Source organism: Erwinia sp. 009765445, from assembly GCF_058137865.1.
In genome coordinates this window covers 56,961-103,058 of record NZ_JBYUWC010000021.1, presented here as the reverse complement: position 1 = coordinate 103,058, position 46,098 = coordinate 56,961, and the positions used below count along the sequence as shown (strand labels likewise).

Annotated in this window: 38 protein-coding genes and 2 pseudogenes (1 of these 40 cut by a window edge); 22 read left to right on the top strand and 18 right to left on the bottom strand. The window is 55.2% G+C overall.

All coding sequences use genetic code 11. From position 1 onward, the window contains the following. Positions 1-80: 80 nt before the first annotated feature. Both AC3Y5R_RS20510 and AC3Y5R_RS20505 read left to right on the top strand, forming a co-directional pair. Positions 81-383: pseudogene (locus tag AC3Y5R_RS20510) on the top strand (isochorismatase family protein); the annotation flags it as partial. A gap of 1 nt (position 384) precedes the next feature. Then, positions 385-1,305: a GlxA family transcriptional regulator gene (locus AC3Y5R_RS20505; RefSeq protein ID WP_489922867.1), complete on the top strand. Its 921-nt coding sequence runs from the start codon at positions 385-387 to the stop codon at positions 1,303-1,305. A 3-nt stretch (positions 1,306-1,308) separates the two neighbouring features. On the opposite strand, the gene AC3Y5R_RS20500 is transcribed toward AC3Y5R_RS20505, so the two are convergent. From AC3Y5R_RS20500 to AC3Y5R_RS20485, 4 genes are all read right to left on the bottom strand, one after another. After that, on the bottom strand, positions 1,309-2,304 hold the full coding sequence (locus AC3Y5R_RS20500) for an acyltransferase (RefSeq protein WP_489922866.1): 996 nt from the start codon (positions 2,302-2,304) through the stop codon (positions 1,309-1,311). Positions 2,305-2,601: 297 nt separating this feature from the next. Next, a complete protein-coding gene (locus AC3Y5R_RS20495) occupies positions 2,602-3,123 on the bottom strand; it encodes a CaiF/GrlA family transcriptional regulator (protein ID WP_489922865.1) in 522 nt (173 codons plus the stop codon). 2 nt (positions 3,124-3,125) lie between these two features. Further along, positions 3,126-4,208 carry an autotransporter outer membrane beta-barrel domain-containing protein gene (locus AC3Y5R_RS20490; protein ID WP_489922864.1) on the bottom strand — a complete coding sequence of 361 codons (1,083 nt, stop codon included), beginning with the start codon at positions 4,206-4,208 and terminating at the stop codon, positions 3,126-3,128. Positions 4,209-4,915: 707 nt separating this feature from the next. Then, entirely contained in the window at positions 4,916-5,308 is a 393-nt protein-coding gene (locus AC3Y5R_RS20485; protein ID WP_489922869.1) for an enolase C-terminal domain-like protein, read from the bottom strand. Positions 5,309-5,508: 200 nt separating this feature from the next. Here AC3Y5R_RS20485 and AC3Y5R_RS20480 point away from each other — a divergent pair, with 200 nt between their 5' ends. Further along, complete coding sequence (locus tag AC3Y5R_RS20480) at positions 5,509-6,249, top strand: GntR family transcriptional regulator (RefSeq protein WP_489922863.1); 741 nt, start codon at positions 5,509-5,511, stop codon at positions 6,247-6,249. On the opposite strand, the gene AC3Y5R_RS20475 is transcribed toward AC3Y5R_RS20480, so the two are convergent. The 3 genes from AC3Y5R_RS20475 to AC3Y5R_RS20465 are packed head-to-tail and all read right to left on the bottom strand — an operon-like array spanning position 6,236 to position 9,523. Then, positions 6,236-7,213, bottom strand: coding sequence for a PfkB family carbohydrate kinase (locus tag AC3Y5R_RS20475; RefSeq protein WP_489922862.1), 978 nt, complete (start codon positions 7,211-7,213; stop codon positions 6,236-6,238). The genes AC3Y5R_RS20480 and AC3Y5R_RS20475 overlap by 14 nt on opposite strands. Beyond that, positions 7,200-8,225: an ADP-ribosylglycohydrolase family protein gene (locus tag AC3Y5R_RS20470; RefSeq protein WP_489922861.1), complete on the bottom strand. Its 1,026-nt coding sequence runs from the start codon at positions 8,223-8,225 to the stop codon at positions 7,200-7,202. Before AC3Y5R_RS20470 ends, AC3Y5R_RS20475 begins: the two co-directional genes overlap by 14 nt. Positions 8,226-8,254: 29 nt before the next feature. Further along, complete coding sequence (locus tag AC3Y5R_RS20465; RefSeq protein ID WP_489922860.1) at positions 8,255-9,523, bottom strand: nucleoside permease; 1,269 nt, start codon at positions 9,521-9,523, stop codon at positions 8,255-8,257. Between the two features lie 260 nt (positions 9,524-9,783). On the opposite strand from AC3Y5R_RS20465, the gene glyQ reads away from it, so the two are divergent. Both glyQ and glyS read left to right on the top strand, forming a co-directional pair. After that, positions 9,784-10,695, top strand: a complete 912-nt coding sequence (glyQ, locus tag AC3Y5R_RS20460) for a glycine--tRNA ligase subunit alpha (protein ID WP_158782367.1) — start codon at positions 9,784-9,786, stop codon at positions 10,693-10,695. A 9-nt stretch (positions 10,696-10,704) separates the two neighbouring features. Continuing rightward, positions 10,705-12,774, top strand: coding sequence for a glycine--tRNA ligase subunit beta (gene glyS / locus AC3Y5R_RS20455; RefSeq protein ID WP_489922859.1), 2,070 nt, complete (start codon positions 10,705-10,707; stop codon positions 12,772-12,774). A 113-nt stretch (positions 12,775-12,887) separates the two neighbouring features. Here glyS and AC3Y5R_RS20450 read toward each other — a convergent pair whose 3' ends face one another. Together AC3Y5R_RS20450 and AC3Y5R_RS20445 are read right to left on the bottom strand one after the other, a co-directional pair. After that, a complete protein-coding gene (locus AC3Y5R_RS20450) occupies positions 12,888-13,937 on the bottom strand; it encodes an NAD(P)-dependent alcohol dehydrogenase (RefSeq protein ID WP_489922858.1) in 1,050 nt (349 codons plus the stop codon). A gap of 230 nt (positions 13,938-14,167) precedes the next feature. Continuing rightward, positions 14,168-14,461 (bottom strand): HTH-type transcriptional regulator, encoded by a 294-nt coding sequence (locus tag AC3Y5R_RS20445; protein WP_158782381.1) that lies wholly within the window; start codon positions 14,459-14,461, stop codon positions 14,168-14,170. Between the two features lie 421 nt (positions 14,462-14,882). On the opposite strand from AC3Y5R_RS20445, the gene AC3Y5R_RS20440 reads away from it, so the two are divergent. The 5 genes from AC3Y5R_RS20440 (at position 14,883) to AC3Y5R_RS20420 (ending at position 20,372) form a co-directional block, all read left to right on the top strand. Then, complete coding sequence (locus tag AC3Y5R_RS20440; RefSeq protein ID WP_489922857.1) at positions 14,883-15,599, top strand: DUF3053 domain-containing protein; 717 nt, start codon at positions 14,883-14,885, stop codon at positions 15,597-15,599. 533 nt (positions 15,600-16,132) lie between these two features. Continuing rightward, positions 16,133-18,061 carry a PTS mannitol transporter subunit IICBA gene (locus AC3Y5R_RS20435; protein WP_489922856.1) on the top strand — a complete coding sequence of 643 codons (1,929 nt, stop codon included), beginning with the start codon at positions 16,133-16,135 and terminating at the stop codon, positions 18,059-18,061. 99 nt (positions 18,062-18,160) lie between these two features. Beyond that, positions 18,161-19,309 (top strand): mannitol-1-phosphate 5-dehydrogenase, encoded by a 1,149-nt coding sequence (gene mtlD / locus AC3Y5R_RS20430; protein WP_489922855.1) that lies wholly within the window; start codon positions 18,161-18,163, stop codon positions 19,307-19,309. 91 nt (positions 19,310-19,400) lie between these two features. Continuing rightward, positions 19,401-19,937 carry a mannitol operon repressor MtlR gene (gene mtlR / locus AC3Y5R_RS20425; RefSeq protein WP_489922854.1) on the top strand — a complete coding sequence of 179 codons (537 nt, stop codon included), beginning with the start codon at positions 19,401-19,403 and terminating at the stop codon, positions 19,935-19,937. A gap of 72 nt (positions 19,938-20,009) precedes the next feature. Continuing rightward, positions 20,010-20,372, top strand: a complete 363-nt coding sequence (locus AC3Y5R_RS20420) for a YibL family ribosome-associated protein (RefSeq protein WP_489922853.1) — start codon at positions 20,010-20,012, stop codon at positions 20,370-20,372. Positions 20,373-20,415: 43 nt separating this feature from the next. Here AC3Y5R_RS20420 and AC3Y5R_RS20415 read toward each other — a convergent pair whose 3' ends face one another. From AC3Y5R_RS20415 to sodA, 7 genes and pseudogenes are all read right to left on the bottom strand, one after another. Next, complete coding sequence (locus tag AC3Y5R_RS20415; protein ID WP_489922852.1) at positions 20,416-21,075, bottom strand: DUF2931 family protein; 660 nt, start codon at positions 21,073-21,075, stop codon at positions 20,416-20,418. A gap of 1,200 nt (positions 21,076-22,275) precedes the next feature. Next, complete coding sequence (locus AC3Y5R_RS20410; RefSeq protein ID WP_489922851.1) at positions 22,276-22,848, bottom strand: DUF8093 domain-containing protein; 573 nt, start codon at positions 22,846-22,848, stop codon at positions 22,276-22,278. A gap of 310 nt (positions 22,849-23,158) precedes the next feature. Next, a complete protein-coding gene (locus AC3Y5R_RS20405) occupies positions 23,159-24,226 on the bottom strand; it encodes a sugar ABC transporter substrate-binding protein (RefSeq protein ID WP_489922850.1) in 1,068 nt (355 codons plus the stop codon). A 34-nt stretch (positions 24,227-24,260) separates the two neighbouring features. Continuing rightward, positions 24,261-25,256 carry an ABC transporter permease gene (locus AC3Y5R_RS20400; RefSeq protein WP_489922849.1) on the bottom strand — a complete coding sequence of 332 codons (996 nt, stop codon included), beginning with the start codon at positions 25,254-25,256 and terminating at the stop codon, positions 24,261-24,263. After that, the gene (locus AC3Y5R_RS20395) at positions 25,253-26,758 is read right to left on the bottom strand and encodes a sugar ABC transporter ATP-binding protein (protein WP_489922848.1); all 1,506 of its coding nucleotides are present in this window, start codon (positions 26,756-26,758) and stop codon (positions 25,253-25,255) included. The genes AC3Y5R_RS20400 and AC3Y5R_RS20395 overlap by 4 nt, the downstream gene beginning before the upstream one ends. Positions 26,759-27,325: 567 nt before the next feature. Then, positions 27,326-27,613 (bottom strand): annotated as a pseudogene (locus AC3Y5R_RS20390) (methyl-accepting chemotaxis protein); the annotation flags it as partial. 251 nt (positions 27,614-27,864) lie between these two features. Next, positions 27,865-28,482: a superoxide dismutase [Mn] gene (gene sodA, locus AC3Y5R_RS20385; protein ID WP_489922847.1), complete on the bottom strand. Its 618-nt coding sequence runs from the start codon at positions 28,480-28,482 to the stop codon at positions 27,865-27,867. 357 nt (positions 28,483-28,839) lie between these two features. Here sodA and AC3Y5R_RS20380 point away from each other — a divergent pair, with 357 nt between their 5' ends. Then, positions 28,840-29,283, top strand: coding sequence for a hypothetical protein (locus tag AC3Y5R_RS20380; protein ID WP_489922846.1), 444 nt, complete (start codon positions 28,840-28,842; stop codon positions 29,281-29,283). A gap of 56 nt (positions 29,284-29,339) precedes the next feature. Here AC3Y5R_RS20380 and AC3Y5R_RS20375 read toward each other — a convergent pair whose 3' ends face one another. Beyond that, a complete protein-coding gene (locus AC3Y5R_RS20375; RefSeq protein ID WP_489922845.1) occupies positions 29,340-30,680 on the bottom strand; it encodes an aspartate aminotransferase family protein in 1,341 nt (446 codons plus the stop codon). 178 nt (positions 30,681-30,858) lie between these two features. Here AC3Y5R_RS20375 and AC3Y5R_RS20370 point away from each other — a divergent pair, with 178 nt between their 5' ends. Continuing rightward, complete coding sequence (locus tag AC3Y5R_RS20370; protein ID WP_489922844.1) at positions 30,859-31,635, top strand: DeoR/GlpR family DNA-binding transcription regulator; 777 nt, start codon at positions 30,859-30,861, stop codon at positions 31,633-31,635. On the opposite strand, the gene fdhD is transcribed toward AC3Y5R_RS20370, so the two are convergent. Further along, positions 31,632-32,447: a formate dehydrogenase accessory sulfurtransferase FdhD gene (fdhD, locus tag AC3Y5R_RS20365; RefSeq protein ID WP_489922868.1), complete on the bottom strand. Its 816-nt coding sequence runs from the start codon at positions 32,445-32,447 to the stop codon at positions 31,632-31,634. The two genes, AC3Y5R_RS20370 and fdhD, sit on opposite strands and share 4 nt — an antisense overlap. A gap of 155 nt (positions 32,448-32,602) precedes the next feature. On the opposite strand from fdhD, the gene fdnG (AC3Y5R_RS20360) reads away from it, so the two are divergent. From fdnG (AC3Y5R_RS20360) to selB, 10 genes are all read left to right on the top strand, one after another. Beyond that, complete coding sequence (gene fdnG / locus AC3Y5R_RS20360) at positions 32,603-35,650, top strand: formate dehydrogenase-N subunit alpha (protein ID WP_489922843.1); 3,048 nt, start codon at positions 32,603-32,605, stop codon at positions 35,648-35,650. 12 nt (positions 35,651-35,662) lie between these two features. Then, positions 35,663-36,562: a formate dehydrogenase subunit beta gene (fdxH, locus tag AC3Y5R_RS20355; RefSeq protein WP_489922842.1), complete on the top strand. Its 900-nt coding sequence runs from the start codon at positions 35,663-35,665 to the stop codon at positions 36,560-36,562. Beyond that, a complete protein-coding gene (fdoI, locus tag AC3Y5R_RS20350) occupies positions 36,559-37,188 on the top strand; it encodes a formate dehydrogenase cytochrome b556 subunit (RefSeq protein WP_489922841.1) in 630 nt (209 codons plus the stop codon). Before fdxH (AC3Y5R_RS20355) ends, fdoI (AC3Y5R_RS20350) begins: the two co-directional genes overlap by 4 nt. Before the next feature lie 176 nt (positions 37,189-37,364). Next, positions 37,365-40,415: a formate dehydrogenase-N subunit alpha gene (fdnG, locus tag AC3Y5R_RS20345; protein ID WP_489922840.1), complete on the top strand. Its 3,051-nt coding sequence runs from the start codon at positions 37,365-37,367 to the stop codon at positions 40,413-40,415. A 10-nt stretch (positions 40,416-40,425) separates the two neighbouring features. Beyond that, positions 40,426-41,313: a formate dehydrogenase subunit beta gene (gene fdxH, locus AC3Y5R_RS20340; protein WP_489922839.1), complete on the top strand. Its 888-nt coding sequence runs from the start codon at positions 40,426-40,428 to the stop codon at positions 41,311-41,313. Then, the gene (gene fdoI / locus AC3Y5R_RS20335) at positions 41,310-41,954 is read left to right on the top strand and encodes a formate dehydrogenase cytochrome b556 subunit (protein ID WP_489922838.1); all 645 of its coding nucleotides are present in this window, start codon (positions 41,310-41,312) and stop codon (positions 41,952-41,954) included. The genes fdxH (AC3Y5R_RS20340) and fdoI (AC3Y5R_RS20335) overlap by 4 nt, the downstream gene beginning before the upstream one ends. Further along, on the top strand, positions 41,954-42,880 hold the full coding sequence (gene fdhE / locus AC3Y5R_RS20330) for a formate dehydrogenase accessory protein FdhE (RefSeq protein ID WP_158782405.1): 927 nt from the start codon (positions 41,954-41,956) through the stop codon (positions 42,878-42,880). The genes fdoI (AC3Y5R_RS20335) and fdhE overlap by 1 nt, the downstream gene beginning before the upstream one ends. Positions 42,881-42,948: 68 nt before the next feature. Next, positions 42,949-43,560 (top strand): glutathione S-transferase, encoded by a 612-nt coding sequence (locus AC3Y5R_RS20325; protein ID WP_489922837.1) that lies wholly within the window; start codon positions 42,949-42,951, stop codon positions 43,558-43,560. Between the two features lie 16 nt (positions 43,561-43,576). Further along, the gene (selA, locus tag AC3Y5R_RS20320; RefSeq protein ID WP_489922836.1) at positions 43,577-44,956 is read left to right on the top strand and encodes an L-seryl-tRNA(Sec) selenium transferase; all 1,380 of its coding nucleotides are present in this window, start codon (positions 43,577-43,579) and stop codon (positions 44,954-44,956) included. Next, positions 44,953-46,098, top strand: the 5' portion of a protein-coding gene (gene selB / locus AC3Y5R_RS20315) for a selenocysteine-specific translation elongation factor (RefSeq protein WP_489922835.1). 693 nt of this gene lie beyond the right edge of the window; the window shows 1,146 of its 1,839 coding nt (coding positions 1-1,146); its start codon is at positions 44,953-44,955; its stop codon lies off the right edge, out of view. Before selA ends, selB begins: the two co-directional genes overlap by 4 nt.

The window sequence follows — 46,098 nt, the reverse complement described above, 5'->3', positions numbered from 1 at the left end:
ATAGGGCAGGATCGTCTACTGGGGTGGGGTCAGTCCAACTATAGGGCAGGATCGTCTACTGGGGTGGGGTCAGTCCAGTGCAGGAGCGTGTTCATAATGCACTGACTGAATCCGGACTCGATCCCTGGCTACGCGAGCAGCAGGTGGATCATCTGATCATCTGCGGCCTGCGTACCGAGCAATGCTGTGAAACCACGGCGCGGGTGGCTTCCGATCTGGGTTACCGGGTGACATTTGTGACCGAAGCAACCCTGACGTTCCCGATTTGCCATAACCGTTTAACTCTGAGCATCAGCGACCTGCGTCACCGGACCGAAAGCGTACTGATCAACCGCTTCGCCGATATTCGTGACGTTGAGGAGTGCCTGCAGGAACTTTCATAAAATGACGACATCGGTGTGGTTTTTGACGTTGCCCGGCGTGATGACGCTGGATATTACCGGCCCGGCAGAAACACTGAAACTGGCCGGCGGTGCCTTCTCACTGCGCTATATCGGCCCGGATGCCAGCGTAATGACCTCCACTGATATGCAGATCGGCGGCATTGAACCGCTGCCGGAAAACCTGCCTGAAGGCTGCCTGCTGGTAGTGCCTGGCGTCTGTGATTCCGGCATCTGGTTTGACACGCCTCAGGCCATCAGCGCACGCAACTGGCTGATGCGCATGCAATCCGCCATTCATGACAGAAAAATCACACTGCTATGCATTTGCTCGGGAGCGCTACTGGCAGCCCGCTCAGGTTTACTAAACGGGGTGCAATGCACCACTCATCATGAAGTGATAGCCCAGCTTAAAATCGCCGAACCAGCCGCGATTGTGAAAGAAAACAGGATATTTATCGAAGATCGTGGCATCTGGACCAGCGCCGGAATTACTGCCGGGATAGATCTCTCACTGCATCTGATTAATCGCCTGTGCGGCTCGCAGATGGCGCTCAGCGTGGCAAGGGAAATGGTTGTTTATTTCCGTCGTTCAGGCGATGACCCGCAGCTTTCACCCTGGCTGCGCTATCGTAATCATCTGCACCCGGCCATTCACCGAACCCAGGATTTACTGGGGAGCCAGCCCGAACAGGACTGGCAGATGGAAGAGATTGCCTCCCGCGTGCATGTCAGCGCCCGCCATCTGGCACGCCTGTTCCGGCAGCATCTGGGGATCAGCGTGAGGGAATATCATGAGCAACTGAGGCTGGCGATTGCACAACAGAGATTGCAGCAGGGCGAAGGGGCAGAAAAAGCCGCCCTGTCGGCCGGATTCTCCTCTTCCCGCCAGCTTCGCCGCGCACTGCAGCGTTCGCAGCAATAGCAGTCAGCTTACGTAATGACGTGTATCCAGCCGCCTTAATCCCAGCGCCAGCAGCAGGCTCCCTGCCAGCGTGACAATAAACACTACCGGGATATCCAGCAGCGGATGCGCGGTGTTATCGAGATGATGGGTGCGCATAAAGTGGATAAACAGCGCATGAACACCATATATGGGCAGAGAATTACGCGAAATGGTGGCTAAAATCGGCAATGGTCGCTGATTGAGGCAGTTTTTAAAAAAAATCAGCAGGCTGATTGCAGCCACAAAGACCACCGGCCCACAGTACAGATACCAGGTATCAGCGAACGCGCCATTTATCGCCATTTGCTTCTTTGTCCCCATAGCAATTCCCACCACGCAGGCCAGAAAGACCACCCCCGCAATCCAGCTCACGCCCGGCTTATCGGTATCCATCACGCCAATTGCCCGGCCAAACAGCGCGTACAGCACGTAATAAAAACTGTCACCGCTGATATATAGATTCAGCGGCAGCCAGTGAAACGGCCCGATGGACTGATCGACAGTATTGGGGTTGGCCAGCACCGCAAGGATTAACGTGACCATGGCAAGATACCCGGCCCGTACTGGCTTGACCTGGATCAGCGGCGAAAGCATGTAGATGGCAATAATGGCGAAGAAAAACCAAAGATGATAGAACACCGGTTTTTGCAGCAGGTGACGAATTGAGAGGCCTTCACTGATTGGCGTCAGCCAGGTGATGTAAGCCAGTGCGACGGCGCTGTAAAATACCAGACAGAGCACAATCCGCAGAAAATGGCGGCCCTGAGCGCTGCGTTCACCAAAAAACAAATAGCCTGAAACCATAAAAAACAGCGGCACACAGACCCGCGAAGCGGAGTTGAGCAGATTGGAAAGGTCCCAGGTGTGTTCGCCGATGGCCGTACTGTTAGTTACGTACCAGGTGGTAGTGTGGATCATGATGACCATCAGGCAGGCCACGGCCCGCAGATTATCAATCCAGCCGATCTTTTCCTTCATTACACCCTCATTGCCGTGCATCAATGCGTATTGAGCGTAGCGCGGTGGAGAGCGTTCAACAACCTCAGAACCCAGAAATCAGACAGACCCGGAAAGGGACGGAGAAGAAGAGTAACTGACCGGTAAATCGCCGGGGTCGAGGTGTTCGACCCACTCATTTTTCTCCTCCGGGCTTTCCCTGGGTCGGCGCGGAGATCTCTGTGTAGTTGAAGTCAAAGAATAAGAAAATTAAAACTATCACGCCCTGACATTACAATGTGGCCTGTTTTTTCAGGCTCTCAGGTACGCTGCGGACTTTTATTTAATCACAGGCGCTTGTCGGGACAGAACCCAACGCCAATTTTCCTTCCGTTCCAGACATTGATGCGCTTTCAGGTTGCTTCGTCTGACGTTAGGTTCTGTTTTGCCATGGCTTTCTTCCAGGCAAACTCGCTGAACTTTCAGCTGCTGCCGGTATCTGCCCGTATTCTCCATCCTTGTCTTGCGGGTAAGGCATTCAATCCGCTCATTGTGGCGCAGGATGTATGAGATTTGAAAGGAAGCCCGCCGTTCGGTAATGGCAAAGACATCCGAGATTTGCTGACGATCAACCCAGTCATTCTGCTGTGAACACCACAGTGCAATCAGGATATAGAGTGGTTTGTCAGCATGAGACTGAAGGGACAGTGGCACATTTGCACTGTCATGGTTTCGCTGTTTCACTGCTTTACGCAGTGAAGGTGAATTCCCTTCATGATGTAAATTCACATCCTTATCCTCCAACGGTGTAAAAAACCCTGTCCCCAATAAAGGCGATAGAGGCAGGGTGGGTGATAACACTTTTACCAGCTGTAGCCTATGCCCACGGTCGCCTGCCATGGACGTTCGATCTCTTCGCCTTTGGTGTAATCAAATCCGGCATAGCCACTGATGCTTTCGTTAAGCTTCAGTTCAGCACCAATCTGGAATGCTGCACCATCAATGCTATTGTTCAGCGTCACATTGTTGATGCGGGCTTTATTGTCATCGGCAAATTCGTTGATACCTGCAAGATGGATGTAGGGCTTCAGGTAACCTTTATCGATGGCGAAGGTGTAGCCCAGGTTCACACCCAGTTCACCCTGCATGGAACGGTAATCGTCACTGTTTACCGCCATACCATTGCTCAGGGTGTACTGTGCGCCGTCAATGGTACGGCCGGTCGCTTTCACGTATGGCTCAGCAAAAAAGCCGTTATCCTGCCAGGTGTAACCCAGCGTCATGCCCAGACCGTAACCGTTGCCAGAGAACTCAGCATGCCCCTTGCCACCGTCCAGCATGCGGACATCCGCACTGTTACTGAAGTGGTTGAACTGCGCCTGTGTATCAACAAACAACCCGTTGTCATAACGACGCGCCAGATAGAACTGTGCACCGTAGCTGTCCACATCACCGTTGCTGTTCATCACGCCAATATCTGAACGTGCAGAGCTGAAGGCAACACCTGCCAGCCAGTTACCGCCTTTAGCCGCATCAAAACCACTGTCCACGCCCAGCATCACACCGTTGGTTTTCAGGTTATAAGAAGCGTCCTCAGCCACCCGGTTTTCATTTCTTCCACCGTAGAGGGCAGCTGACTGGGTTTTGGTGTAGCGGTTGTCTGCTGTTCCCATCAGCAACCCCTGCACCACATTCACCGGGTGCGAATAGCCCGCTTCCGAAGCGGTATTTGCAAGGCGCTGGCCATGAACGGCACGCTGATAGTCTTCATCAATATAATAATTCGGGTTGTAGCCAACGGATGGGACACTCTCATCCTCATAGCTCAGGTAACCGCTGTTACGGATCAGTTCAGCCAAACCAGCGGTATTCGTGTTGATTTGCTTCCAGGAAGTCCCGCTTGCTGCACCACTGGCCCAGGCCAAATCCGCTCCTCTTTTTTTCATCACTGCAATTCCTTTTCTTATAAAAAAGACGCACAAGGACTTGTTTAAATAAACCTTGTTTATTATCGGAAGTAGGTTAATCGGAGGAATGAATCTCCTGATTAATTAATGCCGATTTAGCGTCTCTAACCAGAGGGGTTGTTGAGAAGAAACCTGGGGTAGAGACCATTTATATTTCCCGACAAAGGGTTCAGTCAGGTTAAATATCAAGGTGAGTCTGAAAATTGCAGGCAAAGAGTGTAAAACAAGTAATTTTAATCGTTATGATCAATATTATTGATAAAAACAATAAATTAATCAAAATTTAATAACAACCTTATTCATGTAACTTGAATAAAATAAAAAAATGCCTTTTTAATCAAACTGGACTGACAATAATGACGCCTGTCGCCAATCAATATTTCATATTATTTTTATAACTATCAACTTATTAGATAAATACCCACTGAAAAAATCCGTGCATGAACCTCTCGCGGCATGAGGATAGATATCCTTTGAGTCGCAGGTTGTCCATAAAAATAATCACTCCATTTTTTACAATAAAAAATAACAATAAGCCCTATTTAAACATTATTCATGTACCGGAATATGAATCGAAATGATAATTTCAACATTCTTTGATTAGCGACTTTACTAAAGACCCCAACCATAATTGAGGCACCGATCCCAATTTTGAAATAATATTTAAACTGACCATCAAAATATGCCTAACATAACAGGTTAATAGATCTGATGTTGCTCTGGTTTTGACAAGATGTATTATAAATTATATTTATAGACTGGGATAAATACGGTGAGGGAATTGTGTGGCGGAAGATCACAGCAGCCCGACGTAAAAAAAGCGCCGGGTTCTTCGCCAGCAGGCGACTGATTTCACCCGGCTCAACGTAGTACTCCAATACCAGTGCATTTTCGATAGCGCAAAGGAAGTGCAGCGAGGCTGCAGTATTGATGTCAGTGGTGAAGTTATGATTGCAAACTTTGCGGCCACGACTGTGGGTATAGTTAGCAATTTCAATCGTCTGGGTAAAGCCGGTACCGGTAAGGTCAGTCTGCACGATATCGGTACCCCCTTCATCGATCAGGCGCTGGAAGCCCACCACTGAACACTCCTGCTCACCCGCTGCAATGAACGAAATCTGACCTGCGCAGAACGTATACGATTTTTTGATGACAGGCCTGCGCCGGTTTATTCCTGCTTTAATCGATGCTAAAACAGGTCCGTTTCGGGTATTACTGCGATTTCCGTTATGAGAGGTTTGCGCGTATTATTGGCAAAAATTAACTGATACCTCTCCTGATGAAAGACTTCGCCCCACTACTCAACCGACTGAAATTAAAGCTCACCGCCAGAGAAAAAAAACCGCTGTACCAGCGATTTGTCGCGGTGATTAAAAATGAAGTCCTTCAGGGTTCGCTGCGTCAGGATGATATTCTGCCCAGCGAGCGCGAGTTCAGCCAGCAGCTGCAAATCTCCCGAATTACCGTACGTAAGGCGCTGGCGGAACTGGAAAAGGAAGGTGTGGTGGTGCGGGCGCGTGGTTACGGTACAAAGATCGCCAGCCCAATGGAATATTCGCTGAAGGAACCAAAAGGCTTCTCCCGTCAGGTTTTGATGAAGGGAAAAACGCCTGCCACCACCTGGATCAACAAAAGCGTGGTCCCCTGCGATAAAGAGATCGCTGGCTGGCTGAAGCTGGAGCCAGGCAGCGACGTTTTTCTGCTGAAGCGCATTCGTTACGTTGACGATCAGGCCGTGTCGATTGAGGAATCATGGGTTCCCGCCGCGCTGATAGATAGGGTCGAGGATATTGATATTTCGCTGTATGACTATTTTCTGCAGCGCAACATCCGGCCGGCACAAACTAAAAGTCGCGTCAGTGCACGGATGCCCGATGCAGACATCCGCTCACACATTTCCCTGCCCGACAACGTGCCGATCCTGGTTATCAGCCAGCTGGCTCTGGATGAGCAGGCCACGCCGCTAGAGTACAGCATCAGCTACTGCCGCAGCGATATGTACACGTTTATTGCTGAGTAATGTGCCGCTGCCAGTGGACGGAAAGTTCGCTCCTGTCTGGTGCGCAGTCACCGCCACGGTGCGCCACCACATAGGACGCCACTGCGTTACCTAAAATCACCGCTTCTCCCAGCGTCCATCCCGATGCCAGGCCAGCCAGCACTCCGCCTGCATGGCTGTCGCCAGCGCCAATAGTATCCACCACCGTAGTGGTAAGCGCCGGCACCCAACCTGAACGATTGGCGCTGACATAACCCGCCCCCTCACTGTCCATCCTGACGATAAGCCCACTGTCGAAATGCTCGCGCCAGTCTGCCATCAGCTGCTGGCCTCCAGCCGTTCCTTTGCCCACCAGCCTTTCACTCATCAGCCCGGCCTCCTGGCGGTTAAGCGTGACCAGCGGCTTCAGGGCCATCACGCGCTGAAACAAATTGTCTGAAATATCCGCCAGACGCGGGCCGAAATCGATCAACAACTGGTGTAAACCACGCTGCGCTTCAAGCCACGCGACCAGCCTCTCGCCGCTGGCGGCAGTCAGCTGATAGCCTGAGAGGTAGATCCAGCTCCGCTCTGGCAGTACAAATTGCGCCAGCATCGCCTCATCCCACTGATTCTCGACCCCGCTGACCGAAAGAAAGGTTCGCTCACCGTCAGGCTCCACCAACGCCAGGCACCAGCCGTTGTCGCCTTTATCGGTATGAACCGGAGAGGTAATGCCGTACTCCGCCATTTTGGCCGCCACAATTCCCGCCCAGATGCCTTTGCCTACCGGTAATGCGTTGGTCGCCTCAATCCCCAGCCGGTGCAGGGCAATTGCCACATTCAGCGCGCAACCGCCCACGTTTATTCCCTGCTGGTGCAGCTCAATATCGCTGCCCCGATGGGGTAGCGAATAAGCATCGGCAATCACATCCACTACGGCGGCACCAATCACACAAACTGGCGAACAGCCAGCCAGACGCGGCAAGTCATTATGCGTGATCATACGCCTCCTGACGCTGCTGCCGGAACTCCAGGAAGGCGCGGCTGTAACGGGTAAAGTCGAGCTGGTTGGCGGCGTCCAACTGTGCCCTGAGATCGGGATCGATGGCCTCGATGCCGTGCAGCGCGCCGCAGATGGCGACCGCCATAGCACCGATAGTATCCGTGTCCCCGCCCAAGTTGGCACAAAGCACGGCGCAACGTGTGGGATCGGTATCCGCCAGTGCTACCATGGCAATGGCGGCCGGAACAGACTCTATGGTGGCCGTTCCGGCACCGATCAGTTGATAAATGTACTCCATCGCCTGTTCCACGCCCACGGCGTTATCCACCACCTGTAGCGCAAGCTCAATACGTGCCGCCATCGAAGGGCTGAAGGTGGTGACACGTTTCTCCTGCGCCGCTTTTGCTACTGCAGGGAGCTGATCACGGATCGCCGCCCACGCCTTCCCTTCTACGGCCAGCGAAACAGCCCATGCGATCGCTGTCGCCCCGGCAATTGCCACGTCTGACTTATGGGTCGGGCTGGAAGCCAGCTCAACGTCGCCGATAAAACCGGCCAGATCGCGTGGCGGAAGCAGGCACCCCAGTGGCGAAACACGCATCGCAGCGCCGTTAGTCAGGCCGTTATTTTCCAGTTGCTGAATCGGCGTTCCTGCCTTCATCGCGTTGAGGGCAATTTTCGACGTTGGCCCCAGAACATTTTTATTGAAGGCATCAAATCCTTCCGCCCACTGCAGGATATTATGGCCAATCACCTCCGGTTCAATCGCCCCGTCACAGCTGATGATGGCATCGGCCAGCGCCAGTGCCATGGAGGTGTCGTCGGTAAACTCGGCGGCGCGGAAGTAGCAGGCCGCATTGTTTTCAGCTGGTCCCGGTAAAAAGCGGTCGATCCAGCCAAAATGCTGCTTCACTCGGGTGCGGGGCCACAGCTCCGAGGGCATCCCCATCGCATCGCCCAGAGCCTGACCATAGAACGCACCCAAAATTCTGCTTTCCTGACTGACTGTCATAATTTTCCCCTCAAAGTTATGCAAAATGGCTACTTTTCGCTGCCGGTCGACATGACTAATGCACTCAGCTCGTCACTTTTTTTACGACCATCGCGGAACAGCACCACAAAGACCACGGTGATAATCGCAATCATCACGCTGCCAAACAGCCACATCCCGCTCCAGTTAAAGGTTAAGCCATTTACAGGCTGCGAATACTGGAACATCTCCTGCATCAGGTAACCCCCGAGGCGATAACCCAACAGGCTCCCCACGCCCTGGCAGGCAAGGGTAATCAACCCCTGAGCCGCATTGCGCATCTCAACAGGGGCTTTTTTATCCACGTAGATATAGGCGGTAACAAAATAGAAGTCGTAGCTGACGCCGTGCAGCAGAATGCCCATAAACAGCAAGCCGTAGGTCAGGACGTTCTGATCGCTGCCGAACACAAAGAACACATAGCGCAGCGCGGCAGTGACCAGCCCCAGCAGCAGGACCTTGCCAATCCCAAAACGCTTGATAAAGAACGGCAGCACCAGCAGGAAGAAGATCTCAGACAGCTGACCCAGCGTCATCCAGCCGGTAGCGTGCTGCAACCCCACTTCGCTGAGAAAGCCTTCAGCAAAGATGTAGTAGAAGGCCAGCGGCATGCTGAACATAAATGAGCAGACAAAAAAGACCAGGAAGCTGCGATCCTTCAGCAGATGCAACGCATCCAGTCCCAGCGCCACCCGCAGGCTGAATTTCCCCCGGCTTTTCGGTTCTGTCGCTGGCAGCGTCAGAGCAAAGATCCCGAGAACAGCAGAGCTGGCAGCAGCGATCAGCAGAGGAATATTGCTGGCCGAGATATCTCCAAAGCCCAGCATTGGCGGCAGGAAACCACAGACAATACCGGAGGCAATCCACCCCAGCGTACCGAGAACGCGAATGCGCGGGTAGTCGCGCTCCACATCACCAACATGCGAAAAGGCAATGCTGTTGGTCAGTGCGATGGTCGGCATGTAGGTCAGAGAGTAGAGCAGCAGCAGGATAAAGAACGGCCCGAAATGATCCTGCTGTGCGGCAAGGAACATCAGCACAGCACCGGCAAGCATCAGCACGGCAAGCACCTTTTGTGCCTGGAAGAAACGGTCGGCCAGTGACCCGACCAGAATGGGGGACATGATGGCCGCCAGCGAGGTGCAGGCATAGCACCAGGCGATCTCTACCGGAGTAAAGCCTTTGCTGTGCAGCAGGGCCCAGAGCGGCACGAACCATGCTCCCCAGATAAACCATTCGATGAACATCATTAAAGACAAAGAGGCAATTTTATTTTTCATGTGGGTGATTCCCTGGTGTAGATACCAGACCAATAGTACCTTTGAGCAATACCTTTGCAATACCAATAGTCGATTCTTAGAGCTGAATCGCTTTTTCAGAGCAAGTCTGCCTTTCTGTCTGAGAAAATGGCTGATTAAGATTGCGAGAATGGCAGAAACCGAACGGATAACTTCGCTTAATTAACATCGGGCTGACTATCTGGCGGTCAAAGGGTATACTGACGCCCACTTTTTAAAACCGTCTCGCGTGCGAATTCAACATGCAAAAGTTTGATACCAAGACATTTCAGGGACTGATCCTGACCTTACAGGATTACTGGGCACGTCAGGGTTGTACCATCGTGCAGCCACTGGACATGGAAGTAGGTGCGGGAACGTCTCACCCGATGACCTGCCTGCGCGCACTCGGCCCTGAGCCAATCGCCGCGGCCTACGTGCAACCTTCACGCCGCCCTACTGACGGCCGCTACGGCGAGAACCCGAACCGCCTGCAGCACTACTATCAGTTCCAGGTGATCATCAAACCCTCACCGGACAATATTCAGGAACTCTACCTGGGCTCACTGAAAGAGCTGGGTATGGATCCGACCATTCACGATATCCGTTTCGTGGAAGATAACTGGGAAAACCCAACGCTGGGCGCATGGGGCCTGGGCTGGGAAGTGTGGCTGAACGGCATGGAGGTAACGCAGTTCACCTATTTCCAGCAGGTTGGCGGCCTGGAGTGCAAACCCGTCACCGGCGAAATCACCTACGGTCTGGAGCGTCTGGCGATGTATATCCAGGGCGTGGACAGCGTTTACGATCTGGTGTGGAGTGACGGTCCTCTGGGGAAAACCACCTACGGCGACGTGTTCCATCAGAACGAAGTGGAGCAGTCCACTTACAACTTCGAATACGCGGATGTCGACTTCCTGTTCAGCTGCTTCGAGCAGTATGAGAAAGAGGCCCAGAGCCTGCTGGCGCTGGAGAAACCGCTGCCGCTGCCAGCCTACGAACGCATCCTGAAGGCGGGTCATACCTTTAACCTGCTGGACGCGCGTAAAGCCATCTCCGTAACCGAGCGTCAGCGCTATATCCTGCGCATTCGCACCCTGACTAAAGCCGTGGCTGAAGCCTACTATGCGTCTCGTGAAGCGCTGGGCTTCCCGATGTGCAATAACAAGAAATAAGAGGCAGCCATGACTGAGAAAACTTTTCTGGTGGAAATCGGCACCGAAGAGCTGCCACCAAAGGCACTGCGTAACCTTGCCGAATCTTTTGCGGCTAACTTTACCGCCGAGCTGGATGCCGCAGGCCTGAGCCACGGTGAAGTCAGCTGGTACGCGGCTCCCCGCCGCCTGGCGCTGAAGGTCGCAAACCTGAGCGCGGCGCAGCCGGACCGCGAAGTCGAAAAACGTGGCCCGGCCATCGCCGCTGCGTTTGATGCCAGCGGTGTGGCAACCAAAGCCGCAGAAGGCTGGGCCCGCGGCTGTGGTATCACCGTCGATCAGGCCGAGCGTCTGAGCACCGACAAAGGTGAATGGCTGCTGTATCGCGCCCATGTGAAAGGCGAAAGCGCCCAGTCGCTGCTACCAGCCATGGTCAGTACTTCACTGGCGAAGCTGCCGATCCCTAAACTGATGCGCTGGGGCGATTCTGACGTGCAGTTTGTCCGCCCGGTGCATACCGTGACGCTGCTGCTGGGTGACGAGAGCATTCCTGCCACCATCCTCGGTATTGATTCAGCCCGTACAATCCGCGGCCACCGCTTTATGGGCGAGCCGGAATTCACCATTGAAAGCGCCGATCAGTATCCGCAGATCCTGCTGGAACGCGGCAAAGTTCAGGCGGATTATGAAGTGCGTAAGGCGCAGATCAAGGCAGATGCTGAAGCCGCTGCCCGCAAAATGGGCGGCATTGCCGACCTCAGCGACAGCCTGCTGGAAGAAGTCACCTCTCTGGTCGAGTGGCCGGTGGTGCTGACGGCGAAGTTTGAAGAGAAATTCCTCGCGGTTCCGGCTGAAGCGCTGGTGTACACCATGAAGGGCGATCAGAAGTATTTCCCGGTCTATGACGCTGTGGGCAAGCTGCTGCCAAACTTTATCTTTGTGACCAATATCGAGTCGAAAGACCCGCAGCAGATTATCGCCGGTAATGAGAAAGTGGTGCGTCCACGTCTGGCCGATGCGGAGTTCTTCTTCAACACTGACCGTAAAAAGCGCCTGGAAGATAACCTTCCACGTCTGGAAACCGTGCTGTTCCAGAAAGAGTTGGGTACGCTGCGCGATAAAACTGACCGTATTCAGGCGCTGGCTGGCTGGATTGCCGGGCAGATTGGGGCAGACGTCAACCACGCGACCCGCGCTGGCCTGCTGTCCAAGTGTGACCTGATGACCAACATGGTGTTCGAGTTCACCGACACCCAGGGCGTGATGGGCATGCACTATGCGCGCCACGATGGCGAAGCAGAAGACGTGGCCGTGGCGCTGAACGAGCAGTATCAGCCGCGCTTTGCCGGTGACGAGCTGCCGTCCAACCCGGTGGCCTGTGCACTGGCGATTGCTGACAAAATGGATACCCTGGCGGGGATCTTCGGTATCGGCCAGCATCCGAAAGGCGATAAAGACCCGTTCGCACTGCGCCGCGCCGCGCTGGGCGTGCTGCGTATTATCGTTGAGAAGAATCTGCAGCTGGATTTGCAGACGCTGACCGGAGAGGCGGTGCGCCTGTATGGCAGCAAGCTGAGCAACGCCAAAGTGGTCGATGAAGTGATCGACTTTATGCTCGGTCGTTTCCGCACCTGGTATCAGGAAGAAGGCCACAGCGTGGACACCATCCAGGCCGTGCTGGCCCGCCGCCCTACCCGTCCGGCGGATTTCAACGCGCGTATGAAGGCGGTTTCCCACTTCCGTACGCTGGAAGAGTCCGCCACGCTGGCCGCAGCCAACAAGCGCGTCTCCAACATTCTGGCGAAGTCCACCGAGCCGCTGAACGACAGCGTGCAGGCCTCACTGCTGAAAGAGAACGAAGAGATCCAACTGGCAACCTACGTGTCGGCGCTGACCAGCAAACTGGCTCCTTACTTTGCAGAAGGCCGCTATCAGGATGCGCTGATTGAGCTGGCGCAGCTGCGGACCGCCGTGGATAACTTCTTCGAGAAAGTGATGGTAAACGCGGAAGAGCGTGAAGTGCGGATCAACCGCCTGACGCTGCTGTCGAAACTGCGTGAGCTGTTCCTGCAGGTGGCGGACATTTCTCTGCTGCAGTAAACCGGGAAGATGCGGGGGGATCGGTTTCCCCCGCGTTTCAGTCCTCCCGAGCCGGTGATTTACCTCGCCCGGAATAATGGATTCCATTCCGTTCTTTTACTTTCAGTGGAAAATCAACGCTGAGAGGCCTTCATATCAATCACAAAGCGGTACTTCACGTCCCCTTTCAGCATCCGCTCAAAGGCCGTTTCAACCTCATCCAGACGGATCACTTCAACATCCGAGACGATATTGTGCTCACCACAGAAATCCAGCATCTGCTGCGTTTCCTGAATGCTGCCAATCGAGGTGCCAGAGATACTGAGACGCTTAAATACAATCGGCGTGACGTTCGGTGACTGGTGCGGCGCATCAGGGATCCCTACCAGCACCAGATTTCCGTTGGTTTTCAGCGTGCTGAGGTACGGGTCCAGATCGTGCGGTGCGGCGACGCAGTCAAGGATAAAGTCGAGGCTGTTGGCTTCAGCAGCCATCTGCTCAGCGTCTTTCGACACCACCACTTTGCTGGCCCCAAGACGTAGCGCATCGCTCCCTTTCGCCGGAGATGTGGTGAACAGCACCACTTCCGCACCAAGCGCCTTCGCCAGCTTCACCGCCATATGGCCCAGACCACCCAGACCAATCACACCCACACGCTGACCCGGCTGAATATTCCAGTGCTTCAGTGGGGACCAGGTGGTCACTCCGGCACACAATAGCGGCGCAACGGCGCTTAATTGCAGATTTTCCGGCACGTTAACCACAAACTTACTGTCCACCACAATAGCATCGGAATAGCCGCCAAAGGTTTTACCGCCGATCACCTTTTCCTCACCGTTATAGGTCGCGGTGAAACCTTCCTCACAGTACTGCTCTTCGCCCTGGCTGCACTGCGCGCAATGGCCACAGGAATCTACCATCACGCCAACGCCAACCAGGTCGCCTTCTTTAAACGCGGTGACCTCGCTGCCTGTCGCAAGGACACGACCGACAATTTCATGCCCCGGCACCAACGGGAACTGGCTGACACCCCATTCGTTACGGGCCATATGCAGATCCGAATGGCACACGCCGCAATAGTGAATGTCGATATGCACATCGCCTGCCTGCAGTTCACGGCGTTGAAATTCAAAAGGTTCGAGAGGTGTTGTCGCAGACTTTGCTGCCAGACCGGTGACTTGCATGTAGCTGTGCCCTGTTTTGCAAAGCGGCGTAGAGTAGAGAAATGTGCCGGACAGGGCAAGGCAGAATTGTAAACGAGGAATTCATAAAAAGAGTTTACGGTGAGGACGACAGTGTAAAGTGAGTAACCATCGCGGCTCAATACAGCTCGGCTGTATCCTGATAAACAAAGCCGCAGAATGAATACCAGCCTCTTAAAACACAAAACCCGCCATCCGGCGGGTTTCTCCTACTACCCCAGCAACTCACGGCTGAGACAAGGATTCGACTGAATCAATTGCATCAATTTTTGAGCACTGCGCGAAGGTTTGCTGCGCTTCGCTTCCCAACTCTTAACCGAAGAAACACTGACGCCCATCGCCAGGGCAAATTCATCAATCTCCATGCCGGTAATCTCGCGTATGCGTTTTGGTTCGGGTATCGACACTTCACCCTTTAAAGCGGGAGCGGCCTGGATAACTTCACGTGTTAACACAATATGCTCAAGACTGGACAACAACTCGACCATTGGATCTTTATATTCCATAGAGCACTCCTCATAAAATCACTAATGTGAACGACCAGAGGGAAGGAGCCTGAGTCTCAGGCTCACAATGCTGGCGGACAACAGCCTGAGAGCTCGTGGGAGGCAGTGCAGGGAAACGCCAGGATTTAAAGTATTAGATCAAAACACCCGATTTGCGTCATATTTTTTGACTATTTTTCAACCTTGCTTTTCAACCTGCCTCCTCTACCACCAGGGCCAGACTACTGCTGTAAGTAAACTGCCCTGTGCACGCCCGAGGGCAAACGCTATGTTGATGGCCGGTTAAACGGAACCGCAAAATTTCTTCACCCTTCCGGCAAGGATTCCCGTATCCTCCCTGACCGAGTTAGACTATTCTTTAGACGCGGAACTGACCGCCTTCATTACTTGCAAGCCCTTCTATTACAGGAGTTACTTTCCCATGACGACAGGAATTTCACGCATCTGGACGCGACTGTTAGTGCCTTTTGCCGCGCTGTTTCTGGTCTTTCAACTGACCGGTTGCGGCGATAAAGAAGCCGACCAGCGCAAAGCCTTTATCGATTTCCTGCAGAACACCGTGATGCGCAGTGGTGAACACCTGCCCAGCCTGAGCGAAGATCAGAAGCAGAAATTCGGTAATTACGTTAACGATTACGCCATCATTTATGGTTTCTCACAGCAGGTGAACCGTGCGGTGGATTCCGGAATGAAGCCGGTGGTGGATGAGCTGAGCGCCATCCGCACACCGCAGGATTATCTGACCCGCCGTGATTCACTGCGTCAGGCCAGCGGCTCGCTGGGCGTGCTGACCCAGCAGATTCAGGCGTCCAAAACTCAGGCAGACACCAGCAAAGCCGCGCTGAAGCAACCGTCCGATCTGAAAACGATTTACGACAACGTTTACAATAAAGTGGTGACGCTGCCAGCTAATTCGCTACAGCCATTGCTGCCAGCTCTGCAGACGCTGAGCCAGGACGCGGTGCAGGCCGGGGATTTCCTGCAGCAGCAGGGCGCACAGGTGACGTTTAACGGCACGACGATACAGTTCCCAAGCCAGCAGCAGGCCACACAGTACAATGCGCTGATGAGCAACCTGTCGGCCAATGCCCAGGCTCTGAGCCAGGCGCAGAGTGCCCTGCAGAGCGGGTTCCAGTAAATATCCGGACAGAATGTGTCGCGGGCCGACTGAATTCGCCCTTCAGAGGTGAATAGTACGCACTTGTTGGGGCGGATTTATTCCGCCCCTTTTGCTTAACAGACTCCTGATCCCCATTCCAGAAACTCGTAATTTTCTTACATCCGATAACCATTTGATTTAAGGGAACGGCCTGCTGTGATCGGCCTCATTTCCGGCCAAAAATAAATTGTGATATGCATCACGTATTAAACAGAAAGTCACTGAGTCAGATTGTGACAAAAATCACACAAACCCCGCCGTTTTGCGCATTTATTCGCCAGCGTGTTTTTTTTACAGCGAATAATTGTGATCGGCATCACTAAAAATAGCCCTCACCATCCCCTAACTTAGTGATATACATCACACTTTGTCCGATGACTACGCAGCGTCATATTCGCGTGATAGAGTCCGCCTGCATACAGTGATACTGACGGCTCCCCGCCGTACTGTCCTAAACAAAAATCAACGCGCTCTCTTATTTGTCAGCGCGTACCAATAAGGGGTGTGTTTTTATGTCCTCATCAGATATCAAGATCAAGGTCCAGAACTTTGGTCGCTTTCTGAGCAATATGGTGATGCCAAATATCGGGGCGTTTATCGCCTGGGGTATCATCACCGCACTGTTTATTCCTACTGGCTGGCTGCCGAACGAAACGATGGCCAAACTGGTCGGCCCGATGATCACTTATCTGCTGCCATTGCTGATCGGTTTCACCGGTGGTCGTCTGGTCGGTGGCGATCGCGGCGGCGTGGTGGGTGCGATCACCACCATGGGCGTGATCGTGGGTGCGGATATGCCAATGTTCCTCGGCTCAATGATTGCCGGTCCTCTGGGCGGCTGGGCGATAAAACGCTTCGACCGCATGGTTGACGGCAAAATCAAAAGCGGCTTCGAAATGCTGGTCAACAACTTCTCTGCCGGTATCATCGGTATGCTGTTGGCGATCCTCGCTTTCCTGGCTATCGGCCCGCTGGTTGAAGGTCTGTCCCACATTCTCGCCGCTGGCGTGAACCTGATGGTGCAGAATAACCTGCTGCCACTCACCTCCATCTTCGTGGAACCGGCGAAAATCCTGTTCCTGAACAACGCCATTAACCACGGTATCTTCTCGCCACTGGGTATCCAGCAGGCCAGCGAAGCCGGTAAGTCGATCTTCTTCCTGATCGAAGCGAATCCGGGCCCGGGTATGGGCGTACTGATGGCTTACATGTTCTTTGGTCGTGGTAACGCCAAGCAGTCTGCGGGCGGCGCGGCAATCATCCACTTCCTGGGCGGCATCCACGAGATTTACTTCCCGTATGTGCTGATGAACCCACGTCTGATCATCGCCGTTATTCTTGGCGGTATGACTGGCGTGTTCACCCTGACTCTGCTGAATGGTGGCCTGGTTTCTCCGGCCTCCCCGGGTTCAATCCTGGCGGTACTGGCAATGACCCCGAAAGGTGCGTATTTCGCTAACATCGCAGCGATTATTGCCGCCTTCGCCGTCTCCTTCGTGGTTTCTGCAATCCTGCTGAAAACCAGCAAAGTTAAAGAAGATGACGATATCGAAGCTGCGGCCCGTCGCGTCAGCGAAATGAAAGCCCAGTCTAAAGGCCAGACCGGTACTGCAGCAGCAGCTGATGGCATGAACGGCGATCTGAGCCACGTACGTAAAATCATCGTGGCCTGTGATGCCGGTATGGGCTCCAGCGCCATGGGCGCAGGCGTGCTGCGTAAAAAGGTTAACGATGCGGGCCTGAGCAATATTTCCGTCACCAATACCGCGATTAACAACCTGCCGGGCGATGTGGATCTGGTGATTACTCACCGCGATCTGACCGAACGTGCAATGCGCCAGGCTCCTCATGCCCAGCATATTTCGCTGACTAACTTCCTCGACAGTGGCCTGTACACTGACCTGACTGCGCGCCTGGTTGATGCAAACCGCACTGCCGGTCACCGTGATAAAGTCAGCGCCACGCTGAGCGACAGCTACGATGACAGCCAGGAACACCTGTTCAAACTGAGCGCCCGCAATATCTTCCTGGGCAACCATGCTACGGATAAAGAGCAGGCTATCCGCTTTGCTGGTGAGCAGCTGGTGCGCGGCGGTTACGTTGAACCAGAATATGTTCAGGCGATGCTGGATCGTGAAAAACTGACCCCGACCTATCTGGGTGAGTCCATCGCCGTGCCACACGGCACCATTGAAGCGAAAGACCGCGTACTGCAGACCGGTGTGGTGTTCTGCCAGTATCCGGAAGGCGTTCGCTTTGGTGAAGAAGAAGAGGATATTGCCCGTCTGGTTATCGGTATCGCCGCTCGCAACAACGAGCACATCCAGGTGATTACCAGCCTGACCAACGCGCTGGATGATGACAGCGTCATCGCCAGACTGGCCAGCACCACTGACGTGCAGGAAGTCCTGGACCTGCTGTCTGGCAAACAGCCAGCGTAAGCCTTCAGGAATTGCAAGTATTACACCCCAGGGCCGGGCATGCCCGGCTCTTTCTTCGGGCCGGGTTTGTCCGGCCTCATCGTTAATACGGGAAAAATTATGAAAGCTCTTCATTTTGGTGCCGGTAATATTGGCCGCGGCTTTATTGGTAAATTGCTGGCTGACGCCGGTATTCAGCTGACGTTTGCCGACGTTAACCAGGTGGTTCTGGATGCGCTGAATGCCCGTCACGAGTACCCGGTCCACGTGGTTGGCGAGCAGGCTAAGGTCGATATCGTCAGGGGCGTGAATGCCGTTAACAGTGCCAGCGATGACATCATCCCGCTGATCGCTGAGGTTGATATCGTTACCACGGCGGTTGGTCCACAGATCCTCGAGCGCATTGCCGGTGGTATCGCGAAGGGTCTGGCCAAACGCAGTGATAGCGGTAATACCCGTCCTCTGAATATCATCGCCTGTGAAAATATGGTGCGCGGTACCACGCAGCTGAAAGGCCACGTGATGAAAGCGCTGCCTGAGCAATATCACGCCTGGGCTGAAGCCAACGTGGGCTTTGTCGATTCTGCTGTAGACCGCATCGTGCCGCCTTCTGAAGCCGGTACCACCGATCCGCTGGAAGTCACCGTGGAAACCTTCAGCGAGTGGATCGTGGATAAAACGCAGTTCAAAGGCGATCTGCCTGCCATTCCGGGCATGGAACTGACCGATAATCTGATGGCCTTCGTGGAACGCAAGCTGTTCACCCTGAACACCGGTCATGCAATCACCGCCTATCTGGGCCAGCTGGCGGGTCACAAAACTATCCGTGATGCGATCCTTGATGAGAAAGTCCGCGCAGTGGTGAAAGGCGCGATGGAAGAGAGCGGCGCGGTGCTGATTAAGCGTTACGGCTTTGAAGCCGACAAGCATGCGGCTTATATCCAGAAAATCCTCGGACGTTTCGAAAACCCGTACCTGAAAGATGATGTTGAGCGCGTAGGCCGTCAGCCGCTGCGTAAACTGAGCGCCGGCGATCGTCTGATCAAACCAACGTTGGGTACGCTGGAGTATGGTTTGCCGCACAACAATCTGGTGACCGGTATCGCCGCTGCTATGCATTACCGCAGCGACCAGGACCCGCAGGCGCAGGAGCTGGTCGATTTGCTGTCCCGCCTCGGCGTGCAGGCTACTCTGGCGCAGGTTTCTGGTCTGGAAGCTGACAGCGAGGTGGTGGCAGCCGTAGTGAAGGCTTACAACGCTATGGCATAATGCCATTGCTTCCGGCTTCAACGGATGAACGGACAGGGCACGACCTGGTCGTGCCCTTCACGGCGGTGGAACCGCGAGGTTTTAGTACGATATGCAGGCTCTCATGGAAAAACCACAGGCTTTTGAGAATCGGGTGCTTGAGCGCCTGAACGCCGGAAGAACGGTCAGAAGCTTTTTGATCGCGACGGTGGAACTGCTGGCCGAAGCGGTAAACCTGCTGGTCATTCAGGTCTTTCGCAAGGATGATTACGCCGTAAAATATGCGGTAGAGCCTCTGTTACTGGGTGATGGCCCGCTGGGTGAACTGTCGGTCAGGCTGAAGCTGATCTACGGCCTGGGAGTGATCAGCCGCACTGAATACGAAGATGCCGAGCTGCTGATGGCACTGCGTGAAGCCCTGAACGATGACGGCACCGAGTATCGCTTTACCGACGACGAGCTGCTGGGCCCTTTTGGCGAGCTGCACTGTGTGACTGCCCTGCCTCCCCGTCCCGACCTCTCCTGTGATGATGCCGAGCTGCGCGCCATGCTGCAGCAGCGTTATCAGCAGGTGGTTCGCTCCACGATGGTGCTGTCGCTGACCGAACTGATTTCCCGCATCAGCCTCAAGCAGGCTTTCAAAAAGTAGCCAACGCCCTTTCCCTCTTGCCGTCGCTTTCGTGTATCCTTGCGGCAATGAATCACATCACGGTTAATGACAATGAAAGAACAAGTTCAGGCAGAAATTAAAAACCTCAGCGACAAGCTGGATGCCCTGACGCGCAAGGAGCCGCTGCTGCTGGAATCCGGCGATGCAGAAAAGTTGGGCGAGCTGCTGAAAGAAAAAGAGAAAGTGGTTGAAGAGCTGGAGCGTCTGCGCGGCGTACGCGAAGAGAAGCTGAGCAAAGAAGCACAAAAACTGAAGCAGATGCCGTTCAGCCGCACGATCACTAAAAAAGAGCAGGCCAATATGGGCGCGCTGAAAAAAAGCGTGCGTGGCATTGTGGTGGTGCACCCGATGACCGCGCTGGGTCGCGAGATGGGCCTGAAAGAGATGACCGGCTTCGCGAAAACGGCTTTTTAAGGTTTGCCTTTTTAAAATACAAAGTGCCCACACATGCCTGCCCCTACCAATTGCCGTAGGGGTACGTTTTGTCCTTGATAAAATCACGGGTACTTTTCAAATAGCGGTAACCTTTTGAAAAGCGGGTTACTCCCCTGCAGACGTCCAGCTTATCCCCGGAGACGGTTTTCAGGTTAACCACCGGAACCGGGTAATTATCCCCGCCCCCGCTGTTTTGTAACCACACCCGCACTTTACCCTCCGGTGCCAGCCCGAACAGCAGGGTGTCATACCACGCGGGCTTGCCCGGACGGTATTTGTTGGCGGCGGGTGACTTCATTTTCTGCCACACGGACTCCGGGAAAAACAGGCTGGTCTCATACACTTTTTTATCGATGATAGAGTCCCAGCAGAACACCATATACTGCGGCGGGTAATCCGCCCGATTGAAGTTAATGTAACCACTTCGGCTATTTTCATTCCAACGGCCAACAATTTTGGGATCGCTATGCGTGCCGTCCAGCATGTTAAAGCTGAGCAAATAGCCCCGGGTGTCGGTGATGGCGGCGTAAGTCACCAGCGCGGGCAGGGCTTTGGGGGTGAGAAAAGCAAACCCCCATTTGCCATGCGGCAACGGATAGTCGCCCCGGTAAAACGGCGAGGTTTTTGTCTGTCCCTGACAGCCGGTCAGCAGCAGCATCAGCGCGGCAGTATTTTTTTTCATCACTGTTTTTTTCCTTCCATGTTATAAACCATACGGCACCAGCGTTCGTCGGGGCGATGGGGAAAGCCCAGCGTTTGCGACGGTGACACGCCGCCCCGGATATTCCCCGCGACATCCGTCACCCGCGCATTCCAGTGCGCGGAGCAGTGAAGGTAGTCCGCAATCAGGTCATATTCCGCCGCGCTGAAGCTGCCCACTTTCTGCCCCTGCCGGGTGGCCCTGCCCATCGCCAGCGCTTTAGCGCAAAGGGGGAACAATTCTGTCGGCAGGGTTAAATTTTTGTCGTCGTCCTGAATCTCTTCAAATACCACCCCGGCCTCCTGAGCGGCCTCTATCATCACCCGCAGCGCGACCTTCGACCAGTCGTTTTTTACCCGCCGGTTGCGCAGCGACAGCGCCGCAAAGCTGCGCTTCTGAACGTTGCCGTAGCGGTCCGGCGGCAGCCGCTCATCGGCCCACACCTCCGCCGTGACCTCCCGGTTATGCAGCCGCGCGGCGATGGCCGGATAGCGGTCCAGCGCGTTCAGTTCACCGAGCGCCTGCTTAAACACCCGGGTCTGTTCTCCCGGCCTGCTCAGCGGCACCGTCTCCGCCCGCGGACGGGTCAGCCACAGGTCTTCCCTGGCCAGCGGCAGATAACCGCCGCCGATATCGGAGTGCGCACCGGGCAGCGCCAGCTCCGGCCAGGCGGGCCGCACGCTGTTCAGCGCAAAGTTGAAGCGGCACTCGTGCTGCGCCGTCAGTTGAAACACCTTTTCCGCCACGCCGGGGCGCAGCCCGAGGTTCACGCTGCCGGTGTCGGCGCTGTGCGGATTCAGGCCGTTAACCGCGGTACCAATGGCCGCCACGCTGTCAAACAGGCCGATAAAGCGGGTTTTCCCGGCGGGGGCGCCCTGATATGCCACCCCGTCCAGCCCCTGGCAAACAGCGCTGATAATGGCCGGGTCCTGCGAACAGACACGGTTAGCGAAATGACGCGCGGCGGCAGCGCCCCGGCTGAAGCCGAAAAGGTCGAACTTCAGGGTTTTAATCGTAAAGGGAGCATGAGCCACCGCTTCCCGGATGTTGGAGATGGCCTGCTGTAAGGATGTTGGCAGCTTTACCACCGCATCATCCGTTTTGGCCACCACGCCGGTATCGGCAATACCCAGCACCAGCCCCACCGTGCTGTCCGCCTCGCCCGCGCGGGTACCGATGCCCTCAATATACATGGCCTGCTGAGCCTGCTCGCTGTCGGCGGGAAATTGCTGGCTGTACAGCGTGCTCAGCCAGTACACATTGGTGTAATAACCGGTATGGCTGGTTGCCCCGATGCCGCTGATGCCCATCTTCTCCCGTGCCGCCTGGTTCAGGATGGACTGCGCGTCGGTATTGCTCAGGTTGAAGTGCTCGCCGCTGCACGCGCTCCGCGCCATCGAATGAAAAGGCCGACGGGTCGCGACACATCAGCTCACCCTGCTCATCAATATAAAACAGCCGGGCGGGGCCATAAGTCTCCGCCAGCATCACCACCTCACCCGACATCACCATGGCTTTCAGGCGGGCCTTCTCCCGTGGCCCGTGCCGTCGGGACTGATGGGAACTGGAATAGTAAGGACGCTCCACCATATTCACCACGCGAAAACCGCGGTCGCGACTGTCGTCAAATTCATAGCTATCCTGAATACGCAGCCAGGCAAAAAAGGGAGAAATAATGCGTTCGTACGCTTCAGGGGCGAGGTCGTCTTTCGGCAGATAATAAAGGTCATTTCCCGGCAGGCTGAGGCTCATCATCCATTCCTTTGGAGAGAAAACACCGCGAAATCGTATTTTTTATGAGCGATACGGGGTTGATTTCAGACAAAGAAAGGCGATAAAAAAGGCAGAAACTGTTGAAAACGTGCGCAATAAGAGATTTTTGGCAGGGATAATTTATTGCAGTCACAGTCCGGCTGAAAGAATAAGATGAATGAATGACGCTTATGACGTTAGCGGAGAATGTCCTGCGACACTCTCCGCTCCTGCATTAAACAATATCGGGTTATTCTGCAACAGAAGCCGTTCTCTGTGCGCCTGTTAGGGGCACTTTAGTTTTAGGAGCCACTCACTTCTTCGCGTATTTCGCTTCCAGCGTGGCGAACCACGGTGCCACGAAGTCAGTGGATTCTCCCCAGCCAGGGATGATTTTATTCAGGTTGGCAACGTTGACCGGCGCGGACTGTCCTGCCAGCTGGGCCTGAGAGATCGCCGCGGCTTTAAATTGGTAAGTTGCCGGAGTTGGTTCCCCGCCGATTTTGTTCGCCACCAGACGCATATTGGTTGCGCCAATCAGTTTGCTGTCCACCGCCACAGTCTGTTTCCACGGGCTGTTCTTCTCCTGCATCAGTTGCAGGTCCTGGTTGGACACGTCAATGCTGTACAGTTTGATTTCAGTACGGCCATTCTCCTGCAGGGCTTTATAAGCTCCCTGAGCGAAGGCATCCCAGGCTCCCCAGATCGCGTCAATCTGACCTTTCGGGTATTTCGCGAGGATGGCGCCAATCTTATTGGCTGTATCACCCTGCACATCAGAAGAGACCGCACCTATCGACTCCAGCTGATGAATGCCAGGATTCGCCTTCAAAACTTTTTCATAAACTACCTGGCGACGTTCCATCGCCGGGAAGCCAGCCACCCAGAGCTTGACGATATTCGCCTTGCCGTTGGTGTCCTTAAGCAGCTGATCAAGGGAGTGCTGTGCCAGAGAAGCATCGTCCTGAGCAGTAACGGTTACGCCTTCAACAGGCTGGTTTACCGGCGTGTCGAATACAGAGACTTTGATACCCGCATCAGCAATACGCTTCACCAGCGCTGTGGAATACGGGTCTTTACCGTGTGACAAGATAATGCCGTCATATTTCTGACTGATAGCCTGATTAACAAAATCCTGGAAACGCGCGTCGTCGCCATTGCTCAGAAAAGTGCTGACTTTGAAGCCCAATTTGCGGCCCTGCTGGATAGCACCGGCAACGAACTGAGTCGTGTTGTCATCGGAACCCAGGTTACGGATAACGGCGATGCGCACCGGGCCATTATGGTTAGCGATGGCCGCCGGAACTGCAGCGGTATCGGCAAAAGCAGGCACGGCGGTCAGCAGGCTGATAGCCAGCAGCGATGTGGTCAGTTTTTTCATTATTATTAATATCCTGTCAGACGGTGTTAAGCGCTCAGCGGCGCTGGATGTAAGTAATAGCCAGCGCAACAGCCAGCACCAGGCCTTTGATAATATCCATCGCATAGTAGGGAACGGAAAGCATCACCAGCCCGTTCTGCAGCACGCCAAGAATAATGGCGCCTACCAGCGTTCCCAGCGCATTGGGCTTGCCCGAACCCGCCAGAGAGAAACCGATCCACGCGGCGGCCACCGCATCCATCAGATAGCCTCCGCCCGCGTTGACCTGAGAAGATCCAATGCGCGATGCCAGCAGGATGCCGCCCAGCCCCGCGAGCAGTGAAGCCAGCACATAGGCCAGCACACGGTAGCGATGGGTACGGATGCCGGAAAGGCGCGCCGCTTCCGGGTTGCCGCCAATGGCATACATCCGGCGACCATGCCTGGTCAGCGACAGACCCAACTGAGCGACTGTCGTGACCACCAGCATAATGATCACAATGGTCGGCACCTGCCCCAGCAGCGAAAAATTGGCCGGAATAGTGCCTTCCGCCATATCACCGCTCGGCATCACCATATTTTCAGTGATTGAGCCGCCAAAGCTGTATGTCATCGCCACACCCTGAACGACAAACAGGCTGGCTAATGTGGCTAACATGTCAGGAATGCGCAGAATAACGATAAGAAAAGCGTTAAAAAGTCCCACCAGCGTGCACAGCAATAAAGTGAGGGCAATCGCCGCTGTCGATCCGTAGCCGTACCAGACGAACAATGAAATCACCAGCGAGTTTGCCAGCGAGGCCGTAGAACCAACCGACAGGTCAAAACCGCCGATGGTCAGGGAAATCGACACGCCGACGGCAATCACCGTAACAATGGCAATCGAACGCAGGATGTTGATGATATTGGCAGGCTCAAGGAAGCTGTCCGAAGCCAGACCAAAAGCGGCGATCAGCGCAACCACCGTCAGCAACATCCCCCATTTATAGAGAAATTCAAACAACTGGTGACGCAGGGGCGTCGCCTTCAGGGAAAGTTCTTTGCTGCTCACGCAGGCGTTCCTCCGGTGGAATAAAGTAAAAGTGTTTCTTCATCAGCGAGCTTTGCATCCATTTCTGCCACGATGCGCCCGTCCCAGAGCACGCATATGCGATCGCACAGACCAACCAGCTCGGCAAATTCGCCCGAGGCGTAAATCACCCCTTTTCCCTGGCGGGCCAGCCCGTCAATCAGTTCAAACAGATCGGTTTTCGCTTTGATATCGACCCCTTTGGTCGGCTCATCAAAAATCAGCACGTCCGCGTCGTTACGCAGCCATTTACCAATTGCCACTTTCTGCTGATTGCCGCCCGACAGGCGCCGTAAAATCTGCTGGGGGCCGGTGGTGCGCACGCCCAGTTTCTGGATCACCTCTTCCGCCCAGCGCCATGCCTGCCGATGACCAAACAGGCTCCAGCGCGAAAAGCTGCTATCGGCGGTGACGCTGAGGTTCATCACCACCGGCTCGTCGATAAAGATGCCCTCTTTGCGGCGTTCTTCCGGGATCAGCGCCATACGGTTTTCCACTGCGGCATGCGGCGAGGTTGGCTTCCACGGTTTACCGTGCAGTTCACCTTTGGTGATGCGGCTGTTGCTGGCACCAAACAGCGCCTTGCACAGCTCGGTTTTTCCGGCCCCGGCCAGACCAGCAATGCCAAGAATTTCGCCTTTGCGCAGCGTCAGCGAGATGTTGTGCAACAGCAAATCATCATGCAGCCCTTCCACTTTCAGCAGGGTTTCATCACTGAACGGCGGACGGCGTGGAGGATAGATGTCATCGAGCTGATGACCCAGCATCTTCTCGACGATCTGCTCGCCGCTCAGTTCGGCCATCGGGCCGCTTTCAATCAGGCGGCCATCGCGCAACACCGTCAGCCGGTCGCAGATGGCACGCAGTTCGTGGATGCGGTGGGAAATAAACACCACGCCAATCCCGCTGCTTTTCAGGCGACGAACCACGGCAAACAGGCGCTCACTTTCATGCTGATCCAGCGGTGCGGTGGGCTCATCAAGGATCAGGAAACGGCAGTGGTGTGACAGTGCCCGGGCCAGCAGAATTTGCTGTTTCTCTGCCAGCGTGCACCGATCAATACGGCGACGAACGTCAAGCGAGACATCCAGCTGGGCCAGTAAGGCTTTCGCCTGCTGGCGAATTTCACCCCAGCGCCAGACCTGTCCACCCTCAGCCATGCGGTCCAGCATGATGTTTTCCGCCACGCTCAGAGTCGGCACCAGCGCCACATCCACCTCCTGCTGCACCAGGTGAATGCCCAGCTGTTTGGCATCGCGGGGCGAACGAATCGATACGGGCTGCCCGTCCAGCAGGATGTCGCCGCTGTAGTGATCGTAAGCGCCAGACAGAACAGCCATCAGCGTTGACTTACCCGCACCGTTGGCCCCGGTCAGAGCATGCACGGAATGGCCTGCAAGACTGAAATCCACGCTGGTCAGCGCTGAGAAACCGCCAAAAGCGATGGAGATTTGACGCAAATCTATACGATTAGAGGCGGTCATGAGAATCTTTCTCTGGTTATTAACTGACTGTGTTGCCGTATTTTTTATTGAATTTTCACGGTGGGCAACGAACGAAAGCACATAAGCTAACATAAAACGATATTAGCCATCCAGACGCCCAGACATTTAAGCATCTAAATCCAGCCAGTTGCCGTTAAGCAGCACAAACAAAGGGCAGAAAGATAATGGGCAGAATTTCACTCGGTGGAGGCCACGCGGGAGCGCAATGTAAATTGGCGCTGTTCAGAACATATTCAACAAAGGAGGAGATCGGGCATTTTAGAAACAAAAAAACCGCCAAAAATGGCGTTTTTTTTGTGCTGGTCCGGTAAGCGGCCTTTCCAGCAGGGCTGTGTTACCAACGTAACGCAAGCGCTACTTCGTGCTTGTTTTCACGGCATTATCACCGGCGGTATTGCCGTGAAGCGGTCTGAACAGGGATCGCACAATGAAACGGTACTTTTGTATTGTGCTCGTTGTTTCTGGAGCAATGTTGCCCGATCAGGGAAGTTGGATTTTATCCAATAACACGGTCAGGATTAGCATTAATGCGCCAGGCAAGTAAGCCAGGTAACCGCCCTCCGGGACGGTTTTCCTTATCAGAAGGTTTCCCAGTTTGCTGGCGTGATGAGCATTGTCAGCGTTCTGCTTCAACGTTGAACTGAGCTATTCCATACTGGCAGCGATTTGCTCAACAGCAGCAGCCTGCTGCCCGGTTCGGGAAGAGAGGTCCGTATTGCCCGCGCTGATTTCTGCCGCCGCATGGGCCACCTGGCTGACGCCGGAACGAATTTCACCAATGATAGTCCGCAGATTATCGCTCATCGTGCCCACTGCGCTCATCAACTGCCCCACATATTTATGTTTTTCCCGTGCCACCACCGCTTATAAGAATGACTTTGCGCTACATGTATGGTGATCCAGTTAACAAAAAACTTATCGGTTAAGACAGTGCATTACTTTAGGCAGTGCGGGGGGCAAGGAACGGAGGATTATCTTTTAGGGCCAGCGATTAACAGAACGCTCGGAAAGGGTTGATAAAGCACAGGCAATAAAAAACCGACGAAGCGAACTCCGTCGGTTTATCGTCACGATTTACCGTGAAATTATTTTGCTGCAGAGAAGCGAGCTGCGGCTTCATCCCAGTTAACCACTTCCCAGAATGCCTTGATGTAGTCAGGACGTTTGTTCTGATATTTCAGGTAGTATGCGTGTTCCCACACGTCCAGACCCACGACTGGCGTACCGGAAACACCGGAAATCGCTTCACCCATCAGCGGGCTGTCCTGGTTAGCAGTAGAGACGACCGCCAGCTTGTCACCTTTTTTGACCAGCCAAGCCCAGCCAGAACCGAAACGGGTCGCTGCCGCTTTTTCGAATTCTGCTTTGAACGCATCAATGCTGCCGAAGTCTTTCTCGATAGCTGCTTTCAGGTCACCGCTCAGGGTGGTGCCGGTTTTCAGGCCTTTCCAGAAGAAGCTGTGGTTAGCGTGGCCGCCCGCGTTGTTACGCAGAACGGTTTTCTTGTCGGCAGGAACCTGATCCAGTTTGGTGATCAGTTCTTCCACCGGCAGGTTGGCAAACTCGGTGCCTTCCAGCGCGGCATTCGCATTGTTGACATAGGTCTGGTGGTGTTTAGTGTGATGGATTTCCATCGTCTGCTTGTCGAAATGCGGTTCCAGTGCGTCGTAAGCGTAAGGCAGGGATGGCAGTGAATAACTCATGTTCATCATCTCCATTTAATGGTGGGCGGCGCCGTTTCTGTTAGCACCGCGTAAGCAGTCGGATCATTATAGTTAAATAAACGATCCGTAAAAGGGTTATCAATGCCCCGACGTTTATAGGGGTATAATTGCCAGCAGGCATCAACCCTGCTTTATAACGCTTTCATCACCGGGGTGACAAAACGATCTAAACCCTCGTCTGGTCAGGCACGTCCTGACCGGTGAACTTCACCAACATTGCGCTTTTTTATTTTTAGTTTCAACCAGCTGCACCTGATCACCCGACTGATTCAGACTCTTTACTTCTCTTCATAATGAGGTTCGCGTACATTTCTCCGATGTGCAGGAGGCCTACAAATGGAAATGAAGATGATAAAAAAGGATTGGTGCAGTTGGACAGGTATCTCAACAGGGGCCATTGCGTTGCTGCTGGCGTTAACCCATTTTATGGCAGGCCCATTTTCACCTCAGCCTTCGCTGGAAAGCCTTGTTGCGGCAAAAGTCGTAGCGATTAAATACGCCACTATTGCTGCATTACAGGGAAAGGAAGTAATTTCCTCCTCCCGCCCTGACGCCTGGGATAGCGATCGCATTGTCTCTGCGGTGATTGCCGTGTTTGCAGCGGGATCGATCATCTTTGGCGCATTAGGTGGGCTGGTACGTAATGAAAATCCCCGCGCAGCAATGGCAGCCGCATTGTTGGGTTTCAGCACCATTGCGTTGCAGTTTGCCATCATGGCGTTATGCGTCATTCTGCTGATTGTCCTGGTTACAGGCGTTATTAGTGCACTGTGCGGATAAACACAGCGAAAAGGGCTGAAATAAAGTTCAGCCCTTGCGGTAATGCTGTTCGGTGATTATTTGCCCAACGATGCCAGAGATTTATCCAGCGCACCGACCAGCCAGTCGATATCGCTCTCCTGGAACGCCAACGGTGGACGCAGCTTCAGCACGTTACCATACGGGCCTGCTACAGAAGTCAGTACGTGATTATCGCGAAGTCTTTCGGTGACATCCAGCGCCAGCTGCTTATCCGGCGTCTTGCTGGACTTATCGGTTACCAGCTCAAAGCCGATAAACAAACCGGCACCGCGTACATCACCCACGCACTCATATTTATCTTTCAGCGTTGAGAGTTCAGCCAGCAGTTTTTCACCCACCACGCGGCTGTGCTCCTGCAATCCCTCTTCTTTAATCACTTTCAGCACCGCCTGCGCTGCAGCCATGGCAACCGGGTTGCCACCGAAGGTGTTGAAGTAAGGAATGTCATCACTGAATGCCGCCAGCACATCGCTTTTCGCCAGTAGCGCGGAAACAGGAATACCGTTGCCCATTGGCTTACCAGTGGTAACAACGTCCGGTACCACGCCGTGGCGGGCAAAGCCCCAGAACGCATCACCGGTGCGGGCAAAGCCTGGCTGTACTTCATCGGCAATAAAAATGCCGCCGTTTTTATGGACCACATCCACGGCTTTTTTCAGGAAGCCTTTTGGTCCAGGCAACACACCATCTGACGAGAAAATAGAGTCAGCAAGGAAACCGGCGAACTTGATGCCAGCCAGGGCCATATCGTCTATTTGCTTCTGGATTTCGTTGGCAAACCAGTCGCCCAGATCCGGTGCGTTAACGCGATAGCGATCCGGCGGAGAGACCAGACGGGTAGTGACCGCCAGTGGCTGGCCGGTCCCTAAAGCCGGTGATACGCCGGAAGTCAGGTCGCTGGTGCCGTGATAGGCTTCCTGACTGACGATAATACCTGTACCACCGCTGTAAGCGCGCGCAACGCGGATAGCCAGATCGTTGGCTTCAGAACCGGTACACATGTACATTGCACGGTCGATTTCTGACGGCATAGTCGCCAGCAGCTCTTCAGAGTAATCAAGGATACGTTCATGCAGATAGCGGGTATGGGTATTCAGCTGCTGCATCTGCTGATAAACCGCATCGATAACCGCCGGATGGCAGTGGCCAATACTCGCCACGTTGTTATACACGTCCAGATATTTATCCCCGGCCGCGTCCCACAGATATTGGCCCTCACCCCGCACCAGATGTACCGGCTTGCGGTAAAACAGGCGGTAGGATTCGCCCAGCACTTTGCTGCGCTTATCGGTCAGTTTACGGACGTCAGCATCAAGACCGGCGGCGTGCTCGGCGCGAAAGCTGTTGGTGTCCATGATGGTCGAACGTGTAGCCATGATAACTCCCGTTGCGATGTGGGTGACTATGAGCATAAGGCCGGGTGGCCTGGTCTGCCTTCATCATGGCAACTTTTTGCAAAAATGCAACCAAATACACAAATACAATAAAATACACATGCACGCCCCGGCATTGTCAGTTAGGCTATGCTCATCCCGTCTGGTTAAGGAACTAAACATGCTTCAGGAAACGCGGCTCCACCGTATTCGTGCCCTGCTGACCACGCTCAATCACGTCAGCACAGAGCGGATCATCAGAGAGTTGGGCATCTCCCGCGAAACGGCCAGAAGGGACATTATTGAACTGGAAGCGCAGGGGCTTGCCCGCCGCGTACACGGCGGGCTGATGGCACTGGATGCCGAACCGGAGCCGCCTTTAACCGTGCGCAGTGAGGTGCGTGCACGGGAAAAGCGCGCCATTGCCCGAGCCTCCGCTCAGCTGTTAAAACCGGGGCAAACGCTATTTCTGGATGCCGGCAGTACCACCACCATGCTGGCTGAAGAGCTGCGCACCATGTCCGGCCTGACGATTATCACCAACAGCCTGAATGCCGCCCTGAAACTCTCGGGGGCGGAAGAGCATGAGCCGCTGAATAACACCATTATTTTATTAGGCGGCAGCATGCTGGCTGGCGCGCAGGAAACGCGCGGCGAACTGACCGTTGGCGAGATTTACCGCTACCGTGCTGATGTGGCGATGATGTCCCCGGTAGGGATCGACAGTAAGAATGGAGCCAGCAGTTTTCATCCCCACGAAGCAACGATTGCCCGGGCCATGGTCCGCCAGTCCGCTCAGCTGATCCTGCTGGCCGATCACAGCAAGCTGGGCCTGACCAGCCGGATGAATTATGCCGCCATTGGAGAAGTCACAACATTAGTAACCGACAGCGGTGCCACGTCGCTCCCGGCTTTTTCCGCCCTGGAGAAAATCCTGCCTGCGGTGGTGGTGGCTTAGAGCAGTCTTTCCGGATGGCTGTAAACAGTCGCCCGGCCGGGTTTGCTGAAGCCGACCAGCGTCAGATTACTGCGTTCGGCCACTTCCACGGCCAGCTTGGTTGCGGCAGAAACGGCAAACAGGATCTCGACACCACACATCGCGGACTTCTGCACCATCTCATAGCTGGCCCGGCTGGAGACCAGTACTGCGCCCTGCTGCCAGCCGCTTTGCTGGCTGCGCTGCCCCAGCAACTTGTCCAACGCCACATGGCGGCCCACGTCCTCACAGCCGCCAGCCAGGTTGCCGTCAGGCATCATCCAGGCCGCAGCGTGCGTGCAACCAGTCAGTTGCCCTACTGGCTGGTAGCTATTCAGCTGCGATAACGCCTCATCCAGCCGGTTCAGATCAAAAGTCTGGGTAAACGGCAACGGCTGAAGGGGTTTGCCGATCTCCTCCAGTTGCTCCACGCCACAGACGCCACAACCGGTGCGTCCGGCCATGGCTCGGCGCTGCTCTTTCAGCCCCATAAAGCGCCGGCTGGAAAGCTCCACCTGCACTTCGATGCCGCCGCAGGAGGGCCGAATCTCAAGGCCGTAGATATCGGCAGGGGAAGCGATAATGCCTTCCGACAGTGAGAAACCGAGGGCAAAGGCTTCCAGATCTTTTGGCGTAGCCATCATCACTACGTGGGAGATACCGTTATAGACCAGCGCCACCGGCACTTCATCGGCCAGCCAGTCCTCTTTTGCCTCGCTCAGTGAATCGCGCTGCCAGACCTGCGTCCGGCTCAGCCCTGCGATCTCACTCACATTCTTATAACATTCACCCATTTTGTTCACCCATTAGCCACCTGCCTGCAACGTCCACACCAATCCTGTGGTAATATTTCGAACACCCGGGTTCCGAATTTCTTCTGCGATTCTGAACCTGCGAAGGTAACACCGCAAAAAAAATAATTGAGCAATGTCGAAACAGGAATGACGCCATGAATGTCAGCAGAAGAAGCTTCTTCAAGATCTGTGCTGGTGGGATGGCAGGGACGACGGCAGCGCTGCTAGGCTTTACGCCAGGCATAGCGCTGGCGGAAACACGCCAGTATAAATTATTGCGTGCCCGCGAAACCCGAAATACCTGCACCTACTGTTCCGTTGGCTGTGGGCTGTTGATGTTCAGCCTCGGCGACGGTGCCAAAAATGCCAAAGAGTCGATTTTCCACATCGAAGGGGATCCGGACCATCCGGTCAGCCGCGGCGCACTTTGTCCTAAAGGGGCCGGTCTGCTGGACTTTGTCCACAGCGAAAGCCGGTTGAAATATCCTGAATACCGCGCGCCCGGTTCCGATAAGTGGCAGCGAATCAGCTGGGAAGATGCCTTTGGGCGCATCGCGAAGCTGATGAAGGCCGATCGCGACGCTAATTTTATCGCCAAAAATGATGCGGGAACCACCGTCAACCGCTGGCTGAGTACCGGGATGCTTTGCGCCTCGGCTTCCAGTAATGAAACCGGCTATCTGACGCAAAAATTCACCCGGTCGCTCGGCATGCTGGCCGTCGACAACCAGGCGCGCGTCTGACACGGACCAACGGTAGCAAGTCTTGCTCCAACATTTGGTCGCGGTGCGATGACCAACCACTGGGTTGATATCCGCAATGCAAACCTGATCATTGTCATGGGTGGCAACGCCGCTGAAGCGCATCCGGTCGGATTCCGCTGGGCGATGGAAGCCAAAATCCATAACAAGGCAAAATTAATCGTTATCGATCCGCGCTTTACGCGCACTGCATCGGTGGCGGACTTTTACACGCCGATCCGTTCCGGTACTGACATCGCCTTTTTGTCAGGCGTACTGCTGTACCTGATGAGCAACAACAAAATCCAGCGCGAATACGTTGAGTCTTACACCAACGCCAGCCTGATCGTGCGCGAGGATTACCACTTCGACGAAGGCCTGTTCAGCGGCTATGACGAAGCGAACGGCAAATACGATAAAACCAGCTGGAACTACGAGCTGGATGAAAGCGGTTTTGCCAGACGTGACCTGACGCTGAGCCATCCACGCTGCGTGTGGAACCTGCTGAAAGAGCACGTCAGCCGCTATACGCCAGAGGTGGTGGAAAACATCTGCGGCACGCCGAAGGCTGATTTCCTGCACGTCTGCGAACTGCTGGCCGAAACCAGCGCGCCGGACCGCACCGCCTCATTCCTGTATGCACTGGGCTGGACTCAGCACTCCATCGGCGCACAGAACATTCGCACCATGGCGATGGTTCAGCTGCTGCTGGGCAATATGGGCATGGCCGGTGGCGGGATCAACGCCCTGCGTGGTCACTCCAATATCCAGGGGCTGACCGACCTCGGGCTGCTGTCGCAGAGCCTGCCAGGCTATATGACCCTGCCTTCGGAGAAACAGGCGGACCTGCAAACCTATCTCACCGCGAACACGCCGAAAGCCAGCCTGCCCGGCCAGGTGAACTACTGGAGCAATTATCCGAAGTTCTTTGTAAGCATGATGAAGGCCTTCTACGGCGATAAGGCGCAGAAAGAGAACAGCTGGGGCTTTGACTGGCTGCCGAAATGGGACAAAAACTACGACGTGCTGCAGTACTTCGAAATGATGTCGCAGGACAAAGTAAATGGCTATATCTGCCAGGGCTTTAACCCGGTTGCCTCGTTCCCGAACAAAAACAAGGTGGTTAAGTCTCTGTCGAAGCTGAAATTCCTGGTAATTATCGATCCGCTCACCACGGAAACATCTAACTTCTGGCAGAACCACGGCGAATTCAACGATGTGGACTCGTCGCAAATCCAGACCGAGGTATTCCGCCTGCCTTCTACCTGCTTTGCCGAGGAGAATGGCTCGATTGTTAACTCCGCACGCTGGCTGCAGTGGCACTGGAAAGGTGCGGATGGGCCTGGTGAAGCACGTAACGACGGCGAAATCCTCGCGGGGATTTTCATGCGCCTGCGCGAGATGTATGCCAGAGACGGCGGTGCGTTGCCGGAACAGGTACTGAACATGTCCTGGAATTACCTGACGCCGGACAATCCAGCTTCGGAAGAAGTGGCAATGGAAAGCAACGGCAAAGCACTGGCCGACCTCGTTGACGAAAAAGGCACGGTGCTGGCGAAGAAAGGCCAGCAGCTCGGCTCGTTTGCCCTGCTGCGCGATGACGGTTCCACCTCCAGCGGCTGCTGGATTTTCGCCGGAAGCTGGACGGCGGACGGTAACCAGATGGCCCGTCGCGACAACACCGATCCTTCCGGGCTGGGCAACACGCTGAACTGGTCATGGGCATGGCCGCTGAACCGGCGCATCCTCTACAACCGCGCTTCTGCCGATCCGCAGGGCAAGCCATGGGATCCGAAAAGAGCGCTGCTGCACTGGGATGGCGCGAAGTGGAGCGGGCAGGATATCCCGGACTACAGCACCGCGCCTCCGGGCAGTGATGCCGGGCCGTTTATTATGCAGCCGGAAGGGATGGGGCGCCTGTTCGCTCTCGACAAGATGGCAGAAGGGCCCTTCCCGGAACACTACGAGCCGTTTGAGACACCAATCGGTACCAACCCGCTGCATCCGAAGGTGATATCCAACCCGGCGGCGCGCGTGTTCAAAGACGATCTGGCGACCATGGGCAAGGCGGATAAATTCCCGTATGTCGGCACAACTTATCGTCTCACCGAGCATTTCCATTTCTGGACCAAGCACGCCAGGCTGAACGCCATCGCGCAGCCGGAGCAGTTTGTGGAGATCGGTGAAGGGCTGGCAAACCGCCTTGGCATCATCGCGGGCGATACGGTGAAAGTCACTTCTAACCGTGGCTATATCAAGGCAAAAGCGGTCGTCACCAAGCGTATCCGCACGCTGACGGTGGACGGCAAGCCGGTGGATACCATTGGCATTCCGATCCACTGGGGTTTTGAAGGGGTGGCGAAAAAAGGCTTCCTCGCCAATACCCTGACGCCGTTCGTCGGCGATGCCAATACGCAAACGCCGGAGTTTAAGGCGTTCCTGGTTAACGTGGAAAAAGTGTAACGGAGACTGTTTATGGCTTATCAATCGCAAGACATCATCCGCCGTTCCGCGACCAATGGCTTCACGCCCGCCCCACAGGCGAGGAACCATCAGGAAGAAGTGGCAAAGCTGATCGACGTGACCACCTGCATCGGCTGCAAAGCCTGTCAGGTGGCCTGCTCGGAGTGGAACGATATCCGGGATGAAGTGGGACATAACGTCGGAGTTTACGACAACCCCGCCGATCTGACCGCCAAATCCTGGACGGTGATGCGCTTTTCCGAGGTGGAAGAGAACAACCGGCTGGAGTGGCTGATCCGCAAGGACGGCTGCATGCACTGTGCCGATCCCGGCTGTCTGAAGGCCTGCCCTTCAGAGGGAGCGATCATTCAGTATGCCAACGGCATTGTCGACTTTCAGTCGGAGCAGTGCATCGGCTGCGGCTACTGCATTGCGGGCTGTCCTTTTGACGTTCCCCGGCTGAATAAAGAGGACAACCGCGTCTATAAATGCACGCTGTGCGTCGATCGTGTCACCGTCGGTCAGGAACCTGCCTGCGTGAAAACCTGCCCGACCGGTGCTATCCACTTTGGCAGCAAAGAGGATATGAAGCAGGTCGCGGCTGAGCGCGTCAGCGAGCTGAACACACGGGGTTACGCCAATGCGGGGGTGTACGATCCGGAAGGCGTGGGCGGCACGCACGTGATGTACGTGTTGCATCATGCCGACCGGCCGCAGCTTTATCACGGCCTGCCGGATAACCCAAGCATCAGCCCGACGGTCACTTTCTGGAAAGGGATCTGGAAGCCTCTGGCCGCCATCGGCTTTGCCGCCACCTTCGCGGCCAGCGTGTTTCATTACGTGGGTATCGGGCCTAACCGGGTTGATGAAGATGAGGAAGAAGAGCAGCACGAGAAGGAGGAGCGGAAATGAAAAAACGCGACCGCATTCAGCGCTACAGCGCGCCGGAACGCATCAACCACTGGATCGTGGCGTTTTGCTTTGTCTTTGCCGCCCTCAGCGGGCTGGGGTTTTTCTTCCCCTCATTTAACTGGCTGATGCATGTGCTTGGTACGCCACAGCTGGCCCGCATTCTTCACCCTTTTATCGGGGTGATTATGTTTGCCGCTTTTTTACTGATGTTTTTCCGCTACTGGCATCACAACCTGATTAACCGGGAAGATCTGGTCTGGGCAAAGAACATTCATAAAATCGCGCAAAACGAGGAAGTCGGTGATACGGGACGCTATAATTTCGGACAAAAGTGTGTGTTCTGGGCAGCTATCATCAGCCTGCTACTGCTGCTGGCCAGCGGGATTGTTATCTGGCGGCCTTACTTTGCCGGTGCCTTCCCCATTCCGCTGATCCGCCTGGCACTGGTGGTCCATTCCGTTTCAGCGGCAGGGCTGATTATTGTGATTATGGTCCACATCTATGCTGCCCTGTGGGTGAAAGGAACCATTACCGCAATGGTTGAAGGCTGGGTTACCTCTGCCTGGGCAAAAAAGCATCACCCTCGCTGGTATCGTGAAATAAAAAATAATAAAAAAGCAAATTAAATATAACCCGGTGGACTCCCACCGGGTTACTTAAGACAAATAAAATACTCCAATCTGGTTATTTAATTAAATAATAATAAACAACTTTATTACTTATTGATTAACGTCAATTTAAAGCCTTATTAGCCTGTTATTTTTCTATGTTCAAGGAGCGTCACAGGACAAGAAAAAATAAAATGAAAATTAACAGACGTAGTTTTTTTAAGCTTTGTGCAGGTGGCATGGCCGGAACCTCTCTGACGTTGCTGGGATTTTCGCCAACGTCAGCAACAGCAGCCATCCGCGAAAATAAGTTACTTAAGAGCAAGGAAACCCGAAATAACTGTACTTATTGTTCAGTTGGCTGCGGCATGTTGATTTACAGCCTGGGAGATGGGGCTAAAAATGCGATCTCTTCCATTTATCATATTGAAGGCGACCCGGATCATCCGGTCAGCCGGGGTTCGCTCTGCCCGAAAGGGGCTGGCGCGCTGGATTATATTCACAGCGCACAGCGGCTGAAATATCCTGAGTACCGGGCACCGGGCTCGGATAAATGGCAACGCATCAGCTGGGAAGACGCTTTTACCCGTATCGCCCGCCTGATGAAAAATGACCGCGACGCAAACTTTCAAACAAAAAATGCCGCTGGCACTACGGTCAACCGCTGGCTGACCACGGGAATGCTTTGCTCTTCTGCTGCCAGCAATGAGACCGGACTGCTGGATTATAAATTTTCCCGCTCGCTGGGCATGCTGGCGGTGGAAAACCAGGCAAGGCTTTGTCATGGCTCGACCGTGGCGGCCCTGGCACCCAGTTTTGGCCGGGGTGCCATGACCAATAACTGGAACGATATTAAAAACGCCAATGTGATCCTGATCATGGGGGGAAACCCTGCCGAAGCCCATCCGGTAGGATTTAAATGGGTAATTGAAGCGAAAACCCATAATGCCGCCAAAGTCATTGTCGTCGATCCCCGCTTTAACCGTTCAGCCGCCGTAGCCGACATCTACGCGCCAATCCGCGCCGGAAGTGACGTCGCATTTTTAATGGGAGTAGTGAACTACCTGCTGACGCACAATAAAGTGCAGCTTGACTATGTAAAGGCTTATACCAACGCCACCTTGATTGTCAGTGAAGGGTACGAATTCCATGAGGGCTTGTTCAGCGGTTACGATCAAGTCAGCCGCCAGTATGATAAAAAAGGCTGGCATTATGAAATGGATGAAAGCGGCAGCGCTAAACACGATAACACCCTGAGCCATCCACGCTGCGTATGGAACCTGTTAAAGGATCATGCCAGCCGCTACACTCCGGAACTGGTCAGCCGCATTTGCGGAACCCCGCAGGAAGACTACCTGCTGGTCTGCCAGCAGCTGGCTTCCACCTGCCTCCCCGATCGCACCACCAGCATACTCTATGCGCTGGGCTGGACTCATCACTCTACTGGCTCACAAATTATCCGCGCCGCCGCCATGGTGCAGCTGCTGTTGGGGAATATTGGCATGATGGGCGGAGGCATTAATGCCCTGCGCGGCCACTCCAACGTGCAGGGTTTTACCGATCTTGGCCTGCTGTCGCAGAGCCTGCCAGGGTATATGACGTTACCTTCGGAAAAACAAACCACGCTGGAACAGTACCTGCAACAGACCACCCCTGCGATGCTGTTGCCGGGCCAGGTTAACTACTGGCAGAACACCTCAAAGTTTTTCGTCAGCCAGATGAAAAGCTTCTACGGCGATAACGCGCAGAAGGAGAACAGCTGGGGCTTCGACTGGTTGCCAAAGTGGGACAAAAGCTACGATTGCCTGACCCAGGCAGAAATGATGGTTGAGGGGAAACTTAACGGCTACATCATTCAGGGCTTTAATGCTCTCGCCGCTTTTCCTGATAAGAACAAAGCGTTTCGCGCCTTTTCAAACCTGAAATATATGGTGGTTATCGATCCCCTCTGCACCGAAACCTCCAGCTTCTGGCAGCACCACGATGAGTTCAACAACGTTGATCCGACCCAGGTCCAGACAGAAGTGTTCCGTCTGCCCTCTTCCTGCTTCGCCGAGGAAGACGGCTCCATCGCCAACTCTTCACGCTGTTTGCAGTGGCACCACGCCGCCGCCAGCCCGCCGGGTGAAGCGCTGCATGACGGCAAAATTCTCGGCAACCTTTTCCTGCGCCTGCGCGAACTCTATCGTCAGGAAGGCGGCGTGGCCCCCGAGCCTTTAATGGCGATGAGCTGGAACTATACCGATCCGTGGTCACCTTCCCCTGAGGAAGTGGCAATGGAGAATAACGGTAAGGCGCTGGCCGATCTGGTTGACGATAAAGGCACGGTGCTGGTGAAGAAAGGCCAGCAGCTCAACTCATTTGCCGACCTGCGCGACGATGGCACCACCGCCAGCGCCTGCTGGATTTACAGCGGCAGCTGGACAGCCGCAGGAAACCAGATGGCCCGGCGCGATAATGCCGATCCTTCCGGACTCGGCGCGATTAACGGCTGGGCATGGGCATGGCCGCTGAACCGGCGCATCCTTTACAACCGCGCCTCAGCCGATCCGCAGGGCAAAGCCTGGGATCCGCAACGCAGGCTGATTGAATGGAACGGCCAGCGCTGGGAAGGGAACGACGTGCCGGATTATCCCGTGACCACACCGCCAGAAAAAAATGTCGGTCCTTTCATTATGCTGCCTGACGGCATGGGGCATCTGTTCGCTCTCGACAAGCTGACCGACGGCCCTTTCCCGGAACATTACGAACCGCTGGAAAGCCCGACCGGCACCAATCCGCTGCATCCTGAGGTGATCTACAGCCCGGTTGCGCGGCTGTTCAGAAGGGATGCGGCAACCCTGGGCAAGGCAGATAATTTCCCTTACGTAGCAACAACTTACTCCATTACCGAACTCTTCCGGCACTGGACCAAACACGCCCTGCTGAATGCCATTGCGCAACCGGAGCAGTTTGTGGAAATTGGCGCGGAGCTGGCTGAAGAAAAAGGGATTAAAGCTGGCGATCGGGTCAAAGTCAGCTCGCAGCGCGGTTATATCCAGGCGAAAGCAGTAGTGACCAAACGCCTGCGGCGGCTATCCGTTGACGGCAAACCCGTCGATACCATTGGCATACCCTGCCACTGGGGCTTTGAAGGCACTGCGCGTAAAGGCTACCTGGCCAATACCCTGACGCCGTCAGTCGGCGATGCAAACTCTCAGACTCCGGAATATAAAGCCTTCCTGGTTAACGTCGAGCGACTTTAAGGACACTGTTATGTCACTACAAACACAGAATATTCTCCGCCGCTCAGCGACCAGTGATTTTACGCCTGCTCCCCGGGCCAGAGATCACCAACAGGAAGTGGCGAAGCTGATCGACGTGACCACCTGCATCGGCTGCAAAGCCTGCCAGGTGGCCTGCTCGGAGTGGAACGACATTCGGGATGAAGTGGGTCACAACGTTGGGATTTACGACAATCCCACCGATCTGACCGCCAAATCCTGGACGGTGATGCGCTTCTCTGAGGTGGAAGAGAGCAACCGGCTGGAGTGGTTGATCCGTAAGGACGGCTGCATGCACTGTGCCAATCCCGGCTGTCTGAAGGCCTGCCCTTCAGAAGGGGCGATCATTCAGTACGCTAACGGCATTGTCGACTTCCAGTCGGAACATTGCATCGGCTGCGGCTACTGCATTGCGGGCTGTCCTTTTAACGTTCCTCGCATCAATAAAGCGGACAACCGCGCCTATAAATGCACATTGTGCGTCGACCGTGTCACCGTCGGTCAGGAACCTGCCTGCGTGAAAACCTGCCCGACCGGTGCTATCCACTTTGGCAGCAAAGAGGATATGAAGCAGGTCGCGGCTGAGCGCGTCAGCGAGCTGAACACCCGGGGTTACGCCAAAGCCGGGTTGTATGACCCGCAAGGGGTGGGCGGCACGCACGTGATGTACGTGTTGCACCATGCCGACCGGCCGCAGCTTTATCACGGCCTGCCGGATAATCCGTGCATCAGCCCGACGGTCACTTTCTGGAAAGGCATCTGGAAACCGCTGGCCGCCATTGGATTTGCCGCCACCTTCGCCGCCAGCGTGTTTCATTACGTGGGTATCGGGCCAAACCGGGTTGAGGAAGAGCAGCATGAGAAGGAGGATGAGAAATGAAAAAGCACGATCGCATTCAGCGTTACAGCGCACCGGAACGTATCAACCACTGGGTTGTGGCGTTTTGCTTTGTCTTTGCCGCCCTCAGCGGGCTGGGGTTTTTCTTCCCCTCGTTTAACTGGCTGATGAATATTCTCGGCTCGCCGCAGCTGGCCCGCATTCTTCACCCCTTTATCGGAGTGGTGATGTTCGTTGCGTTTTTACTGATGTTTTTCCGCTACTGGCATCACAATCTGGTCGACCGTGAAGACCTGTACTGGGCAAAAAACATTCATAAAATTGCCCTTAACCAGGAAGTCGGGGATACGGGACGCTATAATTTCGGGCAGAAGAGCGTATTCTGGGCTGCTATCATCAGTTTAGTACTGCTGCTGGCCAGCGGTATTGTTATCTGGCGGCCTTACTTTGCCGGTGCCTTCGCCATTCCGGTGATTCGCCTGGCGCTGCTGGTTCACTCCGTTGCCGCCGCAGGGCTGATTTTGGTCATTATGGTCCACATTTACGCGGCGCTGTGGGTGAAAGGCACCCTCACCGCGATGGTTGAAGGCTGGGTGACCCCGGCCTGGGCGAAACATCACCATCCGCGCTGGTACCGCGCCGTTCGCGAACGGCAACTGAAACAACAGGAAAAACGTCCCTGATGAGTATTCGCATAATCCCGCAGGAAAGGCTTGCGAAAGGCGACAAAAAAACGGCGGAGATGATCCCGCCGTTACTTTTCCCCAGGCTGAAAAATTTGTACTCACGCCGCGCTGCCCGACTGCGCCAGCTGGCAGAGAAAAATCCGCTGGGTGATTATCTGCGCTTTGCCGCTGTTATCGCTACTGCCCAGGAGATCGTGCTGTATGACCATCCTTTACAGATGGATCTGCACGCCCGACTGGTGGAGACGGCAGCCAGCGGCAAACCGCCACTGGATATCCATACCCTGCCCCGCGACGGACACTGGCAGCGTCTGCTGCATTCACTCATCGCTGAGCTGAAGCCGGAAATGACTGGCCAGGCGCTGGCAGTGCTGGAAAATCTGGAAAAGGCTTCCGCACCGGAGCTGGAGGCGATGGCCTCCGCACTGTTTGCCAACGACTTCGCTCAGGTCAGCAGCGATAAATCGCCATTTATCTGGGCTGCCCTGTCACTCTACTGGGCGCAGATGGCCGCGCTGATCCCGGGCAAAGCCCGTGCCGAATACGGTGAACAGCGCCAGTTCTGCCCGGTCTGCGCCAGCGTGCCGGTTTCCAGCGTGATCCATATGGGTACGCAAAATGGCGGCCTGCGCTATCTGCACTGCAACCTGTGCGAAAGCGAGTGGTATGTGGTACGCGCCAAATGCAGCAACTGCGAGCAAACCCGCGATTTACACTACTGGTCGCTGGACAGCGAAGTGGCAGCGATCAAAGCAGAGAGCTGTGGCGACTGCGGCACCTACCTGAAAATGCTCTATCAGGAGAAAGACCCGGCAGTGGAGCCGGTAGCCGACGATCTGGCCTCGCTGGTGCTGGATGCCCGCATGGAACAGGAAGGATTTTCACGCAGCAGCTTGAATCCTTTCCTTTTTCCAGGAGAATGACTGAAAGGCAGCCGCCCGTTTAACGACAACCAGGCCGGATCGCTCCGGCCCGACAGGGGAATCGCACAATGAAACTCATCGGCAGTTATACCAGTCCCTTCGTACGGAAAATTTCGGTGATCATGCTGGAAAAAGGCATCACGTTTGAGTTTATCAACGAATCACCCTGGACGGAGGAGAGCCACATCCCGCAGTACAACCCGCTGGGCAAAGTCCCCGCGCTGGTGACCGGGCCGGAGGAAACCTGGTATGACTCCCATATCATTGCTGCGTACCTTGAACAGCTGGATATCGCACCAGCACTGATACCGCGAGAGAAGCTGGCAGCGCTGAAGGTGCAACAACTGGAGGCGCTGGCGGACGGCATTGGCGATGCGGCGGTGATCCTGTTACGGGAGCAAATGCGTCCGCCGGAGCAGCAAATGGAAAGCCAGCTGCTGCGCCAGCGAGAGAAAATTCAGCGCGGACTGGATGCACTGGAAAAGGAAGCCGCTAAAGGCACCGTACTGAACAGCGACAGGTTGAATGTGGCAGACATCGCCACCGCCTGCCTGATCGGCTTTATCAATTTCCGCCGCATTCTGCCGAACTGGTGCGTGGAGCGCCCGGCACTGGTGAAACTGGCGGAAAAAATGTTCGAACGCGAGAGTTTTGCCCGTACGGTCCCCCCAACATCGTGAGTCCCTTAGTGAAACCATGAACACACTTTTCAGTCAGCTCCCGTCCATCGACAGCCTGCTGCGCGACTCCGCCGTACAGGCCCTTACCGGCCAGTATGGTCACCAGCAGGTCGTTACCACTCTGAGAACGCTGCAGCAGGAAGCCAGAGAGCAGATCCTGCAACAGCAGCAGTTGCCGGAGTGGCAGGTCGACTGGCCGCAGGCAGCAGAACAACGTCTGCAGGCTCAACAGCAGAGCGCGCTGCGCCCGGTCTTTAATCTGACCGGCACCGTGCTGCATACCAATCTGGGGCGTGCCTTGCTCAGTGAAAGCGCGGTGGAAGCGGTTGCCAGCGTGATGCGCTCACCGGTGACGCTCGAATACGCGCTGGATGAAGCGGAGCGTGGGCATCGTGACCGACCGTTAGCCGATCTGTTGTGCCAGCTGACCGGTGCAGAAGATGCCTGCATCGTGAATAACAACGCGGCGGCAGTGCTGCTGATGCTGGCCGCGCTGGCACCCGGTCAGGAAGTTGTCGTCTCACGCGGTGAGCTGGTAGAGATCGGCGGGGCCTTTCGCATTCCCGATGTGATGAAGCAGGCTGGCTGTCAGCTGGCTGAAGTGGGCACGACCAACCGCACTCATCTGAAAGATTACCGCCAGGCTGTCGGGGAAAATACCGCGCTGCTGATGAAGGTGCACACCAGTAATTATCAGATTGAAGGTTTTACCAGCGCAGTGGAAGAGAGCGATCTGGCCGCGCTGGGGCGCGAGCTGAACGTGCCGGTGATTACCGATCTGGGCAGCGGCTCGCTGATCGACCTCAGTCAGTACGGCCTGCCTGCCGAACCCATGCCGCAGCAGCTGATTGCCGCCGGGGTCAGCCTGGTGAGTTTTTCGGGCGACAAGCTGCTGGGTGGCCCACAGGCCGGGATTATCGTCGGCAAAAAAACGCTGATTGCCCGTCTGCAACAGCATCCGCTGAAGCGGGCACTCCGCGTGGATAAAATGGTGCTCGCCGCGCTGGAAGCCACCCTGAAGCTTTATCTGCAGCCGGAAAAGCTGGCTGAACAGCTGCCGACGCTACGTTTGCTGACCCGTTCGCAGGCTGATATCCGTGCCCAGGCTGAGCGTCTGTTACCCGCACTCGAAAAAGCATTTGGTGAACAATTTACGCTTGAGATCGCTGCCTGTTCATCACAAATCGGCAGCGGTTCATTGCCGGTCGATCTGCTGCCCGGTATGGCAGTAACGCTGACTCCACGCGATGGTCGTGGCAGTGCGCTGCAACAACTGGCCGCTACTTTGCGCCAGCTGGCCGTACCGGTTATCGGAAGGATCCAGGCTGGTAAGCTGTGGCTGGATCTCCGCTGCCTGCAGGAGGAAGCGCTGTTCCTCAGGACGATAGCCCGATGATCATTGCCAGTGCAGGCCATGTCGATCATGGCAAAACCGCGCTGCTGCATGCGATCACCGGGATCAACGCCGACCGCCTGCCGGAAGAGAAAGCGCGCGGTATGACCATCGATCTCGGTTATGCCTACTGGCCGCAATACGATGGCCGCGTAATCGGCTTTATCGACGTGCCAGGTCATGAAAAATTCCTCGCCAATATGCTCAGTGGCACCGGCGGCCTGGATCACTCCCTGCTGGCGGTGGCAGCCGATGACGGCGTGATGCCACAAACCCGCGAGCATCTGGCTATCCTTCAGCTTAACGGCCAGCCTCCTCTGACCGTCGCCATTACCAAGGCAGACCGGGCGGATGAGTCGCGCCTGCTTGAAGTGGAGCAGCAGATACGCGAGCTGACCACGCAGCTGGGCTGGCCGGAGATCGCCCTGTTCGTCACCAGCGTGACGCAGAGTCGCGGCATCGGCGAACTGGCCAGCCATCTCCGCCAGCTCCCTTCGCGTAGCCGGGACGAGAATAAGCGCTTCCGGCTGGCGATTGACCGCGCATTCAATGTGAAAGGCGCAGGCACGGTGGTGACCGGAACGGCGCTGGGCGGCAAGGTCAGCGTTGGCGATAAACTCTGGCTGACCGGAATGGACAAAGCCGTGCGCGTGCGGGGACTGCATGCGCAAAACCAGCCGACAGAAGTGGCTTACGGCGGCCAGCGAATCGCCCTGAACATCACTGGCGGCGTGGAAAAAAGCGAGATTTCCCGTGGCGACTGGCTGCTGGAAACCCGGGCAGAAAGTCCGACAGAACGGCTGATTGTGGCGCTGACTCTGCACCAGCCGCTGCAGCAGGGGCAACCGCTGCATATCCATCATGCGGCAAGCCATATTACCGGTCGCGTTTCAGTGCTGGATGGCGATCTGGCAGAACTGCGGCTGGATACCCCGCTTTGGCTGGCCGATAACGACCGGCTGATCCTGCGTGACATTACCGCCCGCCAGACGCTGGCCGGAGCAAGAGTGGTGCTGCTCACGCCGAAAAAACGCGGCAAGCGGCAACCTGATTATCTGCACTGGCTGCATCGGTTGGCGGCGGCAGAAAACGACGGGCAGGCACTGGAATGTTATCTGCAGGAGCACCCCTGCCGCAAAGAGCTG

Excerpts from the sequence above, each read along its gene's own strand:
- AC3Y5R_RS20505 (WP_489922867.1), top strand. The coding sequence starts at position 385 with ATGACGACATCGGTGTGGTTTTTGACGTTGCCCGGCGTGATGACGCTG.
- AC3Y5R_RS20500 (WP_489922866.1), bottom strand. The coding sequence starts at position 2,304 with ATGAAGGAAAAGATCGGCTGGATTGATAATCTGCGGGCCGTGGCCTGC.
- AC3Y5R_RS20490 (WP_489922864.1), bottom strand. The coding sequence starts at position 4,208 with ATGAAAAAAAGAGGAGCGGATTTGGCCTGGGCCAGTGGTGCAGCAAGC.
- AC3Y5R_RS20480 (WP_489922863.1), top strand. The coding sequence starts at position 5,509 with ATGAAAGACTTCGCCCCACTACTCAACCGACTGAAATTAAAGCTCACC.
- AC3Y5R_RS20475 (WP_489922862.1), bottom strand. The coding sequence starts at position 7,213 with ATGATCACGCATAATGACTTGCCGCGTCTGGCTGGCTGTTCGCCAGTT.
- AC3Y5R_RS20470 (WP_489922861.1), bottom strand. The coding sequence starts at position 8,225 with ATGACAGTCAGTCAGGAAAGCAGAATTTTGGGTGCGTTCTATGGTCAG.
- AC3Y5R_RS20465 (WP_489922860.1), bottom strand. The coding sequence starts at position 9,523 with ATGAAAAATAAAATTGCCTCTTTGTCTTTAATGATGTTCATCGAATGG.
- glyQ (WP_158782367.1), top strand. The coding sequence starts at position 9,784 with ATGCAAAAGTTTGATACCAAGACATTTCAGGGACTGATCCTGACCTTA.
- glyS (WP_489922859.1), top strand. The coding sequence starts at position 10,705 with ATGACTGAGAAAACTTTTCTGGTGGAAATCGGCACCGAAGAGCTGCCA.
- AC3Y5R_RS20450 (WP_489922858.1), bottom strand. The coding sequence starts at position 13,937 with ATGCAAGTCACCGGTCTGGCAGCAAAGTCTGCGACAACACCTCTCGAA.
- AC3Y5R_RS20445 (WP_158782381.1), bottom strand. The coding sequence starts at position 14,461 with ATGGAATATAAAGATCCAATGGTCGAGTTGTTGTCCAGTCTTGAGCAT.
- AC3Y5R_RS20440 (WP_489922857.1), top strand. The coding sequence starts at position 14,883 with ATGACGACAGGAATTTCACGCATCTGGACGCGACTGTTAGTGCCTTTT.
- AC3Y5R_RS20435 (WP_489922856.1), top strand. The coding sequence starts at position 16,133 with ATGTCCTCATCAGATATCAAGATCAAGGTCCAGAACTTTGGTCGCTTT.
- mtlD (WP_489922855.1), top strand. The coding sequence starts at position 18,161 with ATGAAAGCTCTTCATTTTGGTGCCGGTAATATTGGCCGCGGCTTTATT.
- mtlR (WP_489922854.1), top strand. The coding sequence starts at position 19,401 with ATGCAGGCTCTCATGGAAAAACCACAGGCTTTTGAGAATCGGGTGCTT.
- AC3Y5R_RS20420 (WP_489922853.1), top strand. The coding sequence starts at position 20,010 with ATGAAAGAACAAGTTCAGGCAGAAATTAAAAACCTCAGCGACAAGCTG.
- AC3Y5R_RS20415 (WP_489922852.1), bottom strand. The coding sequence starts at position 21,075 with ATGAAAAAAAATACTGCCGCGCTGATGCTGCTGCTGACCGGCTGTCAG.
- AC3Y5R_RS20410 (WP_489922851.1), bottom strand. The coding sequence starts at position 22,848 with ATGATGAGCCTCAGCCTGCCGGGAAATGACCTTTATTATCTGCCGAAA.
- AC3Y5R_RS20405 (WP_489922850.1), bottom strand. The coding sequence starts at position 24,226 with ATGAAAAAACTGACCACATCGCTGCTGGCTATCAGCCTGCTGACCGCC.
- AC3Y5R_RS20395 (WP_489922848.1), bottom strand. The coding sequence starts at position 26,758 with ATGACCGCCTCTAATCGTATAGATTTGCGTCAAATCTCCATCGCTTTT.
- sodA (WP_489922847.1), bottom strand. The coding sequence starts at position 28,482 with ATGAGTTATTCACTGCCATCCCTGCCTTACGCTTACGACGCACTGGAA.
- AC3Y5R_RS20380 (WP_489922846.1), top strand. The coding sequence starts at position 28,840 with ATGGAAATGAAGATGATAAAAAAGGATTGGTGCAGTTGGACAGGTATC.
- AC3Y5R_RS20375 (WP_489922845.1), bottom strand. The coding sequence starts at position 30,680 with ATGGCTACACGTTCGACCATCATGGACACCAACAGCTTTCGCGCCGAG.
- AC3Y5R_RS20370 (WP_489922844.1), top strand. The coding sequence starts at position 30,859 with ATGCTTCAGGAAACGCGGCTCCACCGTATTCGTGCCCTGCTGACCACG.
- fdhD (WP_489922868.1), bottom strand. The coding sequence starts at position 32,447 with ATGGGTGAATGTTATAAGAATGTGAGTGAGATCGCAGGGCTGAGCCGG.
- fdxH (WP_489922842.1), top strand. The coding sequence starts at position 35,663 with ATGGCTTATCAATCGCAAGACATCATCCGCCGTTCCGCGACCAATGGC.
- fdoI (WP_489922841.1), top strand. The coding sequence starts at position 36,559 with ATGAAAAAACGCGACCGCATTCAGCGCTACAGCGCGCCGGAACGCATC.
- fdnG (WP_489922840.1), top strand. The coding sequence starts at position 37,365 with ATGAAAATTAACAGACGTAGTTTTTTTAAGCTTTGTGCAGGTGGCATG.
- fdxH (WP_489922839.1), top strand. The coding sequence starts at position 40,426 with ATGTCACTACAAACACAGAATATTCTCCGCCGCTCAGCGACCAGTGAT.
- fdoI (WP_489922838.1), top strand. The coding sequence starts at position 41,310 with ATGAAAAAGCACGATCGCATTCAGCGTTACAGCGCACCGGAACGTATC.
- fdhE (WP_158782405.1), top strand. The coding sequence starts at position 41,954 with ATGAGTATTCGCATAATCCCGCAGGAAAGGCTTGCGAAAGGCGACAAA.
- AC3Y5R_RS20325 (WP_489922837.1), top strand. The coding sequence starts at position 42,949 with ATGAAACTCATCGGCAGTTATACCAGTCCCTTCGTACGGAAAATTTCG.
- selA (WP_489922836.1), top strand. The coding sequence starts at position 43,577 with ATGAACACACTTTTCAGTCAGCTCCCGTCCATCGACAGCCTGCTGCGC.